This is a genomic window from Nonomuraea sp. NPDC046570 (assembly GCF_040645915.1).
In the GTDB taxonomy this organism is placed as follows: Bacteria; Actinomycetota; Actinomycetes; order Streptosporangiales; family Streptosporangiaceae; genus Nonomuraea.
On record NZ_JBEYZF010000021.1, the window covers coordinates 55464 to 113134 of the forward strand.

The 57671-nt window shown below is 73.2% G+C and carries 49 protein-coding genes (2 of these 49 cut by a window edge); 20 read left to right on the forward strand and 29 right to left on the reverse strand.

Going from position 1 to position 57671, the window contains the following annotated elements; all coding sequences use genetic code 11:
- Positions 1–614: the 3' portion of a tetratricopeptide repeat protein gene (locus ABZ911_RS28510; RefSeq protein ID WP_358062577.1), read on the forward strand. It extends 250 nt beyond the left edge of the window; 614 of the gene's 864 nt are visible here — the last part of the coding sequence; its start codon lies off the left edge, out of view; it ends in the stop codon at positions 612–614.
- A gap of 183 nt (positions 615–797) precedes the next feature.
- Here ABZ911_RS28510 and ABZ911_RS28515 read toward each other — a convergent pair whose 3' ends face one another.
- Positions 798–2141 carry a helix-turn-helix domain-containing protein gene (locus tag ABZ911_RS28515; RefSeq protein ID WP_358062367.1) on the reverse strand — a complete coding sequence of 448 codons (1344 nt, stop codon included), beginning with the start codon at positions 2139–2141 and terminating at the stop codon, positions 798–800.
- Between the two features lie 87 nt (positions 2142–2228).
- Here ABZ911_RS28515 and ABZ911_RS28520 point away from each other — a divergent pair, with 87 nt between their 5' ends.
- From ABZ911_RS28520 to ABZ911_RS28540, 5 genes are read left to right on the forward strand one after another with little or no spacing between them, the layout of a single operon-like run.
- Positions 2229–3407, forward strand: a complete 1179-nt coding sequence (locus ABZ911_RS28520; RefSeq protein ID WP_358062370.1) for a DUF917 domain-containing protein — start codon at positions 2229–2231, stop codon at positions 3405–3407.
- Entirely contained in the window at positions 3404–4714 is a 1311-nt protein-coding gene (locus ABZ911_RS28525; protein WP_358062373.1) for a hydantoinase/oxoprolinase N-terminal domain-containing protein, read from the forward strand. The genes ABZ911_RS28520 and ABZ911_RS28525 overlap by 4 nt, the downstream gene beginning before the upstream one ends.
- A 22-nt stretch (positions 4715–4736) precedes the next feature.
- A complete protein-coding gene (locus ABZ911_RS28530; RefSeq protein WP_358062376.1) occupies positions 4737–6056 on the forward strand; it encodes a cytosine permease in 1320 nt (439 codons plus the stop codon).
- 15 nt (positions 6057–6071) lie between these two features.
- Positions 6072–7589, forward strand: a complete 1518-nt coding sequence (locus ABZ911_RS28535) for a hydantoinase/oxoprolinase family protein (protein ID WP_358062378.1) — start codon at positions 6072–6074, stop codon at positions 7587–7589.
- Positions 7582–8640, forward strand: coding sequence for a DUF917 domain-containing protein (locus tag ABZ911_RS28540; RefSeq protein WP_358062381.1), 1059 nt, complete (start codon positions 7582–7584; stop codon positions 8638–8640). Before ABZ911_RS28535 ends, ABZ911_RS28540 begins: the two co-directional genes overlap by 8 nt.
- A gap of 69 nt (positions 8641–8709) precedes the next feature.
- Here the strand turns inward: ABZ911_RS28540 and ABZ911_RS28545 are convergent, their stop codons facing one another.
- Complete coding sequence (locus ABZ911_RS28545) at positions 8710–9390, reverse strand: FCD domain-containing protein (RefSeq protein WP_358062384.1); 681 nt, start codon at positions 9388–9390, stop codon at positions 8710–8712.
- 180 nt (positions 9391–9570) lie between these two features.
- On the opposite strand from ABZ911_RS28545, the gene ABZ911_RS28550 reads away from it, so the two are divergent.
- The 6 genes from ABZ911_RS28550 to ABZ911_RS28575 are packed head-to-tail and all read left to right on the forward strand — an operon-like array spanning position 9571 to position 15801.
- The gene (locus ABZ911_RS28550) at positions 9571–10086 is read left to right on the forward strand and encodes a gluconokinase (protein ID WP_358062387.1); all 516 of its coding nucleotides are present in this window, start codon (positions 9571–9573) and stop codon (positions 10084–10086) included.
- Positions 10083–11216: an ABC transporter ATP-binding protein gene (locus ABZ911_RS28555; RefSeq protein WP_358062390.1), complete on the forward strand. Its 1134-nt coding sequence runs from the start codon at positions 10083–10085 to the stop codon at positions 11214–11216. Before ABZ911_RS28550 ends, ABZ911_RS28555 begins: the two co-directional genes overlap by 4 nt.
- Positions 11213–12370 (forward strand): spermidine/putrescine ABC transporter substrate-binding protein, encoded by a 1158-nt coding sequence (locus ABZ911_RS28560; protein ID WP_358062393.1) that lies wholly within the window; start codon positions 11213–11215, stop codon positions 12368–12370. Before ABZ911_RS28555 ends, ABZ911_RS28560 begins: the two co-directional genes overlap by 4 nt.
- Positions 12367–13293 carry an ABC transporter permease gene (locus tag ABZ911_RS28565; protein WP_358062396.1) on the forward strand — a complete coding sequence of 309 codons (927 nt, stop codon included), beginning with the start codon at positions 12367–12369 and terminating at the stop codon, positions 13291–13293. The genes ABZ911_RS28560 and ABZ911_RS28565 overlap by 4 nt, the downstream gene beginning before the upstream one ends.
- Positions 13290–14135: an ABC transporter permease gene (locus ABZ911_RS28570; protein WP_358062398.1), complete on the forward strand. Its 846-nt coding sequence runs from the start codon at positions 13290–13292 to the stop codon at positions 14133–14135. Before ABZ911_RS28565 ends, ABZ911_RS28570 begins: the two co-directional genes overlap by 4 nt.
- A 37-nt stretch (positions 14136–14172) precedes the next feature.
- Positions 14173–15801 carry an amidohydrolase gene (locus ABZ911_RS28575; protein ID WP_358062401.1) on the forward strand — a complete coding sequence of 543 codons (1629 nt, stop codon included), beginning with the start codon at positions 14173–14175 and terminating at the stop codon, positions 15799–15801.
- Positions 15802–15807: 6 nt separating this feature from the next.
- Here ABZ911_RS28575 and ABZ911_RS28580 read toward each other — a convergent pair whose 3' ends face one another.
- Positions 15808–16290 carry a hypothetical protein gene (locus ABZ911_RS28580; protein ID WP_358062404.1) on the reverse strand — a complete coding sequence of 161 codons (483 nt, stop codon included), beginning with the start codon at positions 16288–16290 and terminating at the stop codon, positions 15808–15810.
- A 29-nt stretch (positions 16291–16319) separates the two neighbouring features.
- On the opposite strand from ABZ911_RS28580, the gene ABZ911_RS28585 reads away from it, so the two are divergent.
- The gene (locus ABZ911_RS28585) at positions 16320–17534 is read left to right on the forward strand and encodes an MFS transporter (RefSeq protein WP_358062407.1); all 1215 of its coding nucleotides are present in this window, start codon (positions 16320–16322) and stop codon (positions 17532–17534) included.
- 85 nt (positions 17535–17619) lie between these two features.
- Positions 17620–19425: an FAD-dependent monooxygenase gene (locus tag ABZ911_RS28590; RefSeq protein WP_358062410.1), complete on the forward strand. Its 1806-nt coding sequence runs from the start codon at positions 17620–17622 to the stop codon at positions 19423–19425.
- 46 nt (positions 19426–19471) lie between these two features.
- Here the strand turns inward: ABZ911_RS28590 and ABZ911_RS28595 are convergent, their stop codons facing one another.
- From ABZ911_RS28595 to ABZ911_RS28690, 20 genes are all read right to left on the reverse strand, one after another.
- Positions 19472–20221, reverse strand: coding sequence for an Asp/Glu racemase (locus ABZ911_RS28595; RefSeq protein WP_358062413.1), 750 nt, complete (start codon positions 20219–20221; stop codon positions 19472–19474).
- Positions 20218–20823, reverse strand: coding sequence for a GNAT family N-acetyltransferase (locus ABZ911_RS28600; protein WP_358062416.1), 606 nt, complete (start codon positions 20821–20823; stop codon positions 20218–20220). The genes ABZ911_RS28595 and ABZ911_RS28600 overlap by 4 nt, the downstream gene beginning before the upstream one ends.
- Complete coding sequence (locus tag ABZ911_RS28605) at positions 20820–21239, reverse strand: OB-fold domain-containing protein (RefSeq protein ID WP_358062419.1); 420 nt, start codon at positions 21237–21239, stop codon at positions 20820–20822. The genes ABZ911_RS28600 and ABZ911_RS28605 overlap by 4 nt, the downstream gene beginning before the upstream one ends.
- Positions 21236–22399, reverse strand: a complete 1164-nt coding sequence (locus ABZ911_RS28610; RefSeq protein ID WP_358062422.1) for an acetyl-CoA acetyltransferase — start codon at positions 22397–22399, stop codon at positions 21236–21238. Before ABZ911_RS28610 ends, ABZ911_RS28605 begins: the two co-directional genes overlap by 4 nt.
- On the reverse strand, positions 22396–23628 hold the full coding sequence (locus ABZ911_RS28615) for an amidohydrolase family protein (RefSeq protein WP_358062425.1): 1233 nt from the start codon (positions 23626–23628) through the stop codon (positions 22396–22398). The genes ABZ911_RS28610 and ABZ911_RS28615 overlap by 4 nt, the downstream gene beginning before the upstream one ends.
- Positions 23625–24524 (reverse strand): SDR family NAD(P)-dependent oxidoreductase, encoded by a 900-nt coding sequence (locus tag ABZ911_RS28620; RefSeq protein WP_358062428.1) that lies wholly within the window; start codon positions 24522–24524, stop codon positions 23625–23627. The genes ABZ911_RS28615 and ABZ911_RS28620 overlap by 4 nt, the downstream gene beginning before the upstream one ends.
- 11 nt (positions 24525–24535) lie before the next feature.
- Positions 24536–25762, reverse strand: a complete 1227-nt coding sequence (locus tag ABZ911_RS28625) for a hypothetical protein (protein WP_358062431.1) — start codon at positions 25760–25762, stop codon at positions 24536–24538.
- Positions 25763–25768: 6 nt separating this feature from the next.
- Positions 25769–26017: a hypothetical protein gene (locus tag ABZ911_RS28630; RefSeq protein WP_358062434.1), complete on the reverse strand. Its 249-nt coding sequence runs from the start codon at positions 26015–26017 to the stop codon at positions 25769–25771.
- A 1-nt stretch (position 26018) separates the two neighbouring features.
- Positions 26019–26588 (reverse strand): VOC family protein, encoded by a 570-nt coding sequence (locus ABZ911_RS28635; RefSeq protein ID WP_358062437.1) that lies wholly within the window; start codon positions 26586–26588, stop codon positions 26019–26021.
- A 22-nt stretch (positions 26589–26610) separates the two neighbouring features.
- Positions 26611–27348: a 3-hydroxyacyl-CoA dehydrogenase family protein gene (locus tag ABZ911_RS28640; protein WP_358062440.1), complete on the reverse strand. Its 738-nt coding sequence runs from the start codon at positions 27346–27348 to the stop codon at positions 26611–26613.
- Positions 27349–27353: 5 nt separating this feature from the next.
- Complete coding sequence (locus tag ABZ911_RS28645) at positions 27354–28835, reverse strand: AMP-binding protein (RefSeq protein WP_358062443.1); 1482 nt, start codon at positions 28833–28835, stop codon at positions 27354–27356.
- Positions 28828–30486: an AMP-binding protein gene (locus ABZ911_RS28650; protein WP_358062446.1), complete on the reverse strand. Its 1659-nt coding sequence runs from the start codon at positions 30484–30486 to the stop codon at positions 28828–28830. Before ABZ911_RS28650 ends, ABZ911_RS28645 begins: the two co-directional genes overlap by 8 nt.
- Positions 30483–32759: a hydantoinase B/oxoprolinase family protein gene (locus tag ABZ911_RS28655; RefSeq protein ID WP_358062449.1), complete on the reverse strand. Its 2277-nt coding sequence runs from the start codon at positions 32757–32759 to the stop codon at positions 30483–30485. Before ABZ911_RS28655 ends, ABZ911_RS28650 begins: the two co-directional genes overlap by 4 nt.
- A 14-nt stretch (positions 32760–32773) precedes the next feature.
- Entirely contained in the window at positions 32774–34873 is a 2100-nt protein-coding gene (locus ABZ911_RS28660) for a hydantoinase/oxoprolinase family protein (RefSeq protein WP_358062452.1), read from the reverse strand.
- 131 nt (positions 34874–35004) lie between these two features.
- Positions 35005–35670, reverse strand: a complete 666-nt coding sequence (locus tag ABZ911_RS28665; RefSeq protein WP_358062455.1) for a TetR/AcrR family transcriptional regulator — start codon at positions 35668–35670, stop codon at positions 35005–35007.
- A gap of 85 nt (positions 35671–35755) precedes the next feature.
- Entirely contained in the window at positions 35756–36970 is a 1215-nt protein-coding gene (locus tag ABZ911_RS28670; RefSeq protein WP_358062458.1) for an acetyl-CoA C-acetyltransferase, read from the reverse strand.
- The gene (locus tag ABZ911_RS28675) at positions 36967–37695 is read right to left on the reverse strand and encodes an ABC transporter ATP-binding protein (protein ID WP_358062461.1); all 729 of its coding nucleotides are present in this window, start codon (positions 37693–37695) and stop codon (positions 36967–36969) included. The genes ABZ911_RS28670 and ABZ911_RS28675 overlap by 4 nt, the downstream gene beginning before the upstream one ends.
- Positions 37692–39539 (reverse strand): dipeptide/oligopeptide/nickel ABC transporter permease/ATP-binding protein, encoded by a 1848-nt coding sequence (locus ABZ911_RS28680; protein ID WP_358062464.1) that lies wholly within the window; start codon positions 39537–39539, stop codon positions 37692–37694. The genes ABZ911_RS28675 and ABZ911_RS28680 overlap by 4 nt, the downstream gene beginning before the upstream one ends.
- Entirely contained in the window at positions 39536–40468 is a 933-nt protein-coding gene (locus ABZ911_RS28685; RefSeq protein ID WP_358062467.1) for an ABC transporter permease, read from the reverse strand. Before ABZ911_RS28685 ends, ABZ911_RS28680 begins: the two co-directional genes overlap by 4 nt.
- Before the next feature lie 5 nt (positions 40469–40473).
- Complete coding sequence (locus ABZ911_RS28690; RefSeq protein WP_358062470.1) at positions 40474–41973, reverse strand: ABC transporter substrate-binding protein; 1500 nt, start codon at positions 41971–41973, stop codon at positions 40474–40476.
- Between the two features lie 299 nt (positions 41974–42272).
- Here ABZ911_RS28690 and ABZ911_RS28695 point away from each other — a divergent pair, with 299 nt between their 5' ends.
- Entirely contained in the window at positions 42273–45446 is a 3174-nt protein-coding gene (locus tag ABZ911_RS28695; protein ID WP_358062473.1) for a S8 family serine peptidase, read from the forward strand.
- Between the two features lie 142 nt (positions 45447–45588).
- Positions 45589–46257 carry a pyridoxamine 5'-phosphate oxidase family protein gene (locus tag ABZ911_RS28700; RefSeq protein ID WP_358062476.1) on the forward strand — a complete coding sequence of 223 codons (669 nt, stop codon included), beginning with the start codon at positions 45589–45591 and terminating at the stop codon, positions 46255–46257.
- A 28-nt stretch (positions 46258–46285) separates the two neighbouring features.
- On the opposite strand, the gene ABZ911_RS28705 is transcribed toward ABZ911_RS28700, so the two are convergent.
- The gene (locus ABZ911_RS28705; RefSeq protein ID WP_358062478.1) at positions 46286–46942 is read right to left on the reverse strand and encodes a methyltransferase domain-containing protein; all 657 of its coding nucleotides are present in this window, start codon (positions 46940–46942) and stop codon (positions 46286–46288) included.
- Between the two features lie 174 nt (positions 46943–47116).
- Between ABZ911_RS28705 and ABZ911_RS28710 the strand changes: the two genes are divergently transcribed.
- Together ABZ911_RS28710 and ABZ911_RS28715 are read left to right on the forward strand one after the other, a co-directional pair.
- Positions 47117–47560, forward strand: coding sequence for an Rrf2 family transcriptional regulator (locus ABZ911_RS28710; RefSeq protein WP_358062481.1), 444 nt, complete (start codon positions 47117–47119; stop codon positions 47558–47560).
- Positions 47561–47649: 89 nt separating this feature from the next.
- Complete coding sequence (locus tag ABZ911_RS28715; RefSeq protein ID WP_358062484.1) at positions 47650–48843, forward strand: globin domain-containing protein; 1194 nt, start codon at positions 47650–47652, stop codon at positions 48841–48843.
- A gap of 41 nt (positions 48844–48884) precedes the next feature.
- Here the strand turns inward: ABZ911_RS28715 and clpX are convergent, their stop codons facing one another.
- Together clpX and ABZ911_RS28725 are read right to left on the reverse strand one after the other, a co-directional pair.
- Entirely contained in the window at positions 48885–50144 is a 1260-nt protein-coding gene (gene clpX / locus ABZ911_RS28720; RefSeq protein WP_358062487.1) for an ATP-dependent Clp protease ATP-binding subunit ClpX, read from the reverse strand.
- Between the two features lie 14 nt (positions 50145–50158).
- Positions 50159–51364, reverse strand: coding sequence for a cytochrome P450 (locus tag ABZ911_RS28725; protein WP_358062490.1), 1206 nt, complete (start codon positions 51362–51364; stop codon positions 50159–50161).
- 103 nt (positions 51365–51467) lie between these two features.
- On the opposite strand from ABZ911_RS28725, the gene ABZ911_RS28730 reads away from it, so the two are divergent.
- The gene (locus ABZ911_RS28730) at positions 51468–52604 is read left to right on the forward strand and encodes a TetR/AcrR family transcriptional regulator (protein WP_358062492.1); all 1137 of its coding nucleotides are present in this window, start codon (positions 51468–51470) and stop codon (positions 52602–52604) included.
- Here the strand turns inward: ABZ911_RS28730 and ABZ911_RS28735 are convergent.
- From ABZ911_RS28735 to ABZ911_RS28745, 3 genes are read right to left on the reverse strand one after another with little or no spacing between them, the layout of a single operon-like run.
- Entirely contained in the window at positions 52597–53802 is a 1206-nt protein-coding gene (locus ABZ911_RS28735) for a TIGR04053 family radical SAM/SPASM domain-containing protein (protein WP_358062495.1), read from the reverse strand. The two genes, ABZ911_RS28730 and ABZ911_RS28735, sit on opposite strands and share 8 nt — an antisense overlap.
- Complete coding sequence (locus ABZ911_RS28740) at positions 53795–55237, reverse strand: nitronate monooxygenase (RefSeq protein ID WP_358062498.1); 1443 nt, start codon at positions 55235–55237, stop codon at positions 53795–53797. Before ABZ911_RS28740 ends, ABZ911_RS28735 begins: the two co-directional genes overlap by 8 nt.
- A gap of 31 nt (positions 55238–55268) precedes the next feature.
- The gene (locus tag ABZ911_RS28745) at positions 55269–55760 is read right to left on the reverse strand and encodes a hypothetical protein (RefSeq protein WP_358062501.1); all 492 of its coding nucleotides are present in this window, start codon (positions 55758–55760) and stop codon (positions 55269–55271) included.
- 210 nt (positions 55761–55970) lie between these two features.
- Between ABZ911_RS28745 and ABZ911_RS28750 the strand changes: the two genes are divergently transcribed.
- Positions 55971–57671, forward strand: partial view of a multicopper oxidase domain-containing protein gene (locus ABZ911_RS28750; RefSeq protein WP_358062504.1) — the 5' portion only. The gene runs 918 nt beyond the window's last position; only the first 1701 of its 2619 coding nucleotides appear in the window; its start codon is at positions 55971–55973; its stop codon lies off the right edge, out of view.

Below are 57671 nucleotides of genomic sequence, written 5' to 3' on the forward strand. Positions count from 1 at the left end.
TGGGGAACGCGCTGCACGAGGTGCGGCGGTTCGACGAGGCCATCTCCGCCCACCAGGACGCCATCCAGGTCTGGCGCGAACTCGACGACCGGCACAGCGAAGCGGTGGCGCTGACCAGCCTGGGCCTGGCCCTGCAGGAGACGCACCGGTTCCTGGAGGCTGTCACCGCCCACCAGGACGCCGCCCGGATCTACCACGACATGGACGACCTGCACAGGGAGGGCCAGGCGCTGACCGGCCTCGGCCTCGCCCTGCGCCAGGTGGGGCGCTTCGAGGAGGCCGTCACGGCTCAGACCACCGCCGCCGCGATCTTCCGTGACACCGGCGACCGGCACAGCGAGGAGATCGCGCTGGGCAACGTCGAACTGGTTCAGGCGTCGTGGCGTTCCGCGCGCGCCCGCGCCCAGGCCCGGCGGCTGGCGCTGCGGGCCACGTTCGCCATGGGCGGCGGCGTGGCCGTGACCTGGTGGTTGAGCTGGCAGGCCGGCGTCGCGGCCGCCGTCGTGATCGCGACCGCCGACGCGATCCGAAGCGCGGCGCGTCGACGCCGCTCACCCCCGGCCCCGGACAAGAACAGACGGCCGCCGACGGCCGAACCATCAAAGCCCCACTGAGTCCGAACGAAGGCAGGCGAGGCCCGCCACCGATCCGGGTGCCGAGCTCTACGCACCCGATGCGGCACGCCCAGGTCACGACAGTCGACCAGCCCGGCCCACTCGGCTCGCAGGATCTCCTCCGGCAACCCGGCGCCTCCCCGTGTGGCCACCGTATGCCCCGGGTCACACCCGAGCCGCCTGTCAGATCCTCGCCGCCCGGCAGGCCAGCTGGAGTGCGAGCCTCTGCTGCGGGTCGTCGAGGTCGGCCTGCAGCAGGGTCTCGATGCGGCGGATGTTCCTGCTCACCGCGTTGCGGTGCATGTGCATCTCCTCCGCCGCACGCGCGGGCGAGCCATGATGGTCCAGGTAGGCGCGCAGGATGCCGAGCAGGTGTCCGGGCCGGTCGCCGCCGAGGTCGAGGATGGGCTGGAGCAGTTCCCTGACCGCCTGCTGGGCGGTGTCGGAGGAGTACCACTCCTCCAGCATCCGGTCCAGTCCGGCCAGGTCGTAGGTCGCGAGGGGGAGAGGGCTGCGGCGCAGCGCCGTACGGGCCTCGGAGGCCGAGGTGCGCAGGCCGAGCAGGCCCTGGTGCGCGGTGCTCACCCCGCAGCGCAGCTCGGCCCCCGCCGGGCGGACCCGGTCGAGCAGGCGGCCCGCGTCGCGGATCGCCTCGCGCAGCCCGGCCCGGCCCTGGTCGCGCGGCTGGGTACGGACGACCACCAGCGCGTCGCCCGCCAGGGCGCCGTTCCAGGACGACCCGACGATCTCGCGCACCGCCCGCGCCGCCCGGGGGGCCACGGTCTCCAGCAGGGCGTAGCGTTCCGGGCCCTCGTCCATCACCGGCTCCAGGCGCAGCACGATGTGCCATTCGTCGACGGGCAACCCGAGGGCTCTGGCCCTCGGGGCCAGTTCCTGCGCCTGCTTCTCCGGCGCGACCAGCAACTCGGTCAGCAACTGCGCGCGCGAGCGGCCGGGCAACTCGTCGGCGGGTCCCGCCGCGGCGGCCAGCGCCGACAGCCGCAGCACGATCCCGGTGGCCCTGCCCAGATGCCCGCCAGGCTCGTCGGCGGAGAAGGCGGTGCCCTCGGCGCGCACCTCGACCCCGAGCGCGGCGCTCGCCTCCTGCGCGATCCGCTCGGGCACGCCCCCCGCCCGCAGCACGCCCTCAGCCGCCTCCGTCGCCCTGACCAGCGCGTCGGAGGCGTCACCCGCGATCGCCCTGTCGATGGCCACGACCAGCGCCGCCAGATCACCCTCCGCCGCGAGCAGCGCCACCCCGCCCCGCTCGGCGAGCGCGGCGGCGCTGCGGCCGATCTCGGCGGGCGCGGTGAGCACCAGCGCCGCCACGCCCGCCGCCGCCGCGTCGCGCAGGGCGACGTCCAGCCGGTATCCCGCCGCGTCCCTGGAGGCCGCCCCGGTCAGCACCAGCACCGCGCCCGGCGGCTGCCCCGCCACGTCCCTCAGATCCTCGACCAGGCCCACCCCGGAGGCGGCTCCCGGCGTCTCCGGTCCCGCCAGGACCCTCAGCTCTTCCAGCAGATACATGCCCCAAGTGTGCCACCAGCACATCGAACTCTCAAAAAGGTGCTCCCAGCACACTAAGCCTGACCTGCGATTTCATAACCTGGACGGGTGGACATCGACACCGGGCTGCTCCCCGCATTCGCGAGAGGCTGCGCCGTCCTCGGCTCAGGAGGCGGCGGGCCCGTGATGATCGCGCGCGCCGCCGCGCTGCAGGCGCTGGAGGATCTCGGCCCCGTCCACGTCGTCCAGCCCGCCGAGCTGGACCCCGAGCTGCTGGTCATGCCGGTCGGCACCGCGGGCTCCTCCGCGGTGATGTCGGAGCGGATCGGCGGCACCGAAGAACCCGTGCACCTGCGCGACAAGATCGAGGAGCTGTACGGCATCCGCGTCGGCGCCCTCATGGCCAGCGAGATCGGCGGCGCCAACGGCTGTCTCGCCGTCGCCTGGGCGGCCCGGCTCGGCCTGCCGCTGGTGGACGCCGACGGCATGGGCCGCGCGTTCCCCGGCATGGACCAGACCGTGATGCAGCTGCGCGGCATCGCCGCCACCCCCGCGGTGGCGTGCGACGAACGCGGCCGGACGCTGGTCATCGACCACGTGACGGGCCGCTGGCTGGAGCGGCTGGTCCGCGCCTCCCTGGAGGCGTTCGGCGGCCAGGTGGCGACCAGCGAGTACATCATGCGCGGCGACCAGGTCGCCACCGCCACCTCACTCGGCTCGGTCACCCGCGCGGTAGAGCTCGGCACCTCCCTGCCCGCCCCCCTGATCACCGGCAAGGTGGCCGAGGCGGCGAACTCCATCCTGATCGAGGGTCTCGGCCCCGACCTGGGCAGGCTCGCCAGGATCGAGGCGGAGAGCGAGTTCCTCGCGGTCATCGAGGACGGCGAGCCCGTGGCGGTCGTCCCCGACATCATCGCGATGCTCGACACCCACACCGGCGAGGTCGTGCAGACCGAACAGGTCAGGTACGGCCTGCGGGTCAGCGTGCTGAGCGTCCCCTGCGACCCGGTCTGGCACACCCCCGAGGGCCTCCGCCTGGCGGGTCCCGCCGCCTTCGGCCTGACCGGGCTCCCCGCCGTCCCCACCCAAGGCTCCCCCACCCAGAGCTCCCCCTCCGCCCCGGCCGCCCCCTCTGGCCGGGCGCACTCCCCCGGCCCGTCCGGTTCCCCCTGCCGGACGGGCACCCCCACTTCCCCCGCTCCCCCCACCTCCCCCACGGGCCCGACCGGCTCCCCCCGCCGGTCGGGCTCCCCCCTTCAGAGCGGCGAGCGGGAAGGGGCCTCGTGAAGGCGGGCGTGGACGTCGGGCCCACCAACACCGACGCCGCCCTCCTCGACGAGCACAGCAGGGTGCTCGCCACCGTCAAGGTCGCCTCCACCCCCGACGACCCCGTCGCCAGCGTCCAGGCCGCGCTCGGGCGCCTGCCCCGGCCCGAGCTGACCCAGGTCGCGGTGGGCCTGCGCGGCGCCGCCACCTCGGTGACCAAGCGCCGCGGCCTCCGCAAGGTCGCCGTCCTCCGCATCAGCGGCCACTCCGCGCGGGCGGTACGGCCCCTGTTCGGCTGGCCGCAGGACCTGCGCGCGGCCGTCAGCGCGGGCACCGAGATCGTGGACGGCGGCGGCGGGCTCGACCGCGAGGACTGGACGCCCCTGGACCGCGACGCCGTCGCCCGCTTCGCCGCCCGGATGGCGGGCACGGCGCAGGCCGTCGCCGTCACCGGCCTGTTCTCCCCGCTGGACGACGAGCAGGAGCACGAGGCGGCCGAGATCATCAGGGCCGAGCTCGGTGACCTGCCGATCGCGCTGTCGGCCGACCTCGGCTCGCTCGGCCTGCTGGAGCGCGAGAACGCCACCGTCCTCGACGCCGCGCTCTCCGGTTTCGCGAGCGCGGTCGCCGAGCGGCTGGCCGCCACGCTCACGGGTCTCTCCCCCGGCGCGGCCATGTTCGTGACCCGCGGCGACGGCACGCTGATGAGCCTGGAGCACCTCGCCAGGCACCCGGGGCTCAGCCTGGGCAGCGGCCCCGCCAGTGTGGTGCGCGGCGCGGGCGTGCTGACCGGGCTGGAGGACGCCGTGGTCGCCGACGTGGGCGCGGACCGCATCAGCGTCCTCGCGCTGGCCGGCGGCTTCCCCGAGGAGGCCGTCGACGGGGCCAGCATCGGCGGGGTGTCCGTCGGGTTCCGCATTCCCGGCCTGATCCGGGTGCCCAGGCCGTTCGATCCCGCGGAGCTGGCCGAGGCCGTGGACCGGCTCCAGCCGGGTGCCGGGCGGCTGCCGCTGGTCGTGGTCGGCGGCGGGGCGCACGCCGTACGGGAAGGGCTGCATCCCGAGCACGGGCTGGGCGCGGGGGCCATCGGTGCGGCCGTCAGTCCCGTGGGCGGCCAGTACGAACGGATCATCCGGCTGCCCGACCGCTCCGCGCTGCCCGCCGCGGTGGAGGCGGTGGTCGAGGAGGCCAGGGCGAGCGCCGTACGGGCCGGGGCCGACCCCCGGCACGTGCGGATCCTCGACGTGCACGACACCCGGCTCGCCTACCTGCCCGGCCAGTTCGTCCGAGTTCGCGCCCGAGCCGCGGGTCCCCCCTCGCGCTTGTGACCCCCCGAGAAAGGCAGCAGCGATGATCGATGAGGACTATCCCCTGGAGCGGGTGCCGCCGAGCGCCCGCTACCCCTGGTTCAACGTGGCGGTGCAGCGGTTCGGCCAGCTCTCCGACCTGACGCAGTTCCTGCTCGGCGCCACGCTGGGCGCGGGCCTGTCGTTCTGGGGCGCGTTCTGGGCGTTCACCCTCGGTTCGGTGATCCTGGAGGTCGTCTGCATCTTCGTCGGCATCGCCGGCATGCGCGAGGGCCTGTCCACCTCCATGCTCGCCCGGTGGACCGGTTTCGGCCGGTACGGCTCGACGCTCATCGGCGTCATCATCACGCTCAGCCTGTTCGGCTGGTTCGGCGTGCAGACCGCGGTCTTCGCGACCGGCCTGCACTCGATCATGTCCTGGCTCCCGCTGTGGGCCTGGTCCCTGATCGCCGGACTCGGCGTGACGCTGCTGGTCATCCGCGGTTTCAAGGTGATGGGCATGACGGCGTTCATCACCGTGCCCGCCTTCCTCGGCCTGGCCGGATGGGCGATGTGGGTGGAGATCTCCAGGCACGACCTGGGCACCCTGGTCGCCTCCTCGCCGTTCGGGGAGCCGATCACCATCGCGACCGGCGCCACGATCGTCGCGGGCTCCTACATCATCGGCGCGGTCACCACCCCCGACATGACCAGGTTCAACCGCAACACCGGCGACGTGGTCAAGCAGACACTGGTCGGCATCTCGCTGGGCGAGTACGTCCTCGGCCTGGCCGGCGTGCTGCTGGCCTACGCGGTCAAGTCCTCCGACGTGATCGCGATCATCACCGCCTCCTCCGGCGTGATCGGCGTCATCGTGCTGATCTCCGCCACCGTGAAGATCAACAACTGGAACCTCTACTCCTCCTCGCTCGGCCTGCTCAACGCCGTCGAGTCGACCACCGGCGTCCGGCTCAACCGCGCCGCCGTCACGATCGGCATCGGCCTGCTCGGCAGCCTCCTCGCCGCCGCCGGCATCCTGGAGCGCTTCACCGACTTCCTGCTGATCCTCGGCGTCATCACCCCGCCGATCGCCGGGATCATGGTCGCGGAGTACTTCGTGGTGAAGCGCTGGCGCCCGGTCCTGGACAGCTCCCGCGCGATGGGCAGGCTGCCCGACACCGAGCCCGCCTGGGTGCCCGCCACGCTGGTCATCTGGGCCGCCGCCGCGCTGTTCGGCTGGCTCAGCGACCACCACCAGTGGATCGGCATCCCGGCGCTCAACTCCCTGCTCCTGGCCGGTGTGGCCTACATCGTGGCCGGCAAGCTCGGGCTGGTCCGCGGAACCCGCGAAACCCTCGTCGAGCAGCCCGCCCTCACCGTCTGACAGAAAGTCCCCCTCATGCGCATCGGTATCGACGTAGGCGGCACCAACACCGACGCCGCCCTCATCGGCGACGACGGCCAGGTGCTGGCCACCGTCAAGACCCCCACCACCGCGGACGTCACCGGCGGCGTCGCCAAGGCCCTCACGGGCCTCGACGCCACCGAGGTGTCCGCGGTGATGATCGGCACGACCCACTTCGTCAACGCCCTGGTGGAGGCCGCCAGGCTGGAGCCGGTCGCCGCCGTACGGCTCGGCCTGCCCGCCACGGCCGCGCTGCCACCCCTGGTCGACTGGCCCGAGCGGCTGCGCGAGGCCGTCGAGGGCGCGGTGTACCTGTGCCACGGCGGGCACGAGTACGACGGCACCCCCATCTCCGACCTGGACCCCGAGGAGCTGAGGCGGGTCGCCGCCGACATCAGGGCGCGCGGCCTGCGCTCGGTCGCGATCTCCTCGGTGTTCTCCCCCGTCAGCGACGAGTCCGAGCGGCGGGCGGCGGAGATCCTGGCCGCCGAGCTCGGCCCTGACGTACACCTGTCGCTGTCCAGCGAGATCGGCAGGGTCGGCCTGCTGGCCAGGGAGAACGCCACCATCGTGAACGCCGCCCTGCGCCCGCTGGCCGACCGTACGGTGGCCGCGTTCGGCGAGGCGCTGCGGGTGGCGGGGATCGACGCGCCGCTGTTCCTGTCGCAGAACGACGGCACGCTGATGGACGTGGCGCACGCCCGCCGCTACCCGGTGGCGACCTTCGCCTCGGGGCCGACCAACTCGATGCGCGGGGCCGCGTACCTGTCCGGGCTGACCGACTGCGCGGTCGTCGACATCGGCGGCACCACCACCGACGTGGGCATCCTGTCCGGCGGCTTCCCGCGCGAGGCGGCGGGCGAGGCGCTGGTCGCCGAGGTGCGCACCAACTTCCGCATCCCCGATGTGCTGTCGATCGGGATCGGCGGTGGCTCGATCGTCGCCGAGGACGGGTCCGTCGGGCCGCGCAGCGTCGGCTTCCGGCTGACGTCGGAGGCGCTGGTCTTCGGCGGTTCCACGCTCACCGCGACCGATCTGGCCGTCGCCGCGCGCCACGCCGCCATCGGCGACGTCTCGCTCGTCGCCGGGGTGAACCCGGAGCGCTCCTTGAAGATCATCGCGGAGCGGGTGGCGGAGGCGGTGGACCGCATGCGCACCTCCTCGGATCCGCTGCCCGTCGTGCTCGTCGGCGGCGGCAGCATCCTGATCAGCGAGCTGCCCGGCTTCGACCACGTGCGCAGGCCCGCCCACTTCGAGGTGGCCAACGCGGTCGGCGCGGCCATCGCCCAGGTGGGCGGCGAGGTGGACCGGGTGTTCTCCGGGCCGCGCGAGGCCGTGCTCAAGGAGGCCAAGGAGGAGGCCGTCGCCCGCGCCGAGCGCGCGGGGGCGACCGCGGGCAGCGTACGGATCGTGGACGTGGAGGAAGTACCGCTCGCCTACCTGCCGGGTGACGCCATCCGGATCAGGGTGAAGGCCGTCGGCGACCTGGACCTGGAGAAGAACAATGCGTGAGATCGGGATCGACCAGCTGGACGACATGGCCCGCGGCGCCGGGATCCTCGGCACCGGCGGCGGCGGCGACCCGTACATCGGCAAGCTGCTGGCCCGCGAGGCCATCCGCAGGCACGGCCCGGTGCCCCTGTACGACATCGGCGAGGTGCCCGCCGACGCGACCGTCGTGCCCGTCTCGGGCATGGGCGCGCCGACGGTGCTGCTGGAGAAGCTCCCCGCGGGCACCGAGGAGCTCACCGCGCTGCGCGCTCTGGAGGCGGTGATCGGCCGGCCCGCCACCCACATCGTGCCCATCGAGGTCGGCGGCGTGAACTCGATGATCCCCATCGCCGCCGCCGCCCAGGCGGGACTGCCGCTGGTGGACGGCGACGCGATGGGCAGGGCCTTCCCCGAGGCGCAGATGGTGCTCCCGACGCTGATCGGCGTGTCGAACACGCCGATGGCGCTGGCCGACGACAAGGGCAACACGCTGGTCGTGGACGCGGTGTCCAACCGCTGGGCCGAGCGCATCTCCAGGGCCGCGTGCGTGCAGATGGGCTGCCAGGTCTCCACCGCGGACACGGTCCTGCGCGGTGACCAGCTACGCGACGGGCTGGTGCCCGCCACGCTGACGCTGGCGGAGAACCTGGGCCGGGCCGTACGGCTGGCCCGCGCCGAGCACGCCGACCCGGTCGCGGCCGCGCTCGGCGTGCTCGGCGGGGTGCGGCTGTTCACCGGCAAGGTCGTCGACGTCGAGCGGCGCACCACCGGCGGGTTCGCCCGCGGGCGGGCGCGGCTGGAGGGGACGGGCGCGCTGGAGCTCAGCTTCCAGAACGAGCACCTGCTCGCGCGCAGGGACGGCGAGATCGTGGCCACCACGCCGGACCTGATCTGCGTGCTCGACACCGACTCCGGCGAGCCGGTGACGACCGAGGCGATGCGGTACGGCCTGCGGGTCACGGTCATCGCCGCGCCCTGCGACCCCCGCTGGACGTCTCCGGCCGGACTGAAGCTGGCGGGCCCCCGCTACTTCGGCTACGACTGCGACTACCTGCCCCTACCGGCCGCCTGAGCCACTCCCATCGCCGCCCCGGGTCCCGCTTCCTTGGACCTGGGGCGGCGATGCGCCGGGCAAGGACCTCTACGCGCCTTCGATCCCGGTGTTCAACGACATCGCCTCGATCGACTCCAGGACTACGGCACGCATCGCCGTCTCGGCCTCGCGGGCCTGGCCCAGCTGGATGGCCTCGGCCACGTCGGCGTGCATGCGGATCGCCGCCGCCTCGGGCTCGGCCGGCATCAGGTTGTGATGGGTACGGCCGGCCAGCACCTCCGCCACGACCTGCCCCAGCGCCGAGAACATGTCGTTGCCCGAAGCCTCCAGGATGGTGCGATGGAACATCGTGTCGTGTTCCAGGTAGGCGTCCAGGTCGCCGCGCTTGGCCGTCACCGACATGCCGATGACCGCCGACATGAGTGTGCCGCACTGCTCCGGCGTGCACCGGGTGGCGGCGAGTGAGGCGGCGACCGGTTCGAGGCCGCAGCGCAGCTGGCTCAGGGACTCGAGCTGGGCCATCCGGTCGGGCCCGTCCAGCCGCCAGCGGATGATCCGGGGGTCGAAGACGTTCCACTGGGAGCGAGGCAGCACGGTGACGCCGATCCGCCGCCTGCTCGCCACCACCTGCATGGACTCCAGCACGCGGATGGCCTCGCGCATGACCGTGCGCGACACCCCGAGGCTCTCCTCCAGCTGCTCGATGCGGAGCACCTCGCCCTCGGGGGTCTCTCCCGAGACGATCGCCAGCCCCAACCGGTCGAGCACACGGTCGTGCAGCCCTCCTGAACGGTCGGTCGGCTGCGGTCTGTCCGGCCCACCAGGCATGCGTCCGCCTCTCTGATTCATATGCTTTATTAACTTGGTACTTGCTTTGGATCGTATTTTTGCCTCAATATACTCAGACATCGTGGCGTCAGGGACAGGATCTTCATGAGCGTTGCAGAATTGGTAGCACCTTTGGTGATCGTGATGGGGGTGACCGGCGCCGGCAAGACCACCGTCGGACACGCCCTGGCCGACTCGCTGAAGGTCGACTACGCCGACGCCGACGCCTTCCACAGCGAGGACAACGTCGCGAAGATGAGCGCCGGCGAAGCGCTGGACGACGCCGACCGCGAGCCCTGGCTGCACGCGATCGCCGCCTGGCTCGGCGCGCACGCGACGTCCGGCGGGGTCGTGAGCTGCTCCGCGCTCAAGCGGTCCTACCGCGACGTCCTGCGCGACAGGGCGCCCGGAGCGTGGTTCCTCTACCTGGAGGGGCCCCCCGACGTCGCCGCCGCCCGGGTCAGCGGACGCGAAGGGCACTTCATGCCGGTCTCCCTGGTCGCCGCGCAGTACGCGGCGCTCGAACCGCTCACCGACGACGAGCCCGGCCTGACCGTCGACTTCGTCGCCTCCGCCGAGCACATCGTCGGGCGGGTGCTTCGCGTCCTCGCCGAATCCCAGAAGGAGGTCGTGTGAGCGACACCCAGACCGCCGCCGCCGAGAGCGGCTCCGTCGAACTTCGCGGGGTAAGCAAGTCGTTCGGCGGGGTGACCGTCGTCGACGACCTCGATCTGTCGGTACGGCCGGGGGAGTTCCTCTCCCTGCTCGGCCCGTCGGGCTGCGGCAAGACGACCACGCTGCGCATGCTCGCCGGTTTCGAGCAGCCCGACCGCGGCGAGGTCCTCATCTCGGGCGCGGCCGTCCAGCACCTGCCGCCGCACAAGCGCGACATCAACACCGTCTTCCAGTCCTACGCGCTCTTCCCGCACATGACCGTCGCCGCGAACATCGCGTACGGCCTGCGCCAGCGCCGCGGCGTCGACCGGTCGCAGATCCGCCCCCGGGTCGCCGAGGCGCTCGACATGGTGCGGATGACGCGCTTCGCCGACCGCAAGCCGAGTCAGCTCTCCGGCGGCCAGCAGCAGCGCGTCGCCCTCGCGCGGGCGCTGGTCAACCGGCCGAGCGTGCTGCTCCTCGACGAGCCGCTGGGCGCCCTCGACCGCAAACTCCGCGAGGACATGCAGGTCGAGCTGAAGCTCCTGCAGGGCCGCCTGGGCACGACGTTCGTGTTCGTCACGCACGACCAGGAGGAGGCCCTGTCGATGAGCGACCGGATCGCCGTCATGCTGAACGGCCGGATCGAGCAGATCGCCGACCCCTACACCGTGTACGAGCGGCCGGCCACCGCGTTCGTCGCCGGGTTCATCGGCCAGCAGAACTTCCTGCCCGGCACCCTCGCCGCCGGCGGCCGATCGGTCGAGATCGCCGGTGGAACGCTCCAACTCGCCGAGCCCGTCACCGCGCCGGGTGCGGGGGCCGCCGTGCGCGCCGCGGTGCGGCCCGAGGCCGTCGGCGTCGCCGAGAAGCCGCCCGCCGAGCCGGCCAACGCGCTGCCCGGCACCGTCGCCGCGGTCTCCCTCCTCGGCGACGTCCTCCAGTACCTGGTGCACGCCGACTCCGGCCAGGAACTGCTGGCCCGCGTGCCCCGCCGGCAGGCCGGCCGGCTCGCCGACGGCGCCCGGGTCTGGTGCTCCTGGACCCCAGCCGATGTCCATGTCTTCCCCGCCGAAGCCTCCACCCCAGCCCCGATCGGAAGCGCCGCATGAACCTCAACGACAACACCCCCCGGCTGCTGGCGCCCGCGGCGCGGGTGGCCGGTCTGCCCCGCCGTACCTTCCTCGCCGGTCTCGCCGCCGCGGTCGGGGCGCCGCTGCTCGCCGCGTGCGGTGGCTCTTCGGGCGGCTCCGGCGGCTCGGGGTCGGCCGCGACCCTGCGCGCGTACTCGTGGAGCGCCTACGACGACCCCAAGATGCTCGCGGAGTTCACCGCGAAGCACGGACCCAAGGTGCTCGTCGACTCCTACAGCTCCAACGAGGAGATGATCGCGAAGCTGGCGGCGGCCAAGGGGACGAGCGGCTACGACCTCGTCATCCCGACCGGCGTCTTCGTCCCGCAGATGGCCGCGAACGGCCTGCTGCAGGAGCTGGACCACGCCAAGCTGCCCAACCTCGCCAACCTGGACAAGGCCTTCCGCGGCCAGGAGTGGGACGCGGGCAACAAGTACACGGTCACCAAGTACTGGGGGACCACCGGCTTCGTCTACGACACGAAGGTGATCACCCGGGAGCTGGCCACCTGGGAGGACTTCTTCGACGCCGCCGCGAACGAGGCCAGCGGCAAGACCTCCCTGGTCGACGACCCGGGCGAGATCTGCGCCATGCTCTGTTTCGCCAGAGGCTGGCACCAGAGCACCACGGACAAGGCCCAGCTCGACGAGATCGAGACCTTCCTCGTCGACAAGCTCGCCCCGCACATCGCCGCCTACGACTCCGCCCCTGGCAGCAGCGCGATCCCGCAGGGCACGCACGCCCTCATGCACTGCTGGAACGGCGACGCCCGGCGCGGCATCCTGGCGAGCAGCGAGCAGAGCCGCTGGAAGTGGGTGCTGCCCGGCCCGAAGACCAACCTCTGGATGGACAACTGGGCGATCGTGAAGGGCAGCGCGAACTCCGACGCCGCCCACCAGCTCATCAACTACGTGCTCGACCCGGCCGTGGCCATCAAGCAGGTCGACTTCGTGGGGTACGGCACCGGCATCACCGGCAGCGAGGAGGAGGCCGGGAAGCTCAAGCTCGGGCTGCTCGACATGATCTTCCCGCCCGCCGCCCAGCTCGCCACGATGTACACCGGCGTCATCAACGAGGGCCAGGAGCGGCGGATGGCCATCGTCAACAAGATGAAGGCCAAGGCCGGCTCATGACCTCGCCCCGCCGAGCGCTGCGGCGAGCGGGTCCCGCGGGACTGCTCGCCGTACCCACCCTGGCGTGGCTCGCGCTGTTCTTCGTGGCTCCGGTCGGGCTGGTGTTCTGGTACTCCCTCGGACGCAAGCCGGGGCTGTACCAGACGCACGCCAACGACGTGCTGTCGCTGGACCGGTACGGCGAGGCGCTCAGCGACACGTTCACCGCCAGCTTCGCCGGCACGCTGCGCATCGGCCTGGCCGGGACCGCGCTCTGCCTGGCGATCGGCCTCCCCTTCGCCTACTGGCTGGCCGTCAAGGTACGCCCCCAGCGGCGTTTCCTGGTGCTGGCCCTGGTGCTGGTGCCGTTCTGGACGAACTTCCTGATCCGCACCATCGGCTGGCAGGTGGTCCTGTCCCCCGAGGGCTTCGCCTCCCGGACGCTGCAGGGGCTCGGGCTGATCGACGAGCCGTTCTCGATGCTCTTCACCCGGGGAGCCGTGCTGCTGGGCGTCGTCTACAACTACCTGCCCATGATGATCCTTCCCTTGTACGTGGCGCTGGACCGGGTCGACGGTTCGCTGCGCGAGGCCAGCAAGGATCTCGGCGCGAACCGGTGGCGGACGATGCTGCAGGTCACGCTGCCGCTCGCGCGGCCGGGCATCGTCGCGGGACTGCTGCTCGTCTTCATCCCGCTGATGGGCGACTACGTCACGGCAGCCGTCCTCGGCGGCGCGCGCGGCAACATGGTGGGCCAGCTCGTCGCCAGTCAGTTCCAGCAGGCCCAGAACTGGGCGCTCGGCTCGGCGATGGCCGTCGTGCTGATCCTGGTGATCTCCGCGACGATCCTGGCCACGGCCGTCGCCGGGGCCGTGTGCACCAGGCTGCTCACCCGTCGGCGGCGCGTGGAGCTCGCCGGCCTCGCGGAAGGGAGCCCCGCATGAGCGCGCGGCCGGCGACGGATCGGGCCCTCGGCGTGTGGGGGGTGCTCGTGCTCGTGTTCCTCTTCGTCCCGATCGCCGTCATCGTCGTCTACTCCTTCAACACCGGGCGGCTGCTGGCCTCGTGGGAGGGGGTGGGCCTCGACGCCTACACCGCGGCGCTGTCCAACCAGGAGATCATCGCCACGGTGTCCACGTCCGTGCGGGCGGCGGCCGGAGCGGCGGCGGTCGCCGTGGTGCTGGGCACGCTGTGCGGCTACGCCCTGGCCCGGCGTCCCGGCGGGCGCAGCGGGCGGCTCGTCACCGCGCTGCTCGGCCTGGTCCTGGTGACGCCGGAGATCGTCTCCGGTGTGGCGCTGCTCCCCTGGTTCGTCTCCCTCGGCGTGGACCAGGGCCTGACGATCTTCAATAGCGGGTGGGTCCGGCTCGTCGTCTCTCATTCGCTGTTCGCGACCGCGGTGGTGACCTTCCTGGTCCGCGCCCGGATGCAGGGCATGGACGCCTCCCTGGAGGAGGCGGCGGCCGACCTGTACACGCCGCCGCTGCGACGCTTCCGCCTGATCACCCTGCCGCTGCTGCTGCCGTCGGTGCTGGCCGGGGCGCTGATGGCGTTCACCCTGAGCCTCGACAACACGATCATCTCGGCGTTCGTGCAGGTCTCCGGGGCGACGCCGTGGCCGGTGTACGTCTTCAGCGCGGTCCGCGCGGGACTGCGCCCCGAGCTGGCCGCGATGTCGGCGGTGATGCTGCTGCTGACCCTGGCCGCGCTGGCGGCCGTGGCGCTCGTGCTGCGGCGTGGCGGCGGTTCCAAGGACGCCGTCGACGCCCTGTCCGGCGTCCGCTGACCTTCCCCTTCCGGCCCGCAGAAAGCGAGACCTCCCGATGGCGGGAAACCTGCTGATCCGCAACGCCCATCTGCCCCTGGCCGTACGTGCGGAGACTTCGTGGTCGATCCGTGTAGCGGACGGCCGGATCGCCGAGGTGATCCCGGAAGACGCCGGGGTCCCGGTGGCCCCGGCGGGCACGGAGACGCTGGACGCGGCCGGCCGTTCGGTGCTGCCCGCCTTCGCCGACTCCCACGTGCACGTGCCCGAGTCGGGGGTCGAGCTGCTGCGGTGCGACCTCACCGCCTGCGGCAGCCGCGAGGAGGTGCTGCGCACGGTGGCCGAGTACGCGCGCAGCCGTCCGGACGACGAGTGGATCATCGGGCGCGGCTGGGCGCTGCCCCACTTCGCCGGGCGGCCGCCGACCCGGCAGGAGCTCGACGCCGTCTGCTCCGGCCGCCCCGCCTACCTGGCCAACCGCGACGGGCACAGCGCCTGGGTCAGTACGGCGGCGCTCGACCGGGTGGCGCCCGAGCTGCTCCGCGACCCGCCGCCGGGCGGCCGCGTGGACCTCGACGCCGACGGCACGCCGAGCGGGCTGCTCCACGAGTCGGCCATGCAGCTCGTCTCCCACCTGATCCCGCCGGTGGACGCCGAGGATCTGCGCCGCGGCCTGCTGGAGGCCCAGCGGCGGCTGTTCTCCCACGGGGTGACCTCGTGGGAGGACGCCATCGTCGGGCCGTTCGTCCCCACCACCGACATCTACGACGTCTACCGGCGGGCCGCCGCCGACGGCAGCCTGCGGGCCCGCGTCACCGGAGCCCTGTGGTGGCCCCGCGACGCCGGCCCGGACACCCTCGCCGCGCTGGCCGACCAGCGCCGCGACTGCGTGCCGGGTTCCCGGTTCGCCTGCACCGCCGTCAAGATCATGTACGACGGGGTGTGCGAGACCCACACGGCCGCGCTGTCGCGCCCGTACGTCGGCGTCCCGGACGCGGGGACCGGCCTGACGTTCTTCGACCCCGCCGAGCTGGCCGGGGCGGTGACCGAGATGGACGCGGCGGGATTCGACCTGCACTTCCACGCGATCGGGGACCGGGCGGTCAGTGAGTGCCTCGACCTGGTGGAGGCGGCGCACCGGGCCAACGGGCCGCGCGACCGGCGCCACCAGCTCGCGCACCTGCAGATCGCGGACGACCGCAGCGTCGCGCGGATGGCGGCGCTCGACGTCATCGCGAACGTCCAGCCGTACTGGGCGCAGGCCGACCCGCAGATGCTCGACCTGACGATCCCCTACCTTCCGGGCTACCTGGCCGGGTTGCAGTACCGCTTCCGCACGCTGGAGGAGGCGGGGGTGCGTGTGGCGTTCGGCAGTGACTGGCCGGTCAGCACGCCCGATCCGATGGACTGGATCCACGTCGCGGTGAACCGGAGCCATCCCGAGGAGCCGGACGCCCCGCTGTTCGCGCCCGGGGAGGCGATGAGCCTGCGTTCGGCTCTGCGGGCCGCCACGGCGGGGTCGGCCCACGCCCTGCGGCGCGAGCACGAGGCGGGGACCCTGGAACCAGGCGCCCACGCCGACCTGGTGGTCCTCGACCGCCGGCTCGACGAGACCGTCCTCGGCGAGATCAGCCGGACACGCGTCGACCTGACGTTCGTCGAGGGCGAGCCCGTCTGGGAGAGGTGAGCCGCCTCACGCCCCGCGCTGGTGCTCGATCCCGTCGAGGGCGAGCCCGAGCTTGCCCGCGAACCACCGCTGGTGCCCGTCTCCGGCCGCGTCGGTGATGATCTCCAGGACGCGGGGGTCCAGGTTGGCGGTCCACGCGCGCGGTGGTTCGCGGCCGGGGTCGGAGCCCAGCGTGCCGGCCACCAGGAAGTCGTGGGTGAGCATGCTGTCGAAGGTCAGGTCCAGGACGAAGTCGGCGGCGAGCGTGGCCTCGCCGATGGAGAACCCGTGACGGGTCAGGGCCAGGCAGAGCTCGTTGAAGGCGACCATGAGCTCGTCGTTGACGAACAGGCGGTTGCCCGCCGCGAGGGTGAGGCCGGGGTTGTCGCGCAGGATCCCCCAGACCGTCCAGGCGGTGCCCTCCAGGACCTCCCGCCAGTTCTCCCCTTCGGCGGGCCAGGCGGTCCGCCGGATCAGCCATGACAGGCCGACGTCGATGAGGTCGTCCACGCCGCCGACGTGCCGGTAGATCAGGTGACATGAAGCGCTTCCGCGTGCTCTACCTGACCGTGTTCATCATCGTTCTCGGGCAACAGACCCTGAATCCGCTGATCGCCCCGCTGGCCCGCGAGGTCGGGCTGGCGGAGTGGCAGGTCGGGACGATCATCAGCACCGCGGCGATCGTGGTCGTGCTCACCAGCCAGTTCTGGGGGCGCAAGTCCCTGCAGTGGGGCCGCAAACCCGTGCTCGTCGGCGCGCTGGCCCTGGCGACGGTGTCCATGCTGGCCTTCGCGGCGCTGGCGCAGGCGGGCATGGCCGCGCTGGTGACCGGCGGCCTGCTGTTCGCCCTGTTCCTCCTCACCCGGGGCGTGCTGTTCGGCGCGGCCTTCGCCGCCGTGCCGCCCACGGTCCAGGCGTATGTGGCCGACGCCACGACGACGGAGAAGGAGCGGATCGCGGGCATCGCCGGGATCGGGGCGGCGCAGGGCATCGCGATGATCGCGGGTGCGGCCCTCGGCGGGCTGCTCGGGGGGTTCGGCATGCTCGCCCCGCTCTACGCGATCCCGGTGATCCTGGCGGCGGGCACCATCGGCCTGGTGGTGTTCGTCAAGCCGCAGGAAGCGCGCGAGCTCGTCGCGGCGCCGCCCCGCGTCAACCCGTTCGGCGCCCGCGTGTGGCCGTACCTGCTGGCCGGGTTCGGCATGTTCACCGCGCTCGGCTTCGTGCAGATCCTGATCGGCTTCCTCATCCAGGACCGCAACGGCCTGTCGGCCACCGCCACCGCCACCGCGACCGGCGGCACCCTCCTCGCGGCCGGCGTCGGGATGCTCGCCGCGCAGGCGGTCATCGTGCCCAGGGTGGGCTGGACGAGCCGGCGGCTGATGCGGGCCGGCACGCTGACCGCCCTGACCGGTCTGGTCCTGCTGCTGCCCGACCTGGGCCTGCCCGTGTTCATCGCCGCCGTGCTGCTCGTCGGCCTGGGGCTGGGACTGGCCATCCCCGGCTACACCGCAGGGCCGACGCTCACCGTGTCCCGGCAGGAACAGGGCGGCCTCGCCGGACTGCTGGCCGCCAACAACGCCCTCACCTTCGTGCTCGCCCCCACCGCCGCCACCGCCCTGTACTCCCTCTCGCCGGTCCTGCCGCTGCTGGCGGCCATCGCGATCCTCGCGCTCGTGGCGGTCCTCCTCTACAGCCACCCCCTGCTCAGGGCGACCGGCGCGCCCACCGCCAAGGAGCCCGCCAAGACCTGAACCCGGCAGCGCCGATGAGCGGTTGCACACGGCCACCCAAGGATTTACGCTTACGTAGAATATTCGACGTAAGGTTAGGAGTTCCATGGGTGACCGCACCCTGGTCTGTTTGGGCGGCGGCCCGGCCGGCCTGTTCCTCGCCAGACTGCTCCGCAGGGCCGATCCGTCGTGGCACGTCACCGTCTACGAACGCAACACCTCCGACGCGACCTTCGGGTTCGGCATCGGCCTGGCCGACCGGCTCCTCGACGAGCTCGCGGAGCGCGACCCGGGCACGCACCGCCGCATCCTCGGGGCCGGGGTGGTCGGGCATGGGATGTCGCTCCGCCACCGTGGCACCGACCTGCGCTGGGGCCCGCGCGGCGGGCTCGCCGTCAGCCGCGCCGAACTGCTGCGCATCCTGCGCGAGCAGGCCCTCGAAGCCGGCGTGACGCTGAAGTACGGCACGCCCGCCGACGTGCGCTCCGTCGACGCCACCGTGATCGTCGGAGCGGACGGCGCCAACAGCTCCACCCGCGCCGCCCTCGGCGAGGAGCTGGGCGTGACCGAGAGCCTGGGCCGGGCGAAGTACATCTGGCTGGGCGCCGAGATCGACCTGGCGGGCATGACGTTCAGCCTGGTCGCCGACGAGCACGGGGCGTGGGCCTCGCACGCCTACCCCTACGCCCCCGGCCTGGCCACCTTCCTGGTCGAGACCGACGAGGACACCTGGCGGCGCGCCGGGCTCGACCAGGCGGACCCGCCCCTGAACGACGAGGGGAGCGACCTGCTCGGCATCCGCCACCTGGAGAGGCTCTTCCGCGACGACCTCGGCGGGCGCCCGCTGCTGGGCAACAGGTCCCGGTGGGCGAACTTCCGCAACGTGCGGTGCGACCGCTGGAGCGCGGGCAACGTGGTGCTGGTCGGTGACGCCGCGCACACCGCGCACTTCTCCATCGGCTCGGGCACCACGATGGCCATGGAGGACTCGCTGTCCCTGGTCCGCCACCTGGTCGCGGCGGCCGATCCGCCCGAGGCGTTCGCCCGCTACGAGGCGGAGCGCCGCCCACCGGTAGAGCACCTGCAGTCCAGGGCCGCGGCCAGCCAGACCTGGTGGGAGACCTTCGGCGAGCGGATGGACGGCGACCCGCACCAGGTCGCCTTCCAGTACCTCACCCGCACGGGCGCCCTGTCCTACGACCGGCTGCGGGGCGCCGACCCGCGCCTCGCCCGCGAGGTGGCGGGGTGGTTCGCGGGCAGCGCCGCGGCGCGTTCGGGCGCCGATCCGCTGTGCGCCCCGATCACCATCGCCGGCACCAGGCTGGCGACCAGGGTCGTGGTGACCCGCCCGCCCGCGCCCGCCGGGTCCGCTGATGCCCGCGACCTGGATCTGGCCCGCTTCGGCGGCCTCGCCCTCGCCGGGGCCGGGCTGGTCGTGATCGACCTCGACGGGATGGCCGACGGCCTCGACTGGGACGCCTGGGCGGAACTGGCGAGGTTCATCGCGGCGCGCACCGACGCGGTGCCGGGTGTCAGGATCGCGCCCGACCCCATGCTCGCGAAGGCGGCGGCGCAGGCGGGCTTCGGCTACGTGGAGTTCAGCTCGCCGCCCTCCGACCTGAAGGCGGCGACGGACGCGGCCGGAACGGCACTGCGCGCCGTCACGGTCCCGGCCGGGCTCGCTAAGGACCTCGAGTCCTTCCGGGCGTCGGGGGTGGACGTCATCCGGCTGGAGTCGCCCGGCCCGCCGGACCTGACGCTGGCCGCGCTGGCCGAGGAGATCCGCGGCCGGACCGGCCTCGCGACCCTGGCAGGCGACGGCTCGGCGGGCACGGAGCGGCTCAGAACCGCCGTGGTGGCCGGTCAGGTGGACCTCGCCGAGTGCTGGCCGATCGTCCCCGCGGGGATCTGAACATGGGAGAGGGGGGCGCTTCCGCGCCCCCCTCTCCCATGATTCATCAGCGGTCCGCCAGCAACCTGCCCGCGCCCGGCACCACAGGCGCGAGTCCGAGCGCCCGCAGCAGCACGTACGTCGTCGCCGTCGCCGCCGTCACCACCGGAATCCCGACCTCGTCCTCCACTCGCTGGACGACGCTCAGCGAGGGCATCTGCACGCACGCCGAGAGCACCAGAGCGTCACAGCCGGTCAGATCCAGCCGCCGATGGTGGGCCAGCAGCGCCTCCGGGTCCAGGCAGCCGACCGCCAGGTTGTCGGCCACCCCCAGACTGAGCGCGTCGCGCACGCTCACCCCGTGCGCCTCCAGGTAGGCGCGGACCAGCCCGGTGAGCTCCGGCAGGTACGGCGTGACCATCGCCACGTTCCGGGCGCCGAGCGCCTCCAGCCCCGCCAGCAGCGCGCCCGCGCTGGAGACCACCGGCGCCGCCCCCTGCGCGGCCTCGGCCACGGCGGCCAGCCGCCGCTCCGCCGACTCGTGGTAGCCGGCCCCGCCCGCCATGATCGCGACCAGGCAGGCGTACACGTAGACGTCCACCCTGGCGTCGGCGAGCTCGGTGACGCAGCGGTCGCTCTCGCCGTCCATCCGGCGCAGCTCCTCGGGCGTCACGTGGCGCATCCGCATCCGGCTGCCGTGCACGGTGAACGTCTCCCCCGGGAAGCGCTCCCGCCTGCGCCGCAGCAGCTCCGGGATCTCCGCTTCCATGGTGATGTTGGAGCTGGGCACCACGAGGCCCACGCGGTGGGCGTTCACCCCGCGGCACCCGGCGGGCGGCGCAGGAACCACAGGTGGGGTCCGCCGTCCGGCAGTTCGTTCTCGGCCACCACCTCGAAGCCCGCCCGCCGGTAGAACCGTACGTTGGCCTCCGACGCGGTCTCGGTGAAGGCGGGGACGCCGTCGAGGTCGCAGCGGCGCAGCGCGGGCGCCAGGACGCTCGCGCCGAGCCCCCTGTTCTGCCAGTCGGGGTGGGTGGCCATCGAGGCCAGGTACCAGTGCGGCTCCGTGGGCCGGTACTGGTCGGTGATCTCGCCCGCCGCGGCGGCGAACGGCAGCCTGTCGCCCATCAGTTCGGCGATCGCGGCGCCGTGCCGCTCCTGGAAGGCCTCGTCCGGGCCGATCACGCCGGGCGGCAGCCAGGAGGCGACCGCGGCGCAGTCGTCGGTCACCCATACGCCGCCGTGACCGGCCGCGAACTCGGCCACGAAGAGGGAGTAGAGGCCGCGCAACCGGTCGAACCTGCCCTCGGCCTGAACGGTCCACACGGTGTAGGCGTAGTCGTCGAAGGCCCTGGCCATGGTGACGGCGAGCTGGGCGGCGTCGCCCGGGCGTACGGGACGGACGGTGGGCAGGCTCATGCGGATCTCCTGAATACGGGGAGCGGCGGGGCGTCGGCGCGCGCCCGCCACAAGACTTCGACCGGGTCGCCGATCTCACAGCCGGCGCCGGGTTCGCCGTCGTCGTCCACGATGAGGGTGGTCAGCCTCGGCCCCTCGTCCAGGGCGACGACTACTACAGTGTAAGGCGGAACGAGGTCATCACGCACCTTGACGTGCACCTCTGTGCGGGAGTAGACGACGCCGGTGCCGGCCGCCGCCTCCCACGTCAGCGTGTCGTGGTCGCAGGCGAGGCAGAACGGCCTGGGGTAGAACTGGTGGGCTCCGCAGCGGGCGCAGCGCTGCAGGAGCAGCCGTCCTTCCCGCGCGCCGGCCCAGAAGGGCGCGGTGATGGCGTCGCCGTGGCTCATGGACTCCTCCGGTCGGCTGGTGGTCATCGGGCGAGCACCACCGTCGCGGCGGTGGAGTTGAAGCCGCCCACCCCGTGGGCGACGGCGATCCGCGCGTCCGGCACCTGCCGCTCCCCGGCCTCACCGCGCAACTGCCGTACGGCCTCGACCAGCAGCAGCGCGCCGAGGGCGCCCGGATGGTTGTACGACAGCCCGCCGCCCGACGTCATCGCGGGCAGCGCGCCGCCGGGAGCGAGACGACCGCCGGAGACGAACGGGCCGCCCTCCCCCTTGCCGCAGAAGCCCAGGTCCTCCAGCGCCAGCAGCACGGTGATGGTGAAGGAGTCGTACGGCTGGAGCACGTCCACGTCGGCGGCGGTGATGCCGGCCATGGCGAAGGCCTCCCGGCCGGACACCGCTCCCGCCGTGACGGTCAGGTCCGGCATGCTGGCGAGGTGCCAGTGGGTGTGGCTCTCACCCGCGCCGATCACCCGTACCGACGGCTTGGCCGCGTCGCGGGCGCGTTCGGCCGTGGTGACCACGATGGCGCCGCCGCCGTCGGTGACCAGGCAGCAGTCGCTGCGCCGGAGCGGGGTGGAGATCATGCGGCTGGCCAGCGCCTGCTCCACGGTGAGCGGGTCGCGCGACCACGCCTTCGGGTTCAGCCGCGCCCACGCCCTGGCGGCGACCGCCACTTCGGCGAGCTGCTCGGGGGTCGTGCCGTAGGCGTGCATGTGCCTGGCCGCCATCATGGCGTAGTGGCCGATCGGCGCGGGCAGGCCGTACGGCGACTGGAACTGGGCGGCCAGGCTGTCGGCGTCGACGGGGCTGCCCGCCATGTTACGGAAACGGCGGGTGCGCTGACGGGAGGCGTAGCCGATCAGGGCGACCTCGCAGCGGCCTTCGGCGACGGCGAGCATCGCGTGGTGCACGAACGCCTCGAACGCGGCGCCGCCGAGGTCGGTGGAGTCGGCGTAGCGGGGCGCGGTGATGCCGAGGTACTCGGCGACCTGGACGCTGCCCTCCTCCCCCATGTAGTTGACGAACACGCCGTCGACGTCGCGCAGGGTCAGCCCCGCCTCGCCGAGCGCCTCTCTGGCCGCGGCGGCGAACATGGACAGCTCGGTCTGATCCCGTACCTCGCCGAGGGCGGTCTCGGCGACGCCGGCGATGTGCACGGCCCGCTTGTCCCAGACATTCCGGGTCATGCGCTCCTTCTTTCTTCGCTGGTGGACAGGCCCGCGGCGAACCGGCCGTCTTTGACGACCAGGAGGATCCGCTCGCGCAGCCCGGTGAGGTCGGTCGCCGCGCCGCGCACGGCGACCAGGTCGGCGCGCCTGCCGGGAGCGATGGTGCCCAGGTCGTCGGCGAGGCCGAGCAGCGCGGCGGCGGCACCGGTGGCGGCGTGCAGCGCCTGGAGGGGGCTCATGCCGCCGGCGCGCATCAGCTCCAGTTCCTCCAGGTTGCGGCCGTGCGGGTAGCCGATGGCGTCGGTACCCATGGCGACGGGCACGCCCGCGGCCACGGCCCTGCGGAAGGAGTCGTCGTGCGCCTCCATGATCTCGGCGACCTTCGCGCGCGACCGCTCGCTGAACGCCGCTCCCGACGCCGCGGCGTCCAGGACGCTTCGGGGGGCGAGGAGGGTCGGCACCAGGACGGTTCCCCGCTCGCGCATCAGCGCGATCAGGTCGTCGTCCAGGTAGACGCCGTGCTCGATCGACCGGGCACCCGCCGTGATCGCGTTGCGGATGCCAGGCCCGGCCTGGGCGTGCGCCATGACGCCGAGCCCCGCCGCGGCCGCCTCGGCGACGGCGGTCCGGAGTTCGTCGGGGGTGAACTGGGCGCGGCGCGGATCGGTTCCCGGCGACATCACCCCGCCGGACGCGGCCACCTTGATCCAGTCGGCGCCGGCCCGGACCAGCTCCCGCACCCTGCGGCGCATCTCGTCCACGCCGTCCACGACAGGCGGCGGCACGCCGGGAGTGGCGGGCAGCGCCGGCGTGCAGGCGCCCGACGGGAGCCAGGGGTCGGCGTGGCCGCCGGTCTGGCTGAGCATAGTGATCGCGATCCGCAGCCGGGGGCCGCGCACCACGCCGCCGTCCACGGCCGCCTTGACCCCGAGGTCGGCGCCGCCCGCGTCGCGGACGGTGGTGAGGCCCGCGTCCAGCAGCGCGCCGAGGTTGCGGGCGGTCTGGAAGTAGCGCAGCGAGTACGGCGCGGCCAGCCGCTTCAGCGTGTCGATGCCGTCGACGGTGACGTGGACATGGCAGTCGATGAGGCCGGGCAGCAGGGTGGCGCCCGTCAGGTCCACGGCGGCGTCGCCGTCCAGCCCTGGGCCGACGTCGAGGATCCGGCCGTTCTCGACGACCACGTCGGCCTTGGCGGGCGAGGCGCCGGTCCCGTCGAAGACGTCCGCGCCGGTGTAGAGGGTCCTCACGCGGCACCGCCGAGGAAGTCTCCGAGCGCCGGCGGGACGCGCAGCCGCGGGGCCAGCCGCTCGTCCAGCTCGTCCATGGTCCAGCGGCCCCGGCCGCTGAGCCGCGCGCTCACCCTGGGCATGTCCACGACCAGGATCTCCTCACCCGAGCAGTGGAAGACCTGGCCGTCGGCCGGGCAGTCCGCGCGGGCGAGCCAGGCCACCAGGGGGGACACGTTCGCGGGGTCGGCGGCGTCGAACCCGGCCGCGGGCGGCTGGTCGCCGTCGATTCCGGCGGTGATGCGGGTGCGCGCGCCCGGCGAGACCGCGTTGGAGCGCACGCCGTACCCGCCGCCTTCGAGGGAGACGCAGCGGGACAGGGCCAGCAGCGCCATCTTCGCCGCGCCGTAGTTGGCCTGGCCGATGTTGCCGGCGAAGGCGGCGACGGAGGTGGTGTGCACCACGGAGGCGGCGACGGGGTTGCCCTCCTTGGCCCGGCGGCGCCAGTGCGCGAGGGCGTGCGCGGTGGGCGCGGCGTGGCCCTTGAGGTGGACGCGGACGACCGCGTCCCACTCCGCCTCGCTCATCCTGGCCAGCGTCCGGTCGCGCAGGATTCCCGCGTTGTTGACCAGGACGTGCAGGTCGCCGAAGGTGGTGACGGCGAGGTCGACGAGCTCGGCCGCCTGTGCCCAGTCGGCGGCGTCGTGGCCGCTGGCGACGGCTTGCCCGCCCGCGCGGCGGATCTCGTCCACGACCTGCCGGGCGGGGGCCGCGTCGTGGCCGGCGCCGTGCACGTCGCCGCCCAGGTCGTTGACGACGACGGCGGCGCCGAGTTCGGCCAGCAGCAGGGCGTGCGCCCGGCCGAGCCCGCGGCCCGCTCCGGTGACGATCGCGACGCGACCGGACAGTGGTGGCACTGGATGTCCTCTCATGTGAGCCGGTCGCGCAGCCAAGCGGCGACGGCGGTCCTGGCGCGGGCGGGCACTTCGGGTCCGTCGCCGTCGAGGGCGCGGCCGAAGTGGTCGCCGCGGACCCGCAGGTGGGCCTTGTCGGTGGAGCCGAGCGCGTCGTAGACGGCGCGGATCTGGGCGGGGAACACGCAGTTGTCGCCGGTGTACTCGACCAGCAGGCACGGCAGGGTCATCTCCGGCGCGGTGGCGGCCATCGCGGCGTTGCTGCTCAGCCCGGACCAGGTGGACAGCCACGCCTCGGGCGTGGTCATCCTGCCGAAACCGATCAGGCCGTAGTTGACCACGTGCGGTCTGGGCCCGAAGACCGAGCCGTAGCGCCGGTCGGAGGGGTCGAGGGACAGGTCGACGGTGCGCGGGTCGGCGTCGGTGCGGTGGACGGTGACGATCGGCATGTGCGTGGCCGCCCGCAGGTCGGCGTCCGCGCCCGACCGCTTGTACCGGGTACGGGCGGCCAGCCGCCGGTCGATGAGCGCCCGCGCGGCCGCGTCGATCCTGGCCACCCTGGCCCGCTGGGCGGCGCGGTACCGCTGGACGAACTCGGGCGTGTACGCGGAGCTCGCCGCTGGGGCGGCGAAGCCGTTGGCCGGGTCGAAGAGGTCGAGCGCGGGGTCGGCGGACAGCGGGTCGGCCTCGTCGGTCACCGAGGGGTCGATGCACTCCAGGAGCAGCGCCCCCTGCCCGGGGTGCGGGGCCAGGTAGGCCACGGCGTCGAGGGGCGGGAGGTCGGCCTCGGGCAGGCCCGAGGGACGGCCACCGGGGGTGCGGGCGATCCTGGAGGCCGGGTCTCGCCGGGACTGCTGGACGTAGAAGGTGTACAGGCTCGCGCCGCCGGAGTTGCCGAGCGCGCCGACCCTGCCGAATCCCCGCTTCCGCAGGAACGTCAGGCCCGCGGCGATGTCGAGCAGCGCGCTCTCGTGGACCAGGCGCAGGTCGCCGCCGCCGCCCCTGCCGGTCTGCGCCCAGACGGCGAGACCGGCGTCGAGCAGGTCGGGGATGAGGTAGTGGCGCGAGGCGTCGGCCCGCGGGTGCATGACCGCGACCACGGCGGTGGCGGCTCTCGGCGTGTACAGCCAGCCCCGGGTGGCCGCGCCGTCGCTGGTGGGCAGCAGGTGGGAGGAGACCTCGACGCCGGGGGGCAGATCACGCGGGTACCAGTCGCCGTTGAACTCGGCGGGGGTGCGCACGCGGGTTCACCTCCCGTCGGGGACGACTCTGATCAGGTCCCCGTCGAAGCGTTCCAGCGCGCCGGCGTAGCCGCCGCTCAGGGCGCTGAACCAGACGGCGTCCACCAGGTCGGTGTCGGCGCGCCGTACGCTGATGGGGCCCGGGGAGCTCACCTTGAAGTAGCCGGAGCGGCGGGTGAGCGAGAGGTCCTCGCCGGTCGCCGCCTCGGCCACGGGCGCGAACTCGGGCACGTCCAGCACGTAGATGGCGGGCATGTCAGTCCTCCTCGGGGTCGTTGGCGAGTTCCTTCTCGACGAGTTCGGCCTTGCGCCGCCAGAAGGTCTCCAGGGTGGGGTCGTCCTCCTCGAGCGTGTCGAGGAGGGCCGCCAGGGACAGTTCGGCGTCGAACTCGTCTCGTTCGGACAGCTCCCGCAGCGGCCGGGTGATCTCGAGGACCATCCCGTTGGGGTCGCGTACGTAGATCGACTCGATGGTCTCGTGGACGATCTGGGCGATGACCCGCACGCCGAGCCGTTCGAAGCGCGCGCGCCAGGCCAGCAGTTCCTCCTGGGTCTCCACGTGCAGAGCCAGGTGGTAGGTGGGACGCGCGGCGCCGGGGTCCTCGGGGACGCCGAAGTAGTAGAAGAAGGCGAGCCGGTCGCCGTTGCCGATGTCGAAGAAGAAGTGCACGAAGTCGGGGTGCGGCTTGCTCCCCCATCCCTTCGCGGTGATCACGTGCGGGGTGCGCAGCCCCATGACGTCGCGGTAGAAGCGGATGGTCTCCGCGGGTCTGGCGGTCACGTACGCGGCGTGGTCGACGCCTCTGGTCCTCAGTGAGCCTGGCATCCTCAACCTCCTGTAGTCGTGGTCAGCCGAGCGCGGCGGCGCCTCGCATCTCGAACGGCCCCATGGGCCAGCGGAGCGCGTCCCGCATGATCGCGTCGACCTGCTCGGGGGTCGCCACCCCTTCGGCGACGATCTGGTCCGCCTCGCGGCGGACCGCCGCGTTGATCCGGTTGGCGACGAAACCCCAGGCGAGCGGCTGGTCGTGGACGACCACGGGGCGGCGGCCGCAGGACTCGGCCACGGCCGTGACGGCGGCCAGCGCCTCCGGGTCGACCCGGTCGTGCACGACGAGTTCGGCGCAGCGCATGACGGCGCACGGCTGGAACCAGTGCCAGCCGAACACCAGGGCGGGCCGGTCGGTCGCGTAGGCCAGGGCCGCCACCGGCAGCCCCGCTGTGTTCGACAGCAGCACCGCGCCCGGCGGGCTCACCTCGTCCAGCCGCCGGAAGACCCGCACCTTGAGTCCCATGTCCTCCGGCACCGCCTCCTGGACCAGGTCCACGCCGTCGCAGGCGGCGGCCAGGTCGGTGGTGTAGGAGAGGCGGTCCGCGGCGGCCTGGGACTCCTGTTCGCTGAGCTTGCCCTTGGCGACCGAGGCGCGCAGGCCGAAGCGCCCGTCCACGATCCGCTCGCGGGCGGCGGCGAGCCTGCGGTCGTCCAGGTCGTGGATCCGCACGGTGTGCCCGTGTACGGCGAGCACCTGCGCGATCTGGGCGCCCATCACGCCGCCTCCGGTGACCGCGATCGTCTTGGGGTTCATGTCACTCACTCCTCATGGGGGACGAGCCCGCGTCGGCGCAGCTTTCCGGCGGCGTCGCGGGGCAGCGGGTCGCGGAACTCGACGCTGCGCGGGACCTTCTCCGACGACAGGCGGGCCCGGCAGAAGTCCACGAGTTCGGCCTCGGTGACGCGGTGGCCGGCGGCCGGCTGCACGACGGCGTGGACGCGCCGGCCGTACTCCGCGTCGGGCAGGCCGACCACCGCGGCGTCGGCGACCGCGGGGTGCTCGGACAGGACGGCTTCGACCTCGGCCGGATAGACGTTGACCCCGCCGTTGTTGATCATGTCGGAGCGGCGGTCGGCGAGGTACAGGTAGCCCTCCTCGTCCAGTCGGCCGAAGTCGCCGACGCTGGTGTAGCCGTCAGGGGTGGTGTCGGCGGGCGGGGCGCCGAGGTACTCGTACGTCGGTCCGGTGGCGTCGAGGGATCGGGTGAAGATCTCCCCCACCTCGCCGGGCGGCAGGTCGCGGCCGTCCTCGCCGAGGATTCTGATGTGGGTGCGCTCGCCCCGGCCGACGCTCCCGGGGTGAGCCAGCCACTCGGCCCCCGTGATGAAGGTGTTGCCGACCGCTTCGGAGGCGCCGAAGCGTTCGATGACCCGTTCCGGGCCGAGGCGGTCGATCCAGGCGCGCTTCAGCCAGGCGGGGCAGGGCGCGGCGGTGTGGAAGAGGGTCTCGATGCTCGACAGGTCCCGGTCCGGGAGGCCGGGCAGGCGCATGACGCGGTGCATCATCACCGGCGCCGTGAAGAGGAACTGCACCCGGTGCCGCTCGATGAGGTCGACGGTGTGCGCGGCGTCGAACCGGTCAGTGAGCACCAGGTGGTGCTCCTCGCAGAGGCCGAAGTGCGCCCAGCAGAACGGCGCGTTGTGGAAGAGCGCTCCGGCGACCAGTTGAGTCTGCCCGGCGCGCAGCCCTTGGAGGGAGCCGATGCCGAGCGCCTTGCCCGGGCTGTGCGCCCAGGGGCGGGGGTCCACGATGACTTTGGCGCCGCCGGTCGATCCGCCGGAGGCCACGGCCTTCCCCGGATGTGGCACGACCGGCGGCAGCGGTCCGGCGTCCAGGGCCGACGCGGCTTCGAGGTCGGCCGGGCCGAGCCGTACGGCGGGCGGAGGGACCTCCCAGTCCGCGGCCACCACCACCGCCGGGTCCACCAGGCCGATCAGATCGGCGCGTTCCCGGGGGGACAGTGAGTGCTTGAGCGGGACCGCCATCGCGCCGATCTTCCAGGCGCCGATGGCGGCGAGCAGGTGCGCGGGCCCGTTGGGCAGTGCCACGATCACCGCCCGGCCGGGGCCCGCGCCGTGGGTGGCCAGCAGCCTGGCCGTCTGGTTCGCCCGGGCCTCCAGCTCCGCCCAGCTCAGCACCGTCTCCTCGCCGTGCACCGGGGCGAAGGTGACGGCGGGCCTGCCGGGGGTCCTGGCGGCGATCTCGGTGATGCGGGTGCCGAAGCCGACCGGCTCATCCATGGCCTTGCTCCCTGCTCACGAGGGCGGTGATGCGGTCGCGCAGGTCGCGCTTGGACACCTTGCCGACCTTGGTCCGCGGCAGCTCGTCCACGATCTCCACCCGCTCGGGCAGCTTGAACTTGGCCAGCCCCAGGCCGAGCAGGAAGTCCGCCAGCTCGGCGACGGTGGGAACATGGTCCTTGGCCGGGCGGACGAAGGCGCAGACGCGCTCGCCGAGCAGCCGGTCCGGCATGCCGACCACGGCGACCTCGGCGATGCCGGGATGCCCGGCCAGCAGGCCCTCCAGCTCGTCGGCGTGGATCTTCTCGCCGCCGCGGCTGATGTTGTCGGTGATGCGCCCTTCGTGGGAGTAGTAGGTGACGCCCTCGACGAGGTGGGCGCGGGCCAGGTCACCGGTCCGGTAGAAGCCGTCGCTCGTGAAGGCCGCCAGGTTGCGCTCGGGCGCCCGGTAGTAGCCGTGGATCGTGTACGGCCCGCGCGCCACGAGCTCGCCGATCTCGCCGGGCGCGACCTCCTCCTCGGTGCCCGGGTTCAGCAGCCGCACCTCGTCCAGCGGCGAGAGGGGCGCGCCGCAGGTGGCCTTGCGGGCCTGTTCCGGGGCGTCGTCGGGCGCGGTGAGGAAGATGCCCTCGCCCGCGCCGAACAGCGGCACCACCCGGCAGCCGAGCAGTTTCTCGGCCTGGTCGCAGGCGCTGGGGATGGACGGGGCGAAGAACACCCGGCGCAGCGACGAGAAGTCGAAGCGGCCGAGTCGCGGGTGCTCGGCGAGGCGGGTCAGCAGGCCCACGCCCATCATCGTGTCGGTGACGCGCTCGCGGGCGACGGCCTCGGCGATCGCCTCGGCGTCGATCCGCGGGACGAGCACGACGGTGGCGCCGGTCAGGTGCGCCGACTGCACGGTCACGACGATGCCCGCGTTGTGCATCATCGGGCCGGCGTGCAGGACCACGGTTCCCGGGCCCCAGTTCCAGTGCTCGGCCCAGGCGCGGGCGTTGTAGGCGTACTCGCAGTGCAGTCTCGGGATCACCTTCGGGTCGCCGGTCGTACCGCCGGACAGCTGGAAGACCGCGACGGAGGCGGGATCGACCGGCCAGGTGCCGACCTCTTCGGCGGCCGCGTCGGCGTCCACGCCGGCGACGAGGTCCGCGTAGGCGTGCTGCCCCTCCCGCGCGGGCCCGCCGAACACCACGACGGCCGTCACGCTCTCGTGTTCGGCCGCCATGGCGGCGGCGAAGCCGGGCAGGTCGTAGTCGCGGAAGTCGGCCTCCACCAGGTGCGCGCGGGCGCCGGTGTGCCGGATCAGGTAGCCGATCTCGCGGGCCCGGTGCTGGGCGAGGGAACAGATCGGCACCAGGCCGGCGCGGAGCACGCCGTAGTAGGCCACCACGGTGTGCGCCTCGTTGGCCAGTTGGAAGACGACGGGGTCGCCGGGCGCGAGGCCGAGGCGCCGCAGCGCCACCGCGAGCCGGTCGGCGCGCCGGTCGAGCTCGCGGTAGGTCACCCGCTCGGTCGCGGTGACCACGGCGAGCGTGTCCGGCCACCGGCGGGCGGCCAGCCGCAGCTCGCCGGGAATGGTGTGCGGGCGCCAGGCCCCCGCCTCCCGGTAGGCGCGGGCGAGGTGGTCGGGATAGGGAACGACGTCGGCGGTCATGCGATCTCCGTGGCGGGTGCGCGGTCGAGGATGATCGGCCGCCCGGCGGGGACGACCTGGGTGAGCAGCGCGGTGTAGCAGCCAGGGCAGTAGAACTGGCGGAACTCGATGGGTTCGTCGACATAGTCGTGCGGGCTCGGCCAGCTCGCGGGTCCCGCCTCGGCGGGCGCCCCGGTACGGCGCGGCAGCCCCGCCAGGTAGTTGTCCCCCCAGCGTCCGAGGGCGTGGTCGCAGTGGGCGCAGACGACGACGCTGCCGCCGTCCTCCCCCGGCGCGAGCCGCAGGTTGTCGTCCAAGGGGAGGCGCTCGCCGCCGGTGGCCCTCACCGGTGTCGGCTCGGGCGGCACGGTGGCGTGCTCGCGGCGGCGTTCCCTGATCAGGTGGCGGAGGTTCTCGGTGATGCCGGGGGCGACGCCGTACAGGGTACGGGCGGCCTCGTCGGACACCTTCCCCTCGGCGACGTCCCTGGCGACCGCGGCCGGGTCGCGCAGCAGCGGGTCGCCGTAGCCGCCGCCCGCCGCCCAGCGCAGGACGATGACGCCGTCCGGCTCCACCCGCACCTCGTCGTGCGCCTGGACCAGGCGGTGCTCGCCGCCCAGCTCGCCGACCGTGGCGGGGATCCACCCCGCGGCCAGCGCCGCGCGCGCCCCGGAGGCGTGCACGACCAGGTCGGTCTGGGTGCCGCCGGGGTAGCCTCCGGCCAGGCCCGGGCTCATCGAGGCCGCTTTGCCGGAACCGGTGAACATGGCCGTCATCGAGCCGCGCGTGCCGTGCGGGATCACGCAGACGGAGCCGCTGAGGCCGCCCCGCTGCCGCCCCGCGCCGCCGGTGTCGGGCTCCTCGCGCCGCCACAGGTACAGCAGCGGCTGGGTGAGCTCGGTCATCTCCACGTCCGGCGCGCGGCCCATCGGGATGACGAACAGGCCCGCCGTGTCGACGCCGTCGGCGTGCGGCTGCGCGCCGAACCCCGAGGCCATGGTGTCCGCCAGGCCGCCGAGGAACGGCCGGCCCTCGGCGTCCACGCCGGACAGCAGGCATCCGTCGTAGGTGCCCGCGCAGACGGACTGGACCCTCGACCTGGATTCGGCCGTGGTGTCGAGCATCTTGCCCAGGCATTCGGCGACCAGGTTGGCGGTGGCCCAGGCGGGGCCGACGGGGGCTTTGGAGACGGCGGCGGGGAAGGCGGCGTTGTTGATCGTGCCTTCCTCGCTGATCAGGTCGAAACAGCGCATCAGGCCGCCCGCCGCCCAGGGGATGTCACCGGCCAGGATGGGGAGCACGGCGAACATGACCCCGGCGCGCATCCCCGCGTACGGGCAGTTGATCATTCCGTGCTGGGGGTCGGTGCCGGTGAAGTCGAAGGTCAGGTGGTCGCCGACCTTGGTCATCCGCAGCTCGATCGTGTACAGGCCGCGGTCGCCGAGCATGGCCTGCTCCTGCGTGCCGACGGCGTGCCAGGTACCGTCGGGCAGTGCCGTGAGCTTGGCCCTGAGCCGCCGCTCGGCGTCGTCCATCATCCGTTTCATCACGGCCTTGACCAGGTCGGCGCCGTAGCGGCCGATCAGGCCGAGCATGCGCTCGGTGGCCAGCCGGTTCGCGCCGATCTTGGCCCGGAGGTCGAGGCCGACCATCTCCGGCACCCGGGACCTGCGCAGGTAGGCGTCCACGACGTCGTCCTGGATCACGCCGCCCCGCACGATCTTGATGGGCGGGGTGGGCACCGCCTCGGCGAACACGTCGGTCGCGGTCGGCGAGAACGAGCCGGGCGCGACCCCGCCAAGGTCGGCGACGTGGCAGATGGCCGTGGACCAGCCGAACAGCAGCCCGTCGTGGAAGATCGGGGCGAGCACGGCGACGTCGTTCTGGTGCAGGCCGCCGCCGACCCACGGGTCGTTGCAGAGGAACATGTCGCCCTCGGCGATGCCGGGGTTGGCCGAGCGGTGCCGCAGCGTCCAGTAGATGGCCAGGTCCATGGCGGCGACCAGGCCGGTGTTGAAGAGGCCGACCTGGACCTCCTGGCCGAGCTCGTCGCCGATGGTGAAGTCGAAGTCGTTGACCTCGGTCACCGAGGTGGAGCCCGACATGCGCTTGAGCGTGTCGCCCATCTCGTCGGTGATGGACCAGATGCGGTGCCGGACGACCTCGTAGGTGAGTGGATCGACGGCCTCGACCGCCGCCTGGTCCACGGCGTGCAGCCGCAGGTCGGGCGAGATCGCGCGGCGCAGCTCGTCGAGCGGCGCCGGGCGGCTGGCGAACCGGTCGGAGAAGGGCACGGTGTCCTCCAGGCTCAGGGCAGGTGGATGGCGAGGTTGCCGAACCGGTCGATCCGGCCTTCGGCTCCGGCCGGCACCGCCACGGTGGTGGTGGGCACCTCGACGATGGCCGGGCCGGTGATGACGTGGCCGGGGCCGAGCGCGAGGTAGTCGTAGACGTCGGTGTCCTCCCAGCCTCTGGTCAGGTCGAGGAAGACGCGGCGGCGACCCTTGCGGGCGTCCTCGGCGCGGCCGGCCGGCTTGGGGAGTTCGGGGAGCACGGGCTCCACCGGCAGGGTGCCGACGCCGTGCACGCGGTAGGTGACCAGGTGGATGCCCGCCTCCCGGTAGCCGGTGCCGGGACCGAACCTGCGGACGTACTCCGTCTCGAACGCGTCGCCGATGGCGGCCACGGACGCCTCGTCGAAGGGGCCGTCCGGCACCGGGGTGAGCACCTCGGCCAGTTGCGGGCCGTAGCGGGCGTCGACCTCCCTGCGCAGGACGACGGAGGTGAAGTCCAGTCCCTGACTTTCCAGGGCGGTTCGTACGCGGGCGGCGAGGGTGTCGAAGTTGGCCTGGACGCGGGCGGGGTCGACGGGCAGGGGGGCGGGGTCGCTGAGTTCGGCGGAGACGGTGACGCCGCTGGCGGCCAGGCCGTACGCGGAGAACACGCCGGCGGTCGGGCCGAGCGGGACGACGAGCTGTTTGGCGCCGAGTTCGGCGGCGTAGGCGAAGCTGTGCATGGGGCCGGCGCCGCCGAAGGCGTAGACGACGAAGTCGCGCGGGTCGTGCCCGGTCTCGACGACGACCTTGCGGGCCAGGTCGCCGGTCTGGCCGTTCTGGACGGCGACCACCGCGGCCGCCGCGCCTTCGGCGTCCAGGCCGAGCGGCACGCCGACCCGTTCGAGCAGCGCCTTGGCGGCCAGGTCGGTGGACAGGCGCTGGGTGCCGCCGAGGAAGTAGTCGGGGTTGAGTATGCCGCAGACGAGGTCGGCGTCGGTGACGGTGGGATCGGTGCCGCCCTGGCCGTAGCAGGCGGGGCCCGGTCTGGCCCCGGCGCTGCCCGGCCCGACCCGCAGGTTGCCGCCCGCGTCGACGGCGGCGATCGCGCCGCCGCCGGACCCGATCGCGTGCACGCGCAGGGCCGGGGTGTTGACGGGGTGCTGGTTGAGCACCGTCCCCGCGCTGGCGACGGGGACGCCGTCGACGATCATCCCGACCAGGAAGGTGGTGCCGCCGACGTCGGTGGAGACGACGTGGGGATGGCCGAGCAGCCGGGCCAGCCTGGCCGCGCCGACCACCCCGCCGGTCAGCACCGAGCCGACGGTCGTGATGGCGACCTCCGGGGCGCGCCTGGCCGCCACCGTGCCGCCGGAGCCCTGCATGACCAGCAGCGGGCCGGTGAGGCCGCGGTCGCGCAGCCTGCCTTCGAGCGGGTCCAGGTAGGCGCGCAGGGCTGGGCCGACCTGGGCGTTCATGATGGTGGTCGCGGCGCGGGCGAACTCTCTGATCCGCGGGGTCAGCTCGCTGGAGAGCGTGACGTAGAGGCCGGGTGCGACCTCGTGGGCCAGTTCCTTGATCCGCCGCTCGTGCGCCGGGTTCCTGAACGACCAGAGCAGGCTCACCGCGAGCGCGGTCACCCCTTCGGCGACGAGGTGGCGCAGGTGCTCGCGGACCTCCCGCTCGTCCATCGGCACGACGACCGAGCCGTCCCTGTCCACGCGCTCGGTGACCTCGAGGCGGAGCGAGCGGGGGACCAGCGGCGCGGGCTTGCGGGTGTTGAGCGTGTCCTGGGCCTCGTGCGGGGACAGCCCGAGGTAGCGGCCTTCCACGTTCATGATGGCGATGGAGTCGCCGTGCCCCTTGGTGGTCAGGAAGCCCACCTTCGCCACCTGGCCGGTGACCAGCGCGTTGAGCGCCACGGTGGTGCCGTGGGCCACGTGGCCGGTCTCGGCGAGCAGGCCCTCCACGGTCAGGCCCGCCTGGGCGGCGAGCACCTCGAGCGCGTTGTCGAAGCCCTGCTCGAAGTCGGGCGGTGTGGACGGGGTCTTCGCCGTGTGCAGCGTCCCGGCCGAGCCGATCGCCACGGCGTCGGTGAACGTTCCGCCGATGTCCAGGCCGATCACGAATGTCACGCCCGCCTGCCTTCCTGCCGGGTGGCCGCCATCAGATGTCTGACACGAAGGAAAACTATTCGAAGGATGCGTCAAAGTCAATGGTGCGACAGAGGCCGCCACCCGTAGGTGACGGCCTCATCAAACAGGGCTCAGGAAGCCGAGCCACCCTCGCTGACCAGGCGCTCCAGGTGGGTGAGGTCCTCGCGCAGCAGCGCGACCGCCCCCTCGATGCCGCTCGCGGGCATCCGGTCCGCGCCGCGGACCAGACCACGCGAGGCCATCTCGTACATCTCGCGGGCGATCTCCTCGGGCGTGCTCGGCCCGTCGGGCTTGTACCACCAGGCGATCCAGTTGATCATGCCGATCACCGAGAACGCCGCGATCCGCTCGTCGACCGGCCGGAACTCCCCGGACCGCACCCCATCGGCGATGATCTTCGTGAGTTCGTCGAGGATGCGGCCCTTACTGGTGTGATGCTCCCGGAGGATCTCCGCGGGCAGTTCCGTCTCGTTCCGCTCCAGCAGCCGGAACTGCAGCGGGCTCTCCGCGATGCGGGCCACGGTCGTGGACACCACCACCCTGAGCTTCTCCGCGGCGCCGATGTCGGTCCGCTCGCGCAGCCTGCGCAGCTCCTGCGAGCCGCTGCCCGTGACCCCCCTGACCAGCTCCTGCAGCAGCGCTTCCTTGCTGTTGAAGTAGTAGTAGAGCGCCGGCCTGGTCATCCCCATCGCCTCGGCGATGTCGCGCAGGCTGGTGCCGGCGAAACCCCGCTCGGCGAACAGCACGGCGGCTTTCTCCAGCACCGTGTTGCTCATGAGTTCCTTGCGCGAGCTCGTGCTGGCCAACAGACGGACCCCTTCCGCTCGATCGACGGCTCCGTCCAATACTTTACGGCAGGGGTTACAACCGTTCCACGATCGCGGCCATGCCCTGGCCGCCGCCGACGCACATCGTCACCAGGCCGACCGCGCCGCCCGAGTCCCGCAGGCCGTGCAGCAGGGTGCCGATCAGCCGCGCGCCGGTCATCCCCGGCGGGTGACCCATCGCGATGGCCCCGCCGTGGACGTTCAGCCGGTCGGGGGGCACGCCGAGGTCGTCCGCGCACGGGATGGCCTGCGCGGCGAACGCCTCGTTCAGCTCCACCAGGTCCACGTCGCCGACGGACATCCCGGCCCGGCGCAGCGCCTGCCGCGCGGCCTCCACCGGGCCGAGCCCCATGACCTCCGGGCTGAGCGCGGACAGCCCGGTGGCCACCACGCGGCCGAGCGGCGGCACGCCCAGCTCGCGGGCGCGGCGGTCGCTCATCATGACCAGGGCGGCGGCGCCGTCGTTGACCGGGCAGGCGTTGCCCGCGGTGATCCGGCCCGCGGGGTGCAGCACGGGCTTGAGCGCGGCCAGCCTCTCCAGGGTCACGCCGGTGCGCGGGCCGTCGTCGCGGTCGGCGACGCCGCCGCCGGGCAGCGGGACCGGGGTGATCTCCGCGGCCCAGAATCCGGCCTCGGCGGCCTCCGCGGCCCGCAGTTGCGAGCGCAGCGCGAACGCGTCCATGGCCTCGCGGGTGACTCCGCGCAGGCGGGCCACGTACTCGGCGGTCTGGATCATCGTCAGGTAGGCGTCCGGCCGTTCGCCGAGCGCGCGGGGGTCGGTCCAGGCGAAGTCGCCGCGTTCCGCGTGGCCCGCCGTACGGCGCGCCGCGGCGGCGTAGAGCGGGTTCGGGTCGCCGGAGCTCTCGGCGCTACCGTACCGGTGGCGGCTGGCCGCCTCGACGCCCGCGACGACGAAGGCGTCGCCCTCGCCCGCGCGGATCGCGTGGGCGGCCATCCGGGCCGCCTGCAGACTGGAGGCGCAGTGCCTGGTCACCGTGGTGCCGGGCAGGGTGTCGAGGCCCAGCAGCAGGGCGACCATGCGGGCCAGGTTCCAGCCCTGCTCGCCGCCGGGACTGCCGCACCCGAGCACCAGGTCGTCGAGCTCGGCCGGATCCAGCTCGGGCACCTTGGCCAGGGCCGCCGAGACGGCGGCCGCGGCCAGGTCGTCGGCCCGCACGTCGCGCAGGCAGCCCTTGCCCGCCCTGCCGATGGGGGTGCGGGCGCTCGCGACGATGACCGGTTCGTTCATGGTGACTCCTCGTTGAGCGCGTCGAGCAGCGCGCGGGTGTGCGGGTGGCTCGGGGCGCCCAGCACGTCGGCGCACGGCCCCTGCTCCACGCACTCGCCGCGGTGCATCACCGCGACCGTGTCGCACAGGTACCGCACGACCGGCAGGTCGTGGGCGATGACCAGGTAGCCGATGCCGAGGTCGGCGCGCAGGTCGCGGAGCAGGTTGAGGATGAGCGCCTGGACGGAGACGTCCAGCGCGGAGGTGACCTCGTCGAGGATCAGCAGCTTCGGCCTGGCCGCCAGCGCCCTGGCGATGGCGACGCGCTGGAGCTGGCCGCCGGACAGCTCGTGCGGGTAGCGGCGGAGCAGGCCGTCGGCGAGCCCGACGCGTTCCAGGGAGGGGCGTTCCGGCGATCCGCTCAGCCTGGCCGCCTCGGCCAGCGTGGCCGCCACGGTCATCCGCGGGTTCAGCGAGCCGTGCGGGTCCTGGAAGACCAGCTGAATGCCGGGGTCGGGGACGCGCCGCAGGCCGGGGGCCCGCAGCCGCCTCCCGTCGCGGGTGATCTCCCCTGCGGCCAGCGGCACCATGCCCACCACGGATCTGGCGAGGGTGGACTTGCCCGAACCCGACTCGCCCACCACTCCGACGGCGGCGCCGTCGGGCAGGTCCAGGTCGACGTCCGACACGACGCTCGGGCCGGCGCCGTACCTGATCGTCACGCCTCGCAGCCGCAGCCCGTTCACGCCTCCACCGCCCAGCAGGCCGTGCGCCGTGCGCCGGGGTACGCGCGCAGCGGCGGACGCTCCTTGGCGCAGCGGTCCTCGGCCCTGGCGCAGCGCGGGACGAACGCGCAGCCCTCCTGCCGCTCGCCCGGCCGGGGCGGCTGCCCGTCGAGGGCGGGAAGCGGCCGGTCGAGCGGGGTCGTCATGGTGAGCGTGCTGCCGACCAGCGCCTGGGTGTACGGGTGCAGCGGACGCGCGATCACCTCGCGGGTGGGCCCCTCCTCCACGACGCGGCCCGCGTACATCACGACCACCCGGTCGCACAGCCCCCGCACGACCGACAGATCGTGCGAGACGAGCACGATCGCGGTGCCGCTCGCGGCGTTGGCCTCGCGGAACAGGTTGAGGACGGCGCGCCGCAGCGTGTTGTCCAGGGCGGTGGTGGGCTCGTCGGCGAGGAGCAGGCCCGCCCGGCCGGCCAGCGCCATCGCGATCGTCGCCCGCTGGCGCTGCCCGCCGGACAGCTCGTGCGGGTACTGCCGCAGCCGCCGCTCCGGCTCGGGCACGCGCACCTGCCTGAGCCCCGCCAGTGCCAGCTCCCGGGCCTGCGCCCGATTCATCCCCTGATGCGTCCTCGGCACCTCGGTGAGCTGGGTCTCCAGCCTGAGCGCGGGGTTGAGGCAGGCGGCGGGGTTCTGGAAGACCAGCGCGAGACGGGTGCCGAGCAGCCGCCTGACCCGCTCACCCGGGCCGGCCCGCAGGTCGTGCCCGTCGAGCGTCAGCGCGTCCGCCACCGACTCCACCGGGTACGGCAGCAGCCGCGCCACCGCGAGCACGGTCATCGACTTGCCCGACCCCGACTCCCCGACCAGGCCGACGATCTCGCCCCGGCCGACCCGCAGATCGACGCCGGACACGATGGCGGGCGCACCCGGTCCCGCCCCCGCGGTGACGGTCAGCCCCTTGACGTCGAGCAGCGCGTCGCTCTCGGTGCCGGTCCCGGCGGCCAGGGCCGTGTGCCGCCCGGTCCGCCGCGCCGTCCAGACCGACGGATTGGCCACGCGGGCCATCGCCTCCCCCGCCAGCCCGAACGCCAGCCCCGCGAGCGCGATCATGACGGCCGGGGCGAGCGCGGCCAGCGGCGTGACATACATGTCCATGACGCCCTGGGACAGCATGCCGCCCCAGTCGAAGGCCGGAGGCTGCACGCCGACGCCGAGGAAGCTCAGCGAGGAGACCACGACCAGAGCGGCGCCGGCGACGACCGACAGGCTCACGGCGAGGCTGTCGGCGATGTTGGGCAGGACATACCGCACGAGGATCCTCGACCGGCCCACCCCCAGCCCCCAGGCGGCGGCCACGAAGTCGCGGGCGAGGACCGCGGTCGCCAGCGTGACCACGATGCGGGCCACGGCGGGGGCGCCGGCCACGCCGACCGCCACCGCCGCGCTCGCCGTGCCCTCGGGCAGGATCAGGGTAACGATGATCGCGACGAGGATGGCGGGGAAGGCCAGCACGGCGTCGAGCACCCGCAGCCCCGCCTCCCTGGCCCGGCGGCTCAACACCGCCACGAGACCGCCGAGCAGCAGCCCGGCCAGCGCGGCCACGGCGGCGGCCAGCAGGCCGAGCCCCAGTGAGGTACGGGTGGCGACCAGTGTGCGGACCAGCACGTCGCGGCCCAGCCGGTCGGTTCCCAGCCAGTGCTCGGCGCTCGGCCCCAGCACGGCCGTGGCCGGGTTCAGCGCGGTCGCCCTCTCGCCCCACAGGATGGGCGCGACGACGGCGACGACCGCGAGCAGGGTCAGAACGGCCAGGGCGACCGGCCCGGCCGAGGTGGAGCGGAAGGCCCGCAGCGCGGCGGTCATGAGGACACCGCCCTGGTCCGCGGGTCGAGCAGCCGCAGCGCCCCGTCGACGCAGCTGTTGACCACGACGATGGACGCGCCCAGCAGCATGATCACGGCCTGCACCACCGGGTAGTCCCTGGCCATCACCGACTGCACGAGCTGGGAGCCGAGGCCGGGCAGGGCGAAGACGTTCTCGATCACCACGGCGCCGCCGAGCAGCCCGGCGAAGATCAGGCCGCCGACGGTCAGCGCCGAGGTCAGCGCGTTGGGCAGCACGTGCCTGCCGTACACGATGACGGGGTGCAGGCGTTTGGCGCGGGCCGTGCGGACGTAGTCGTGGGCGAGTACGGCCAGCGTCTCCACCCTGATCACCCGGGCCAGGACGGAGACGGGCGCCAGGCTGACCGCGACGGCCGGCAGCACGAGCCCGGCCGGATCGGCCAGCCCGGCGACGGGCAGCCAGCCCAGCCCCACCGCGAACACCAGCGCCAGCACCGCCCCGGTGACATACTCGGGGACGGCGCCGACGAGCGAGGTGCCCGTCGTGAAGGCGGTTTCGACGCCGGGGCGGCGGCCCTCCCGCGTCAGGGCGGCCATGGCGATCCCGAGCGCGACACCGGTCAGCATCGTCACCGTGATCCCCGCGGCCGCGAGCCGCAGTGTCACGCCGAGGCTGCCGCCGATGACGTCGGTGACCGGCTCGCCCGTCCTGAACGAGCGCCCGAAGTCCAGGCGCAGGCCGTCCATGACGTACTCGGCGAACTGCCGGTGCAGGGGAAGGTCCAGGCCGAGCCGGTGCCGTACCTCGGCGACCTGCTCCGGGGTGGCGTTGAGCCCGGCGATCCGCACGGCCGGGTCGCCCGGCACGAGGTGCAGCAGCAGGAAGGAGGCCACCAGCAGGGCGGCGAGCAAGGCGGCCATGGTGCCGAGGCGGCTCAGGATCCTCATGCCCGTCACCGCCGGGCGAGTTCGTGCGGGTCCACCATGGTCCCGCCGCCGGCCAGGCCCGCGGCGAAGCCGTCGCGCACGAACCAGTACGGCTTGGCGTGCACCAGCGGGACCACGTCCGCGTTCTCGACGATCGCCCGCTGCGCGTCCCCCCAGTGCCGGCAGCGTTCCTCGCCCAGCGAGGCCTGCGCCTTGGCGACCGACGCCTCGAACGCCTTGTTGCCGATGCTCGCGAAGTTCGCGCCGTCCGGAGGCGCCGCCCCCGTCACGAACATCCCGAGCGCGCCGAGGCTCGGGGCCAGCGGCGTGAACGGGTAGACGGTGACGTCCCAGTCGCCCGAGGTGAACATCACCTCCGCGAAGCTGTTCAGCTCCACGAGCTGGAGCCGGACGGACGCGCCCGCCTTGCGCAGCGCCTCCAGCACGTACTCGTACCCGGCGGCGTAGTCGGTCGAGCCGACCAGTTTGAGGTCCACGTCCACGGTGGCCGCCGCCGCGGCGGGCGGTCGCACCTCGCGGTGGCAGGGCACCTCCTCGCTCACCACGCTGCCGGCCGGCTCTCCCTCGCCGAAGAACGCCGCCTCGTTGAAGCTCTGCGCGCTCACCGCGCCCGCCAGCGCCCTGCGCACCGCGGGGTCGGCTCCCGGCCTGCCCTTCGCCTGGTTGAACACCAGCATGAAGGAGCCGTAGATGAGCTGGCTGACCGGCTTCACCGCCGGGTTCGCCCGTACCCTCGCGAGATCCGGCCCGCCGACCCAGGACACGTCCAGGTCGCCGGCGGCCAGCATGTTCGCCGCCGTGCTGTCGTTCTGGACGACCTTGAAGGTGACCGCGTCCGGATAGCTTCCCTCGCGCTCCGGCCCCCACGTGTATCCCGGGCGGGCGGTCAGCCGGTAGCTCGCGCCTCTGTTCGAGGCCGCCAGCGTGTACGGCCCGCTGCCCGCGGGGGTCGCCGCCAGCGTGTCCGCGGCCCGCAGCCCCTCCGGGCAGACGATCGAGGCCATCGGTTGGGCCAGGCCCACCAGCAGGTCGCTGTATGGCCGCCCGGTCCGCACCGTGACCGTGCGCGCCGCGTCGTCGGCGGTGACCGTGTAGCCGGAGCCGCCGAAGACCAGGCTCGCGTACGGCGCCGCGGTCTCCTTGGCGCCGAGCCGGCGCAGGGAGGCCGCGACCATGGTGGGCGTCAGCTCGGTTCCGCTCGCGCAGCGGGCACCTCGGCGCAGGGTGAGCCTGACGGTGTCGGGGGTCTGCGTCCACGATTCGGCGAGATAGGGGACCACCTTGCCGTCGGCGACCGTGACGAGCCTGTCGTAGAGGGTCGTGACGAGCTGGTAGCCGTACGTGGTGCGGGTCTTGGCGGGATCCAGGGAGTCCCAGTCGGAGTTGAGTCTCACCACCACGTCCCGGCCGGACTGAACGCCGCCGCCGCCGGGTCCGGCGCAGGCCGTGAGCGCGATCGCCACGGCGAGCAGGATGCCGAGCGGATGGAGAGAACTGCGAGCCATCGTCATGGGCTACCGCCTTTTCTCGACAGATGCGTCAAATAATGCACGCATACGTCAGACCGGTCAACGCCCAGCACCGCGGACGCCTCGCCGACGAGCCCGCGACCTCCACCTGCGAGTGAACCCTTCGCCCCCCACTAGCTCGTCCGCGCCACCAAGTCGATGCGGGCGGGCGATCTTGACCATACTTCGCTAGGCGAAGTATGGTCCTCCGCATGCCCAAAAGATCATCTGCGCCTTCGGGCCACCTCGGCCACCGGCCCCGCGCCCACGAAGACCCGAATGTGATCCACTCTCCGGTGTCGAAGAGGCGGTACACGACCGCGGGCGCCGGACTCGTCGCCGTCCTCCTCGCCGGAACGATCGGCATCGCCCCCGCGCACGCCCAGCAGGAGGCGGCCGGGAAGGCGAGCAGCGTGACCCTGATCACCGGCGACCGCGTCGTGGTCGCCGGCAAGGGGTACCGCGTGGAGCCCGGCCCGGGCAGGCAGGTGGGATTCATGAAGCAGGTGCGCGACGGCCACCTGTACGTGATCCCGTCCGACGCGCGGCCCCTGATCGCCTCCGGGGTCCTCGACAGGCGGCTGTTCGACGTCACCCGCCTCCTGGAGTGGCGGTACGGCGACGCCGACACCGCCGACATCCCCCTGATCACCCAGTCGTCCAAGGGGCTCGCTCCCCCGCCCGAAGGCGCCCGGCAGACCCGGCGGCTCACCGGCCTCGGCATGACCACGCTCCGCGTGCCCAAGGCGAGCGCCGCCCAGACCTGGAAGGACCTGACCGGCGGCGCCCGCGCCCTGACCGCGGGGACGACGAAGCTCTGGCTGGACGGCCGCCGCTCCTTCACCCTCGACCAGAGTGTCAAGCAGATCGGCGCCACCGAGGCGTGGAAGCAGGGCATGACCGGCAAGGGCGTCACAGTCGCCGTCCTCGACTCCGGCTACGACCCGGACCATCCCGCCCTGAAGGACGTGGTGGTGCAGGAGCGGAACTTCAGCGACGACCCAGACATCCGCGACACCCTCGGCCACGGCACCCACGTCGCCTCGATCGTCGCCGGCGCCGGGGAGAAGTACCGAGGTGTCGCACCGGACGCGAGGCTCGCCATCGGCAAGGTGGGCAGCGCCTTCGGCCCCACCGACTCCGCCATCCTGGCGGGCATGGAGTGGGCCGCCGTCGAGGTCAAGGCCAAGGTCGTCAACCTGAGTATCGGCGGTGGGGACACCCTTGACCTCGACCCGCTGGAGCAGGCGGTGAACTCGCTGTCGGCCCGGACGGGCACCCTGTTCGTCGTGGCGGCGGGGAACAGCGGGAAGAGCCCGGTGAGCAGCCCCGGCAGCGCGGACGCCGCCCTCACCGTCGGCTCCGTCGACAAGCAGGACCGGCTGGCCCGCTCCTCCAGCACGGGACCGCGCGAGGGTGACCACGCGATCAAGCCGGACGTCACGGCGCCTGGCGTGGACATCACGGCCGCGGCGGCGAGCGGTACCGCCGACGGCCCCTATGTGGCGCGCAGCGGTACCTCGATGGCCGCCCCGCATGTGGCCGGAGCCGCCGCCATCCTCGCCCAGCGCCACCCCGAGTGGACCGGCGAGCAGCTCAAGGCCGCCCTGATGGGCAGCGCCGCGCCCTCGGCCGGGGCGACGCCGTACCAGCAGGGCGCCGGGCGGGTGGACCTGGTGCGCGCGCTGGCCCAGCAGGTGGTGGCCGAGCCAGGCACCACCTGGGCCGCCTTCCCCTGGGACGGTCCGGGCGAGCGGATCACCACCAAGACCATCACCTACACCAACTCCGGCGACGCTCCGGCCGGCCTCGACCTCACCGCCGACGGCGAGGTGCTGAAGCTCTCCGCCCAGCGGATCGAGGTGCCCGCCAAGGGGAAGGCCCAGGTCACGCTCACGATCGACGCGCGCGGGAAGGCTCCGGGCGACTATCCGGGAATCATCACCGCCCGGTACGGCGACAGCGTCGTCCGCACCCCGGCCGGCGCGTACGTCGAGCCGGAGTCCTACAACGTGACCCTCACCGTCATCGGCAGGGACGGCACCTCCGCCAGCGCCTACGCCGAGCTGTACGACCCGAGGACGGGCGTCACCCGGGAACCGGTCTTCCAGAACGGGGTCGCCGAGCTCCGGGTGCCCGAAGGCGAGTGGAACCTCTACTGGGACACCTTCGAGAGGTCGAGCGGGATCACGATCGCGCACAGCACCCTGAAGGTCGACGACGCCGACCAGCGGGTGACCCTGGACGCCCGCCTGGGCAAGCCGGTCCGGATCACGCTCGACGACCCGACCGCGGCCCCGCGGCCCATGTTCGAGGTCCAGCTGATCAACGGGCTCTGGTCCACCACCTGGGGGGCGTCCAGGAACCCGGAGACAGGTGTCTTCGTCGTCCCCGCCCGCGTGCCGGGACTGCGGTACATGTTCAGAACCGTCTGGGACAGCAAAGACGTCTCACCCAGCCCGTACGTCTACGACCTCGTCCAGCACAGCGGCGACGGGATCCCCGAGGACCCCACATACGCCGCCAGGCAGCGGGATCTCGCGAAGGTGACGGCGACCTACCGGGCGTCCGGCGTCGCGGCCAAGGGCATGCCGAGCTTCGGGCCGCGGCTCGAAGACTCCGAATTCCCCTTCATGGAGTCACCGTTGACGGAGGTGGACCTGCCCGGCACGCTCACCCACTACCGGACGCCGGGGCTGGTCTGGGACAGCGTGTTCTCGGTCGGCACGTCCGTGGTGGCCGACGGCGGCAGGGTCATGAAGGGCGGGCACACGCGGGAGACCTGGAACGTCGCGGTGAGCGGCCCGTCCTTCGCCAGGCCCGGCGGTAGCCGTACCGGTGACGAGCTGGCCTTCTCGGCCGGTCTGCTCTTCGCCGACGGCGGCGCGGGGAGACGAGGGGTGGACGGCGTGGCCACCGGGACCGCCACGCTCACCGGCGGCGGGCGGGTGCTGGCCGAGGCCGGGCTCGCGAACTGCTCCATCTGGGAGCCGGAGACCTGCGAGCTGCGCGCCCAGTTGCCGGCCGAGGCCGCCTCCTACACGCTGAGCGCGTCGATGCGCAGGCAGGTGCCGTACTCGGCGCTGTCGACGGGCGTGGACGCCGTCTGGACGTTCCGGTCGTCGAGGACGGCGACGGAGCAGCCGCTGCCGCTGATGGCGATGCGGTACGCGCCCGCCGGGCTCGACGCCTTCAACCGCGCCAGGCCGGGCTCGCTGACCCGGCTCCCCCTGTGGGTCGAGCGGAACCCGGGGGCGGTCAAGGGGGTGGTGAAAACCGTCCGGCTGGAGATGTCCTCCGACGACGGTGCGACCTGGCGCCGGATCCCGGCCGTCCGCACGGCTTCGGGCTGGACGGCCGTGGTGCCGAACCCGCGTACGCCGGGGTTCGTCTCCCTGCGGGCGACGGTGACCGACACCTCCGGCACCGCCCTCACCCAGACCGTCACCCGCGCCTACGCCGTCGGGTGACCACCCGACCCCGGCGCCGCCCGGCGCCGGGGTCATCTCGAACTCGTCGGGACCGCAGCGCGTGAACTCCATTCCGGAGGGGAGGACCACCGATATGGGCGTGGCCGATTCGTGCCCGCGCCCGTGAACAGGGGATAGACCGATGACCGCAAGAAGATCCATGCCCGGCGACCTGGGGCGGCGCATCGCCTACCATCGCGAGCGCCTGGGGCTGAGCGCTGAGCAACTGGCCGAGCTCGCGGGGATGGACCCCGGGTTCGTCGAGTACGTGGAGAAGAACCCCTCCCAGGTCGGCGAGGGGACCCTGCTCAGGCTGGCCGGGGCGCTGCGGACCACGCCCGACGACCTGCTCGGCGGCGGCATGGACCGGCCACCGGGTGACGGCTCGCCGGCCGCCAAGTCCAGGCTCGAGGAACTGGACGAGCAGGAGTGCCTGCGGCTGATCGCACCGGGCGGCATCGGCAGGATCGCGTTCGGCGGCCTGCGCGGGCCCACCGTGCTCCCGGTCAACTACCGGCTGCACGACGGCGCCGTCGTCTTCCGCACCCAGGAGGGCGGCCCCATGGACGCCGGCCTGCGCACCGGGCTCGAAGGTGTGGAGTTCCTGGTGGGATTCGAGGTCGACCGGATCGACGAGGCCGCCCGCTCGGGCTGGAGCGTCCTCATCCAGGGAGCCGCCCACCATGTGACCGAGAGTGAACTGCCCGGGATGGCCGACTCCGGAGTCGACCCCTGGGCCGGCGGCGACCGGCGACTCTACATCCGGATCGTCCCGCAGCACATCACCGGCCGCCGCGTCCACGGCCTGTAGGCGTCCGGCGGCGAGCGCAACTGAGTGATCACTTGTCGGGTGCTCCCTGGCTCAGCCGGGCGCGGCCGAGGATGTGGGCGAGGCGCGGGATGACCGGCTGCGGGGCGAACCCGAAGCGGGCCACCTCCTCGACGGTGAATCCGGCCCTTTCGATCGCGGCCAGGGTGTCGCGGTTGGGGTGACATCCGGCGGCGGCGCGCCGCCATAGCGGAGTGATCAGATCCGCGAGGCGGCCGAGCAGCGCGTTGGGCGAGCGCACGTGCTCGTAGAAACGCAACTGCCCACCGGGTTTGAGCACCCGCGCGATCTCCCGCAGGGCCCGCGAGGCCGAGGGTACGGTGCACAGCACGAGCGACACCACGGCCGCGTCGAAGCCGCCGTCGTCGCCCGGCAGCGCGTCGGCGTGCCCGGCGACGACGAACACCGGGACGGGCGCCGACTTCGCGGCCACCGTCGCGAACTCGCGCAGGGTGTCGTCCGGCTCCACCGCGACGACCTCGGTCACCGCCTGGGGATAGTGGGCGAAGTTGCGCCCGCTGCCCGCGCCCACCTCGATCACCCGGCCGGCGAGTCCGGCCAGCAGCCTCTCCCGATGCGCCCGCCCCCCGCGCCGATCGGCGGCCTCGGCCGCCGCGATGTAGGCGCGCGCGAAACGCGGATGCTGGAAGTCGGAGATCTCAGCCATGACATCACCTCTCCCTCCAGCTTGGCGCATCACGGCACTGTTCGCAGGCCCACGGATGACCGTAGCCCGCCGGCCTGGACAATCCCGACCGGTTCCTCCGCGACCTCCTGGAGACGGTGTATCCGGAACGGATAGGCCTGATGAGCGGTCAGGGTCCGGCACTACCGTGGAGGCATGCGCCTGACCGTCTTCACCGACATCTCCCTCCGCATCGTGATGCGGCTGGCCGTGGTGGGCGAGGGCGAGGTGCCGACGACCCGTTCGGTCGCGGAGGCGCTCGCGGTGCCGTACACGCATGCGGCCAAGGCGGTCGCGCGGCTCGGTGAGATGGGGCTGGTGGAGACGAGGAGGGGGCGGGGCGGAGGGCTGCGGCTCACCGAGGCGGGGCATCGCGCGTCGGTCGGCGGCATCGTTCGCGAGCTGGAGGGCGCGGGAGACGTGGTGGGCTGCGACGACGACCCGCCGTGCCCGCTGCGGAGCGCCTGCCGTCTGCGGGTGGCGCTGCGCCAGGCACAGGAGGCGTTCTTCGTCTCCCTCGACCCGATCACGGTCGACTCCCTGGTGGCGGCGCCGACGGGTCCGATGCTGCTCTCCCTCACCGCACGCCCCCCGATGTAGGGGGCGACGGCACGGCTTCTTAATATGTATCTGAGATTCCAATTTAGTTCTCGTCCGAATCTCGTCCTATCGCCGTGCCAGGAGGCCCCATGCTGTCCCCGGAATCCGCCGGGATCATCCGCGCCACGCTGCCCGTTGTCGGCGCGTCGCTCGATGCCATCACCACACGGTTCTACGACACGATGTTCGACGAGCGCCCGGAGCTGCTCGACGGCATGTTCAACCGCGGCAACCAGGCCAACGGCGAGCAGCGTCAAGCGCTCGCCGGTTCCATCGCCGCGTTCGCCGTGGCGCTGCTCGAGCACCCCGACGAGCGCCCCGACCGGATGCTCGCGCGTGTCGCGCACAAGCACACGGCGGTCGGCATCACCTCCGAGCACTACGTGATCGTGCACAAGTACCTGTTCGGCGCGATCGCCGAGGTGCTCGGCGACGCGGTCACCCCGCAGGTCGCCGCGGCCTGGGACGAGGTGTACTGGCTGATGGCCGGAGCGCTGATCGCCCTGGAGGCCCGGATCTACGCCGAGGCCGACGCGCGGGACGGCAGCACCTGGCGGCAGTGGCGCGTCGTCGGGCGCCACGAGGAGACCCGCGACGCGGCCTCCTTCCTGGTGAGCCCGGTCGGCGACGACCCGGTCCCGGCCGGACGGCCCGGCCAGTACGTCAGCGTCCGGGTGCGGATGCCCGACGGTGTGCACCAGCTCCGCCAGTACTCGCTGTCGGGCGGGATCGGGGACGGACCGCGCCGGATCACCGTCAAGCGGGTGCACGGCGGCGACACCCCGGACGGGGAGGTGTCCAACCTGCTGCACGCCACCGTCGGGGTGGGCGACGAGCTGACCCTGTCGGCGCCGTTCGGCGACGTGGCGCTGGAGGACGGGGACGCGCCCCTGGTGCTCGTCTCGGCGGGCATCGGCTGCACCCCGATCGCCGCGATGCTCGACCACCTCGCCGCCACCGGCTCCACCCGCCGCGTCCTGGTGCTGCACGCCGACCGCTCGAAGCGCGAGCACGTGCTGCGGGAGGAGACCAAGCAGCTCGTCGGGACGCTGCCCGCCGCCGAGCGGATCGTCTGGTACGAGGACGGGTCGTGCGGCTGCGCCCGTACCGGTCTGATGGACCTGACCGGGGTGGAGATCCCCGAGGGGGCGGTGGTGTACATGTGCGGCCCGCTGCCGTTCATGCGCGGGGCGCGCGCGCAGCTCATCGAGGCGGGGGTGGCGGCCCGCGACATCCACTACGAGGTCTTCGGTCCCGACCTGTGGCTGGGCGCCGACGCCTGACGCCCGGGCCGTACCCTCTCCGGCGGAGAGGGTACGGCGTGTCAGGCGGTCTTCTCGCGGGGCTCCTGCCCTCGGCCCGGGTGGTCGCGCGGCACCAGCGTCGGGTTGACGTTGTCGAGCACGGTGTCGCGGGTGACCACCACCCGGGCCACGTCGTCCCGGCTGGGCACCTCGTACATCACGTTGAGCAGGACCTCTTCCAGGATCGCGCGGGTCGCGCGGGCGCCGGTACGGCGTAGCAGCGCCTGTTCGGCGATCGCGTCGATGGCGTCCTCGGCGAACTCCAGCTCGACCCCGTCCATCTCCAGAAGCCGCCGGTACTGCTTGATCAGCGCGTTGCGCGGCTCGGTGAGGATGCGCACCAGCGCCGTACGGTCGAGCGGCTGGAAGGTGGACACCACCGGCAGCCTGCCGACGAACTCCGGGATCAGCCCGAAGTTCAGCAGGTCCTCAGGCATGACGTCGGCGAAGGCGTCCGCCTCCTCGGTACGGATCACGGCGCCGAACCCGACGCCCTTGCGGCTGGTCCGCCGCTCGATGATCTGCTCCAGCCCGGCGAACGCCCCGCCGACGATGAACAGCACGTTGCCGGTGTCGATCTGGATGGTCTCCTGCTGCGGGTGCTTGCGCCCGCCCTGCGGCGGCACGCTCGCGGTGGTGCCCTCCAGGATCTTCAGCAGCGCCTGCTGCACGCCCTCGCCGGAGACGTCGCGGGTGATCGAGGGGTTCTCGCTCTTGCGGGTGATCTTGTCGATCTCGTCGATGTAGACGATCCCGGTCTCGGCCCTCTTGACATCGAAGTCGGCTGCTTGCAGCAGCTTGAGCAGGATGTTCTCGACGTCCTCGCCGACGTACCCGGCCTCGGTGAGCGCGGTGGCGTCGGCGATCGCGAACGGGACGTCGAGCATCCGGGCGAGGGTCTGGGCGAGGTAGGTCTTGCCGCAGCCGGTCGGGCCGATCAGCAGGATGTTGGACTTGCCGAGCTCGACCTGCCCGGACGCGCCCGAGCGGACGCGCTTGTAGTGGTTGTAGACCGCCACCGAGAGCGTCTTCTTGGCGCTGTCCTGCCCGACGACGTACTGCTCCAGGAACTCGTAGATCTCCCGGGGTTTCGGCAGCTCCCGCGCCCCGCCTCCGGCGGCCTCGGCGCGTTCCTCCTCGATGAGCTCGTTGCAGAGCTCGACGCACTCGTCGCAGATGCAGATGCTGTTCGGACCCGCGATGAGCTTTTTGACCTGCTTCTGACTCTTTCCGCAGAACGTGCACTTGAGCAGGTCGCCGCGGCCACCGGTACGTGCCACTGGGAACTCTCTCCTCAGAGGGTGACGGGCAGTGACGCGAGGCGCCAGGTGCCCGGGTCGGGGACGCGCGCGCTGTCCTGCGCGGACTCGGCGAGCGCCAGGTCGGGGAAGCGGTTGAGCAGCGCGCCGAGCGCGACCTCGGTCTGCACCCGGGCCAGCGCGGCCCCGAGGCAGAAGTGCGGCCCATGGGCGTAGCCGAGGTGCGACGACGGCCCCGTGGCGCGGGTGAGGTCGAGCCGGTCGGGGTCGGCGAAGGCGCGCGGGTCGCGGTTGGCGGAGACGATGACGGCCGTGACGGGTTCACCCTTGCGGATCAGCACGCCGTCCAGCTCGACGTCCTCGCGGGCCTGGCGGGGAATGGTCATCAACTGCGGCCCGCTCCAGCGCGTCAGCTCCTCCACGGCGCCCGGCAGGAGGCCGGGGTCGGCGCGCAGCGCGGCGAGCTGGCCAGGGTCGCGGAGCAGGGTGTCGACGGCGTTGGCGATGAGGTTCGTCGGCGTCTGCCCGGCCAGGACCAGGTTCCACACCAGGGTGACCATCTCGGCGTCGTCGAGCCGGTCCCCGTCGTCGGCCTGGGTGCGGAGCAGGTCGGAGATCAGGCCGTCGCCGGGCTCGGCCCGCCGGTGGGCGATCGCCGCCTTGGCGCCGTCCATGATGGCGGGGATGGCGTCGGCGAACGCCTGGCCCCAGCCGGCCGCGACGGCCGCGCCGTACTCACGCCACTGGGCGCGGTCGGAGTCGGGGATGCCGACCAGTTCGCAGATCACCTCGATGGGCAGCGGTCGCGCGAAGTGGGCGAGCAGGTCCACCGAGCCGTCCTCGGCATGGCTGTGCAGGTCGTCGAGCAGTCTCCCGACGATCGGCTCGATCCGCGGCCGGAACTCGGCGGCGCGGCGCGCGGTGAACGCGGGCGACACCAGCCTGCGCAGCCGCGCGTGCTCCGCCCCTTCCATCTCCTGCATGGTACGCATGTAGGCGAGGCAGTGCTCGGGGATGCCGGGGGGCCGCATGAAGCTGTCGGCGTTGAGCTCGAACCTCGGGTCGGTCAGCATCGCCCTGGCGCCCTCGTGCCGCGTCACCGCCCATATCGGGCCGAATCCGGGCGCCATGATCCGAGCCAGCGGCGAGCGCTCCCGGGCGCGTCCGTACGCCGTGGCGGGGTCGCGCAGCACCTCGACGTCCGTGAGGTCGATCTCGGGAAGGTCGCCCACCTCGGTCATGAACACTCCAGATTTCGGATGGCCACATCAGATGGTCTCATCATATGCACGCGTCTCGGTATCGTGGTTCAGAACGGACGGGCCACACCGGAACGAGGGGACGATGAGCCGGCTCACCAGGGCAGAGACGCAGGAGCGCAACCGCGCCAAGGTGCTGGCCGCCGCCCAGGACGAGTTCACCGAGCACGGCTTCCGCAACGCCAAGATCGACGGTATCGCCGAGCGGGCCGGGCTCACCCGCGGCGCGGTCTACTCCAACTTCCCCGGCAAGCGGGCCCTCTACTTCGCCGTCCTGGCGGACCTCGCCGAACGCGCGCCCGAGCCGCCGCGCCCGGAGCCCGGCCGCACCTCCGGCGAGGCGCTCAGCGCCTTCGCCCGCGCCTGGGTCGCCCGTCTCCCCCTCGCCACCGACGATCAGCGCGGCGCGGCCCGGCTCGGCATGGACCTGATGCCCGAGGTCGTCGCCGACGAACGTACCCGGCGCCCGTTCACGCAGTTGATGAAGCTCGACGCGCTCCTGCTCGGGCTGGCCCTGGAGCGCATGCGCCCGCCCGGCGCGCCGCCCCGCCGCCTGGTGCCGGTCGCGGAGGCGGTGCTCACGGTCCTGCACGGCGCGAGCCAGATGGCCGCCGCCGCGCCCGGCTTCATCGAGCCCTTCAACGTCGTCAGCACCTGCGAGCAGCTGGCGGACCTCAGGCTCGACGACGAGTGGGCGCCCCCGCACGTGCAGTGGATCCCGCGGGCGCGGCCCGCCGACGAGGCGTGGTCCCCGCCGCGGGCGTGGGACGCGGTGACGGGCGCGCCCGCGCGGCTCACGGGCGACGGCGTGGTGGCGGTCCTCGGGCTGCACCGGCTGGAGGCCGTCGAGGAGGCGGTGCGCGCCGTGCCGCCTGGGGCCGAGGTCACCGCCGTGCTGGTCACCGGCGACGCCGGTGAGCTGGTACCGCTGGCGCGGCTGGCCGTCGCCGACTTCCGCGGCTGCCTGCGCCAGGCGTTCCCGCGCTCGGCGTGGCCGCGCCTGCAGGTGGTGTACGACGAGTCGGGCGCCGTGGCCGCCGCGGCCGGGGTCCCGGCGGTCAGCGACGGGACCGAGGCCGCCGTCTGCGTCGAGGCGGGCCGAATCGTGGCCCGCGCCGACGGCCGCGGCGCGTGCCACTCGGCCGCGTCGGCCGATCAGCCCGGCCCCGGCCGCCCGGGGAGCACACAAACCGGCCAGACCGAGGCCCGTCCGGTCAGGTAGCGCTCAGGCCGGCCGCCAGGTCGTCCTGGTAGGGGAAGCTGCCCGGGACGTAGGCGCACCACGGCTCCTCGGCGAGCGGGTCGCCGCTGACGGCGAACGCGCGGGAGCGGGAGCCGCCGCACGCGGCGCGGAACTCGCAGTCCCCGCACCGCCCGGACAGCAGGCCGGGATCGCGCAGGGAGGTGAACACCGGGGAGGTCCGGTAGATCTCCGTCAGCGGCAGGTCGCGCACGTTGCCCGCGGGCAGCGGCAGGAACCCGGACGGGGACACCTCGCCGGTGTGGGACACGAACACCAGGCCGCGCCCGGAGTTCACGTCGATCGGCGGGCGGCGGGTCCTGCTCGGGCGGATCAGCCCGGACCGTTCGGCCCGCCGCCGCAGCGCACGGTAGAGCGCGCCCAGGCCGAGCGCCTCCACATGGTCGACGCCGCGCGTCTCCAGGACGTGCCGCTGCAGGGCGACCCGGCGGAAGTGGTGCGCCTCGGTGGTCTTCACCGGGATCGTCGACCCGATGTCGTAGAGGAAGTTCAGCACGTCCTCGCACTCCTGGGCGGTCAGCGAGGCGAGGCTGCGGCCCCGGCCGGTCGGGATGAGGAAGAACACGCTCCACAGCAGCGCTCCCCGGTCGCGTACCAGGCGGGCGATGTCGGGCAGGTCCATCATGCTGGTCCGGGTGACGGTGGTGTTGATCTGCACTCTGAGCCCGGCGTAGTGGGCGGACTGCCAGGCGCGCAGGGTGCGGCCGAACACGCCGTCGAAGCCGCGGAAGTCGTCGTGGCGTTCGGCGGAGGCGCCGTCGAGGCTGAGGGAGATCACCGTGGCGCCCGCGTCGCGCAGGCGGGTGAGGGAAGCGGAGGTGAGGGCGGGGGTCGCCGACGGGGACACGGCCGGGGTGAGGCCGAGTTCGCGGGCCTGCCGTATCAGGTCGTACAGGTCGGGGCGTTCGAAGGGGTCGCCGCCGGTGATGACGAAGAGCGGGGCGGGGCGGCCGAAGTCGGTGATCTGCCGCATCAGCCGTACCGCCTCGTCGGTCGTCAGTTCGGCGGGGTCGCGGGCGGTCCGGGCCTCGGCGCGGCAGTGGTGGCAGGCCAGCGGGCAGGCCCGGGTCGCCTCCCAGATGACGATGAACGGGGACGCGGCGACGTCGCGGCGGACGCGGCGCACCGGGCGCGGACGCCGGGTGGTGGACTCAGGCATGTTCCGTCCCGTGGAGAAGGCGGCCGACGACGTCGGCGGCGGTGTAGTCGTCCGGCAGGTCGTCCAGGAAGGCGAGGTCCCGGCCGAGGGTGAGCAGCGGGGGCTCCTCGTAGCCGTCGGGGCGGTGCTGCCCGAGCCCGATGGCGCCGACCAGCCCGTTGCACAGGCATCTGCGCCCGGTCGTGTCGTCGGCGGGCCGGCCCTTGCGGGTGTAGGTGTCGACCGGCTCGGCCGGGCAGCGGTAGCCGACCGAACCGCCGTCGCGCAGGTACGGCGTCCGCAGATGCCCCAGGTCGCACAGGCGCGGCCGGGCCGCGTAGACGTCCGGGTCGGCCAGCGTCCCGGGCACCTCGGCCACCTTGAACGGGAAACCGGCCGGGGAGGCGTGCGGATCGTTGCGGACCACCAGGGTGCCGTCGGCGGCGGCGTCCAGCAGGCCGCGCCGGAGCTTGTCGTCCAGCCCGGACTCCCGGCACAGGGCGAACGCGGTGCCCACCTGGACGCCGGCGGCGCCGATCCGGAGCGCCCGCGCCAGCCCGCCGGGACGGCCGTAGCCGCCGGCCAGCCAGAACGGCAGCCCGAGGGCGGCGACCTTGCCGGTGTCGACGTGGTCGCGGGGGCCGTACAGCGGCTCGCCCGCGTCGTCGAGCCGCATCCTGCCCCGGGGCGGCGCGCTGTGGCCCCCGGCGGAGGGGCCTTCCAGGATGAATCCGTCGGGGCGGGTCTCGGGTTTGCGGGCCAGGTAGGTCGCGAGGATGTCGGAGGAGACGATGGCCAGCAGGCTGGTCCGCTTCAGCGGGGCGGGGCGGGACGCGCCGTACAGGTCGGCGGGGTCGAGGTCCGCGGTGTGGCGCTGGTCGGCGGCGGCTCCCGCCACCGTGACCGACACCTGCGCGGGCCGGTGCGCGGCGAGCGCGTCGAGCAGCCTGGGAATCTCCGAGGGGATGCCCGCGCCCATCAGCACGTAGTCGACGCCGGCGAGCATCGCGCCGTAGGCCGCGGCGGGCGTGGCCATCTGGATCTTCTCCAGGTAGTTGACGCCGACCGGTCCGTCATGCCCCTCCCGGGCGAGGAACACCTCGACGAAGTTCGCGGCGGCGATGAGCTCGGTCCGCCCGCGATGCGGCCGCAGCCCGAGCCGGGGCACCGGCCGGTACGGCACGCCCGGGGCGATGCCCCCGGCGACGAAGTAGCGCTCCAGGATCCCCTCACTCACCGCCGGAAAGGGAAAGGCCTCCAGGGCGCGCCGCAGGTCACCGCTCGGGTCGCCCTGCTGCAGCCGCCGGGCGAGCACGACGTCCAGCGCCACCCCGGACACCACGCCGAGTTGCCCGGTGCGCGCGACGGCCCGCGCCAGCCGCCACCCGGACACGCCGACTCCCATCCCGCCCTGGATCAGCACGGGAAGCCCGGTGGGCCGCTCGGCGATGGTCAAGGGGAACCTCCTGCTCGATGGAAAGTGGTCGCTACCGGCCGGCGGAGAGGGTGGTGCCCGCGGCGACGAACGCCGCTCCGGCTCCCATCAGCACCGCGCCCAGGCCGACGGCCAGCGAGGTGACCTGCGCGGCCTGGTAGGCGTTCATCAGGGAGGCGCGCAGCGTCTCGCCCATGAAGGCCGTCTGGCGCAGCGCGGTGAGCTGATCGTCCTTGCCGCCCGCGGCCTGCAGGTCGGCGCTGACCTGGGAGTAGCTGCGGCCCCCGGTGGCCTGGCGCACGTTGTCGCCGATCATGTCGGAGAACAGGCGCGCCTGCGCGCCGCTCTCCACTGGCCGCCCGGCGTGGCGGGCGAGTTCGGCGGGCAGCCCTTTCACCGGGAAGGTGATCTTCTGACGGATCAGCTCGTCGCGGATCTCCCCCTTGCCGCGCAGGCCGCGGGCCGTCAGGACGGCGCCGGCCGTCAGCATGGTGACGCCGGCGCCGCCGAGCAGCAGCGGCGCCGGTCCCCGTACGTTGTTCACTGGTCTCTCCTCGTCCGGTCGGGCTCAGGGGACAGACTGCGGCCCGGCGCGGACACGGCGTAGGGCCACTGGCCCCTGATATTCGGGATGAAGGTCCCACGGCGGATGAAGGACTTTGGTCCTGCTCATTGCGGCCTTTCAGCCCGAGCCCCGCCGCCCCGGCGCTCTCTAGCGTCGACTGAGGCCGGTCACCGATAGGGGGTACCCGAGTTGGCTTCGGTTGACATTCGTATCGAGAAGCGGCCTCCGCCCGCCGCGCCGCCGCGTCGCCGCGCTCCGTGGCACCTGCGCGCGAACGCGATCGTGGTGGCGTGGCTGGCCCTGACCGTCGCGTCCGCGACGGCGGGCGAGGCGCTGCCGGCGCCGCGCTGGCTGCTGATCCACGTCTTCCTGCTCGGCGCGGTCTCCACCGCCATCCTGATCTGGAGCGAGCACTTCACCGTCGCGCTGCTCCGCGCGCGGACGCCGGAGCCGCGCTGGAGCGTCACCCGACTGCTGGCCCTGAACGCCGCGACGGCGGCGGTGCTGTACGGCGTGACCGTCGGCCCGTGGCAGGTGGCGGCGGCGGGCGCGGCCCTGATCGTGGCGGTGGTCCTCTGGCACGCGGCCGCCCTGCTGAAGATGGTACGGCGCGCGCTGCCCGGCCAGTTCGGCCACGTCATCCCCTGGTACGTGTGCGCGGCTGGCGCTCTGGCGATCGGCGCCGTCCTCGGCGGTCTGCTGGCCGCCCACCTCACCTCCAGCGGCCTGCACGAGCGGATGCAGGCCGCGCACGCCGAGGTGAACCTGTTCGGCTGGGTCGGCCTGACCGTGCTCGGCACCCTGTTCACGCTGTGGCCGACGGTCCTGCGCACCCGCATGTCCGCCCGCACCCGCAAGGCGTCCGTGATCGGCCTGCGGCTGGCGGCGCCGGGCCTGCTGGTGGCCGTGGCCGCGCTGGTGGCGGGCTGGCGCTGGGCGGCGGTCGCGGGACTGGCCGTGTACGCCGCCGGCGCGCTGGCGGCGCTGCTGCCCCTGGCCGAGACGCTGCGCCGCCGCCGCCCGCACACCGGCGCGGCCTGGATGCTGGGCGCCTCGGTCGTCTGGTTCGAGCTCGCGCTGCTCGCCGATCTGGTGATCGTGGCGACCCGCCCGGCCGACCAGGTGGGCGACGCCCTGGAGCCGCTGCTGCCGCTGGTGCTCGTCGGATTCGTCGCCCAGGTGCTGCTGGGCTCGCTGCTGCACCTGCTGCCCGCGGTGCTGGGCGGCGGCCCGGCCCGCTTCAAGGAGAACGCGGCGCTGCTGGAGCGGGGCTGGCCGGTCCGGCTGACGGCGCTCAACGCCGGGGTGCCGCTGCTGGCCCTGCCGGTGCCGAGGCCGCTCGCCCTGCTGGGCTGGGCGCTGGTCCTGGGTTCCGCCACCGCGTTCGTCGTGCTGGCCGTGATCGCCCTGTTCCGCGCCAAGGCGGCCGAGGGCGGGCCAGCGGACGGGACGGAGGCCGGGACGAGGGGCGGGAAGGGCCCCGTGCTGGCCGGGCTGGTCGTCGGATGCCTGCTGACGGCAGCCGCCGTCGTCAGCACGACGACCGGTGGAGCGCCCCCGGCCGCCACCGTGACCGCCACCGGCGCGCGGACGGTCGAGGTCACGCTGATCGGGATGAGCATCCAGCCCTCGGTGATCGAGGCCGCCCCGGGCACGGTCCTCACGTTGCGCGTCACCAACAAGGACGCGCAGCGGCACGACCTACGGCTGGCGACGGGAGAGCGCACACCGCTGCTGACCGCCGGGCAGAGCGTCACGCTGAAGCTCGCCCCGCTCGGCGAGCCCGTCGACGGCTGGTGCACCGTGGCCGGTCACCGCGCCGCGGGCATGACGATGCGCATCGTGCCCACCGGCACCCGGGCGCGGCAGGACCCGGCCGCGCAGCCGCAG

Coding starts and splice junctions, on each gene's coding strand:
- ABZ911_RS28515 (WP_358062367.1), bottom strand. CDS start 2,141: ATGTATCTGCTGGAAGAGCTGAGGGTCCTGGCGGGACCGGAGACGCCG.
- ABZ911_RS28530 (WP_358062376.1), top strand. CDS start 4,737: ATGATCGATGAGGACTATCCCCTGGAGCGGGTGCCGCCGAGCGCCCGC.
- ABZ911_RS28535 (WP_358062378.1), top strand. CDS start 6,072: ATGCGCATCGGTATCGACGTAGGCGGCACCAACACCGACGCCGCCCTC.
- ABZ911_RS28540 (WP_358062381.1), top strand. CDS start 7,582: ATGCGTGAGATCGGGATCGACCAGCTGGACGACATGGCCCGCGGCGCC.
- ABZ911_RS28560 (WP_358062393.1), top strand. CDS start 11,213: ATGAACCTCAACGACAACACCCCCCGGCTGCTGGCGCCCGCGGCGCGG.
- ABZ911_RS28565 (WP_358062396.1), top strand. CDS start 12,367: ATGACCTCGCCCCGCCGAGCGCTGCGGCGAGCGGGTCCCGCGGGACTG.
- ABZ911_RS28570 (WP_358062398.1), top strand. CDS start 13,290: ATGAGCGCGCGGCCGGCGACGGATCGGGCCCTCGGCGTGTGGGGGGTG.
- ABZ911_RS28575 (WP_358062401.1), top strand. CDS start 14,173: ATGGCGGGAAACCTGCTGATCCGCAACGCCCATCTGCCCCTGGCCGTA.
- ABZ911_RS28585 (WP_358062407.1), top strand. CDS start 16,320: ATGAAGCGCTTCCGCGTGCTCTACCTGACCGTGTTCATCATCGTTCTC.
- ABZ911_RS28590 (WP_358062410.1), top strand. CDS start 17,620: ATGGGTGACCGCACCCTGGTCTGTTTGGGCGGCGGCCCGGCCGGCCTG.
- ABZ911_RS28600 (WP_358062416.1), bottom strand. CDS start 20,823: ATGAGCCTGCCCACCGTCCGTCCCGTACGCCCGGGCGACGCCGCCCAG.
- ABZ911_RS28605 (WP_358062419.1), bottom strand. CDS start 21,239: ATGACCACCAGCCGACCGGAGGAGTCCATGAGCCACGGCGACGCCATC.
- ABZ911_RS28610 (WP_358062422.1), bottom strand. CDS start 22,399: ATGACCCGGAATGTCTGGGACAAGCGGGCCGTGCACATCGCCGGCGTC.
- ABZ911_RS28630 (WP_358062434.1), bottom strand. CDS start 26,017: ATGCCCGCCATCTACGTGCTGGACGTGCCCGAGTTCGCGCCCGTGGCC.
- ABZ911_RS28635 (WP_358062437.1), bottom strand. CDS start 26,588: ATGCCAGGCTCACTGAGGACCAGAGGCGTCGACCACGCCGCGTACGTG.
- ABZ911_RS28640 (WP_358062440.1), bottom strand. CDS start 27,348: ATGAACCCCAAGACGATCGCGGTCACCGGAGGCGGCGTGATGGGCGCC.
- ABZ911_RS28645 (WP_358062443.1), bottom strand. CDS start 28,835: ATGGATGAGCCGGTCGGCTTCGGCACCCGCATCACCGAGATCGCCGCC.
- ABZ911_RS28650 (WP_358062446.1), bottom strand. CDS start 30,486: ATGACCGCCGACGTCGTTCCCTATCCCGACCACCTCGCCCGCGCCTAC.
- ABZ911_RS28665 (WP_358062455.1), bottom strand. CDS start 35,670: ATGAGCAACACGGTGCTGGAGAAAGCCGCCGTGCTGTTCGCCGAGCGG.
- ABZ911_RS28670 (WP_358062458.1), bottom strand. CDS start 36,970: ATGAACGAACCGGTCATCGTCGCGAGCGCCCGCACCCCCATCGGCAGG.
- ABZ911_RS28680 (WP_358062464.1), bottom strand. CDS start 39,539: ATGACCGCCGCGCTGCGGGCCTTCCGCTCCACCTCGGCCGGGCCGGTC.
- ABZ911_RS28685 (WP_358062467.1), bottom strand. CDS start 40,468: ATGAGGATCCTGAGCCGCCTCGGCACCATGGCCGCCTTGCTCGCCGCC.
- ABZ911_RS28690 (WP_358062470.1), bottom strand. CDS start 41,973: ATGGCTCGCAGTTCTCTCCATCCGCTCGGCATCCTGCTCGCCGTGGCG.
- ABZ911_RS28700 (WP_358062476.1), top strand. CDS start 45,589: ATGACCGCAAGAAGATCCATGCCCGGCGACCTGGGGCGGCGCATCGCC.
- ABZ911_RS28705 (WP_358062478.1), bottom strand. CDS start 46,942: ATGGCTGAGATCTCCGACTTCCAGCATCCGCGTTTCGCGCGCGCCTAC.
- ABZ911_RS28710 (WP_358062481.1), top strand. CDS start 47,117: ATGCGCCTGACCGTCTTCACCGACATCTCCCTCCGCATCGTGATGCGG.
- ABZ911_RS28715 (WP_358062484.1), top strand. CDS start 47,650: ATGCTGTCCCCGGAATCCGCCGGGATCATCCGCGCCACGCTGCCCGTT.
- ABZ911_RS28725 (WP_358062490.1), bottom strand. CDS start 51,364: ATGACCGAGGTGGGCGACCTTCCCGAGATCGACCTCACGGACGTCGAG.
- ABZ911_RS28730 (WP_358062492.1), top strand. CDS start 51,468: ATGAGCCGGCTCACCAGGGCAGAGACGCAGGAGCGCAACCGCGCCAAG.
- ABZ911_RS28735 (WP_358062495.1), bottom strand. CDS start 53,802: ATGCCTGAGTCCACCACCCGGCGTCCGCGCCCGGTGCGCCGCGTCCGC.